The organism is Hungatella sp. (genome assembly GCF_046966825.1).
This window is the reverse complement of the sequence record NZ_JBKVCZ010000001.1, coordinates 57,672-115,342: the sequence shown is the minus strand read 5'-3', so window position 1 is coordinate 115,342 and position 57,671 is coordinate 57,672. Positions and strand designations below refer to the sequence as shown.

Here is a 57,671-nt window from a genome sequence, read left to right as displayed (position 1 = left end):
TTAAAGCTCCTTCTTTCTGCGGTTGTACTCTGAGCCGCTGGTTGCTTCATACCGTTACCTCCTCTTTCTTACGCAGCGGCCTCCGTTGCCGGCGGCCGCTGATTGTCACACACTATTTGCTTAAAACTTTATTGACACCGTCAATCAGTACTTCAGTTGCTTCATCAAGATCGTAATCGCCATAGCTTAAGCCTGCCATTACATCCCAGTAAACGCCCTCGTTTGTTGCCTTTAACGCACTCGCCTCAAATTTTGGATCCAGCGGGAAGGAGACATAGCTTAAAACCTTGGAGTTTGCTTCTGCCACTAATTCATTTAACAGACCGTTGTCTTCACAGATCTTAAGTCCTTCTGCGGAACACGGAATTCCTCTCTCGGAACCGAGTATCTTAACGCCCTCTTCCTCATTTAACAGGAAGTTTACTAAAGCCGCACACTCAGCCGGATGCTTTGTGTTTTCAGAAATACCAAAGCACATGGAAACCTTCGCAAAACCGCCCTTATGGTCGCCCATGTCGGCAAATTCCTCGCCTACTACGAATTCCTGGCCTTCATTTAACGCGCCCTGCTGCTTGGTAGCTGCGGAATCCCACTCGAAGATGCCTGCGTATTTGCCTTCCATCCACTTCGGGTTCTTGTCGAAGGAAGCCGCGCCGTCGCCTGCGATGGTGGCGATGGACGGAATTACATGATCCGCTTCCAGAGACTGGATAAATTCCAGACCGTCCTTGATCTCATCTTCAGAGTACTGAAGCTCATTATTCTCTACCCAGGCTTTTCCGTACTTGGACTCTAAGTAGTAAACCATGAAGATTGTTCTGTCATACTCGTTCATAGCCAGCGGATAGTAATCGTCGCCAAGCTTTTCCTGGAATACCTTTCCTGCTGCTCTTAAGTCGGCTAAGGTCTTCGGTGTCTCAATTCCGGCCTGATCGTATGTAGTCTTGTTCCAGTAGAAGATTCTGCCTGTCATGGAGATCGGAACGCCCTGCAGTTTGTCTGCTACCGTACACTGTGCCAGGTAATCTTCCGAGAACTGGGACAGATCGAGAATATCGGATAGCTTATTCAGATCATAGAATGCGCTTCCGTCTGAGCTGAAGGAAGTAATCCAGTTCCAGTTAATCTGGTTTACATCGGGTGCTGTGCCTGTGGCAAACTGTGAGGACATCTTATCTTCCCAGCCATCCCATGCGGAATAAGAAGTCTTTACCGTAATGTTCGGATACTTCTTCATAAACGCATCGACTGCGGCCAGAGTGGCTTCGTGCCTTGAATCGCCGCCCCACCAGCTGAAGGAAATCTCGATGGGATCTGTGGTGTTCACCGTCAGGCCTTCCGCCTCCGCCGGTTCCGCCGTGGTCTCCGCCTCCGTTTTTGCAGCTTCTGTTTTTGCAGCCTCTGTCTGAGCAGCGGTCGTCTCCTCTGCCTGCTTTGCTCCGTTGCCGCAGCCTGCCAGTCCTGCTGCCATCGCAGCCGCCATTACCAGTGTTAAAGCTTTTTTCCAGTTCTTTCTCATAAGACAGTCTCCCTTTCTTTCTTAGGCGCTTTTCTCATTGCTTTAATTTTGCAAAGGTTTGCAACCCGTTTCTTAAAAATATGCATATCTGCTACATTCCAGCCCCTCGTTTGTGTCTTTTTGCCAGCAAATATACATTGTCTCGTTGATGTTTTTATCTTATCACCATTCTTTTCCCATGTCAATTGTGTATTATGCATATCATTTCATCAACTTTTTATATATATTTACTAATTTTATTTTTTAAAATATATGATATTATAATAGAAACTGCAAACGTTTGAATTTTCAATCTTTTATTTTTCTCATATACAGAAAAGGAGTATTCAATATGGAAATACTGGACCGCTATATTCATCAATTATTAGATCAGAGTACCCCTGAATCACCGATCTGGTATAAGGAAGAGAGCGATGCATCGGCTCCGGCCAAATGGAACTATATGGATGGCTGCATGATCAAGGCCATTCTCGAACTCTACCACATTACAGAAAACAGCAGATACTTAGAATTCGCCGATCATTTCATCGATCACTTCGTCCGCGAGGACGGCTCCATTGTTTCCTACGCCCCGGAAGAATATAATCTGGACAATGTAAATGCAGGCAAGACCCTGTTCGATTTATATAAGCTGACCGGAAAAGAGAAATACCGGAAGGGAATCGACACCGTGCACAGCCAGATCCTCGGCCAGCCCCGCACCTCTACGGGCAACTTCTGGCACAAGCTGATCTACCCCAACCAGATCTGGCTGGACGGGCTCTACATGGCGCTTCCCTTCTATATGCAGTATGAAGTGGAATACAATGGCTGCAAAAACTGCATGGACATTATCAATCAGTTTAAAAATGTCCGGCAGCTGATGCGGGAGCCGCTGAATGGTCTTTACTACCACGCCTATGACGATTCCCGGAAGATGTTCTGGTGCGACAGGGTGACCGGACTCTCCGATAACTTCTGGCTCCGCGCGCTGGGCTGGTTCTCCATGGCGCTCATCGACACCATGGAAATCATGCCGGATTCCTTAATGGAGCAGCGCACCGAATTAAACACCATATACCGGGAACTGATTGACGCCATGCTTCCTTACCAGGACGAGGCGACCGGCATGTGGTATCAGGTCGTGAACCGCGGCGGCATCAGCCCCAATTACTTAGAGACCTCCGGTTCCGCCATTTTCGCATACGCGATCATGAAGAGCGTCCGCCTGGGCTATCTGCCGGACACGTATCTTCCATTTGGCGAGAAGGCATTCCAGGGCATCTGTGACAAGTATCTCTCCGAAGAAAACGGCGAATTACAGCTGGATGGCATCTGCCTCGTAGCCGGCCTCGGCAACACCGAGAACCGGGAAGGCACCTTTGAATATTATATGAGGGAGCCTATTGTGAAAAATGAAGCAAAGGGCATCGCACCGCTCATTCTTGCTTATATTGAAATCTTGATGCGGAAGTAGGTTACAGGTTTCATTTCCCTTGCAACGGTATGGGGCTTATGGTATCATATGCCATAAGCTCCATACTTTGGTTTGCGGAAAGGATCTGTACATATGAATGAAGCACTTTTTCAACTGATCTCTTATTTTTTCATCTATTCATTTCTGGGCTGGTGCATGGAAATTGCCTATGCAGCTCTGAAAAAGAAGCATTTCTATAACCGCGGCGTCTTAAATGGCCCTCTCTGCCCGGTTTACGGCATCGGCATGATTCTGATTCTGACCTTTTTCAGTTCTCTGAGAGAGAGTCTCGTCTTCCTGGCCATCGGAAGCGCCGTCATCGCCACGATCCTGGAGTTCTTCACCGGAGCGCTGATGGAAAAGCTGTTTAAGAAGCGGTGGTGGGACTATTCCGATTATAAATACAATCTGGGCGGTTACGTCTGTATCCCATTTTCAGCCCTTTGGGGCGTGGGAGCGGCGCTTACTCTCCGTTTTATTCATCCATTGATCCATATGGTCATCAGCCGGGTTCCAGCACTGGCCGGACAGATTATCCTCATCGCCGGTCTCGTCATCCTGGCCATGGATTTTATCAGCGTACTCGGTGTGGTCTTCCAGGTGCAGAAATACAACACCCGCGTGGAAGAGCTGGCCGAGGGAATGCAGCAGATTTCCAACAGACTGGCGCGCTCCATTTTTACCCGAATTGAACGACGAATGGCTAAGGCCCATCCCGGAGCAGCGCCGGAAAGCACTGCGGCTGAGACCGACTCCGTCTCCCGCGCAAAAACACGTTCCTGCGAGGCAGCTCCAGCCGTCTTCGCCGACGGCTGTTCGTTCCATAAGCTCGTATGGCTGTTCTTTATCGGAGCATTCCTGGGAGATATCACTGAGACGATCTTCTGCTACGTCACCTCCGGAATCCTGATGAGCCGCAGCAGTGTTGTCTATGGACCCTTCAGCGTCGTGTGGGGACTGGGTGTTGTGGTCCTCACCATGATGCTTCATAAGTATAAGGACCGTGACGACCGGTATATTTTCCTATTCGGTACTGTGGTAGGCGGCGCCTATGAGTACATCTGCAGCGTGTTCACGGAGATCGCCTTCGGCACCGTATTCTGGGATTACAGCAAACTGCCCTTCAACCTGGGAGGTAGAATCAACCTGCTGTACTGCTTCTTCTGGGGCCTGGCGGCCGTCATCTGGATCAAGCTTCTTTATCCGCGCATCTCGGGTCTCATTGAACGGGTTCCGGTCAAGGCAGGGAAATTATTAAGCTGGTGCATGATCGTCTTCATGACGGTAAACATCGTGATTTCAGCCATGGCACTGGCGCGCTACTCGGACCGGCAGACGGGCCGGGAAGCCGCCAACTCCATCGACTACTTCCTGGATGATCATTTTCCGGATAAGAGGATGGAGTGGATCTACCCGAACGCCATTGTCAGGGAATAGCATGCAAACGGAAGAATCGCCTGGAGAGATAATCCCCCAGGCGATTCTTTACTTTATGATAAGTCTTACTTTATTCACTTACTTTATTCATTTTCCTGCATCTGCTCATCAGTCAGTGTAAATACCTGTCTCTTACGCGCCATCTCATCGCTGGCCAGGTACTCGTCGTACGTGGTGATCTTATCGATCAGCTGGCCGTTCACGATCTCCATGATACGGTTAGCAGTCGTCTCCACGATCTGATGGTCACGGGAGGAGAAGAGCAGCACGCCCTGGAACTTCACCAGGCCGTTGTTTAACGCCGTGATGGACTCCATGTCCAGATGGTCGGTCGGCTCGTCGAGCATCAGCACGTTGGCACCGGAGATCATCAGCTTGGAAAGCATACAGCGGACCTTTTCACCACCGGATAAGACACGGACCTTCTTCACGCCATCCTCTCCCGCAAACAGCATACGTCCCAGGAATCCGCGGACATAGGTCGCTTCCTTTTCAGGGGAGTACTGTGTCAGCCAGTCCACGATGGTGTCATCGTTGTTGAACTCCGCGCTGTTGTCCTTCGGGAAATAGCACTGGCTTGTGGTCAGTCCCCACTTATAATCGCCTTCATCCGGTTCCATCTCGCCGGAAAGAATCTTGAACAGAACCGTCTTCGCCTGCTCGTTGGGGCCAACCAGGGCTACCTTATCTTCTCTGTTTAAGATAAAGGAGATATTGTCGAGCACCTTCACGCCGTCGATCGTCTTGGATAAATTCTGTACGGTCAGCACTTCGTTTCCGATCTCACGGGCCGGGCGGAAATCAATATACGGATATTTACGGCTGGATGGCTTGATATCATCCAGTTCGATCTTTTCAAGAGCACGTTTTCTGGAAGTCGCCTGCTTGGACTTGGAAGCATTGGCGGAGAAACGCTGGATAAATTCCTGCAGCTCCTTGATCTTCTCTTCCTTCTTCCGGTTCGCCTCTTTCATCTGCTTCACCATCAGCTGGCTGGACTCATACCAGAAATCATAGTTGCCGGCATACAGCTGAATCTTGCCGTAGTCGATATCCGCGATCTGGGTGCAGACTTTATTTAAGAAATAACGGTCATGGGATACCACGATTACCGTGTTTTCAAAGTTAATCAGGAACTCCTCCAGCCATGCGATGGCGTCGAGGTCCAAATGGTTCGTCGGCTCGTCAAGAAGCAGGATATCCGGGTTGCCGAATAACGCCTGGGCAAGCAGTACCTTTACCTTCTGGGCGCCGTTTAATTCCTTCATATATTTGTAGTGAAACTCTGTCTCGATTCCAAGGCCGTTTAATAAGTTGGCCGCGTCGGACTCCGCTTCCCAGCCATCCATGGAGGCAAACTCGCCTTCCAGCTCAGCCGCCTTGATGCCGTCTTCATCTGTGAATTCTTCCTTCATATAGATGGCATCTTTTTCTTTCATAATCTCATACAGTCTGGCATTTCCCATGATAACGGTGTCCAGAACCTGGTACTCGTCATATTTAAAATGGTCCTGCTGGAGGAAGGAAAGACGCTGGCCAGGTGTCATCACGATGTCGCCGCTCGTCGGCTCCAGCTGTCCTGATAAAATTCTTAAAAACGTTGATTTTCCTGCACCATTGGCACCGATCATGCCGTAGCAGTTGCCTTCCGTAAATTTAATATTTACATCTTCAAACAATGCCTTCTTGCCAATACGTAAGGTTACATTATTCGCACTAATCATTCCCAATAAATTCCTTTCTTATAACCGCCGCTCGCTCTGTCATTATTTCCAGTGAGCAGGCACCCGCTGCGGGAGTTTCCGCTCACACAAAACAGGGCTCATAAGGCCCCGTCTCTCATCTCTCTTATTTTACATGAAAATCCCGAATTTGCAAGCCTTTTATCAAAAAAGCCTGTAAATCCGGTGATTTTCAGCTGGATGTATCAAAATCTATTTGGCGGACTCTACTTTAAGCGGGAAATTGGACTCGCTGCCCGCATCGTAGGTCACTGTCACATACGTTACTTTTACCATGGCGCCGCTGCCGTTGCTGTCGTCTGTGGCCTGGCCGAGAACGCCGGTATTAAGGCCCTCGCAGTTATCTTTTAAGAAGCCTGTTTCTTCCCCTTTATCGTCCCGGATCGTAAAGCTGCTCATGGCCTGGTCCGTTACGCTTCCGGTCATGGTCTTCACTTCCATATTCTCCTGGGCATCCAGCACCAGCACAATCTTTGCATTGGCAGCGTCGTCTCCGGAGATTTCTCCCTTGTAAATGATGGAGACAGAGGTCCCCTCCTTCAGCTCATAAGTGGTCTCGATCACCACGCCATTTAAGTTAAATTTAACTTCCGTATCGCCGTTTTTGACCGTCATGTCCTCCAGCGTATCCGATACCGATTCCACGCTGCACGTCAAAATCTTAAACTCCGCAGTGTTGCCCGGCGCCTCCAGCGTCGCGGCCGGTGTCGTCGCCGGTTCCTTCGTCTCCGGTTCCGCTGTGGTGGGTGCCGGTGTCGTCTCTGTATTACTGGAAGATTTTCCGCAGGCCGTAAAAGCAAGGGCCGCGCAGAGCGCCATTATCACAATCAGTGTTCGTTTCATTCGAATCCTCTTCTTTCTGCTATATACCATAAGTAGCTTTATCAAGTGCTCATAGTATATCATCCGATTGTGAAAATTGCTTTGCTTTTTTCTTAATTTTTGAGAGAACCGTAGCCATCCCCGTACCGGCCCAAAAAGTTCTGCGTGCGCTCATTATTGGAGGCGAAAACCTCCTCCGGCGTCCCCTCTTCCACGATCAGTCCATCTGCCATGAAGATGACGCGGTCCGAGATGTCTCTGGCAAATGCCATCTCATGAGTCACGATTACCATGGTGATCTGTAAATCGGCCAGAGAACGTATCACCTTCAGCACCTCGCCCGTAAGCTCCGGGTCCAGCGCAGAGGTGGGCTCGTCAAAGAACAGGATCTTGGGGTTTAAGGCGAGAGCCCTTGCGATGGCAACACGCTGGCACTGGCCGCCGGAGAGCTGGCAGGGGTACGCCTCCGCCTTGTCCTCCAGTCCCATCTTGCGAAGCAGGTCGTACGCCTCGCGGATTACCTCCTCTGATTTTCGCTTCTGCACATGGATCGGCGCGTCGATGATATTTTTCAGCACATTGTAATGGGGAAATAAGTTAAAATTCTGAAAAACGAGGCCGTAATTTCCCTGAATTTCCTTTTGCTTTTCCTTTCCTGCATAGACGGCGTTTCCGTCAGGGCCGTTCCAGGCCGCCTTTTCGCCCAAGTACAGCAGCTCGCCGCTGTCCATCCGCTCCAGCATCGTCGCACAGCGAAGCAGCGTGGACTTGCCCGATCCGGACGGACCGATAATAGAGACAATCTCGCCTTCCGCTACCGCTAAGGAGATGTCTTTCAGTACGCCCTGGCCGTCAAATGATTTCTTGATATGATTCATTTCCAGCAGATACATATGGTTTCTCCTCCCCTTATTGATAGTAATTCAGCCGTTTTTCCACGGTTTCCATGATGACAGCCACCAGCAGATTAAATATGTAGTAGAACAGGCCCGCCGCCACAAACGGAATCAGGCTTGTCTGGGAGGACGCCAGCGCCTTTGCCACCGCAAACATCTCCAGAACGCTGATGGTAAATGCCAGGGAGGTGTCCTTGACCAGCGTGATGACCTCGTTCGTTACCGAGGGGAGAATCCGTTTCATCACCTGTGGAAATATAATCCGAAAAAACGTCTGTGTCTTCGAATACCCCAGCAGCTTCGCCGCCTCATACTGGCCAACCGGCATGGACTGGATTCCGCTCCGGTATATCTCCGCAAAATATGCCGCGTAGTTGACGACAAAGCCGATAAAGGCCGCCCAGAGGCGGTAATTATTCCCCACTTTTATTTTGAACAGATAGTATGGGCCGAAATAAACCACCATCAGCTGCAGCATCAGAGGGGTTCCTCTCATGACTGAAATATAAAATTTTACAATGGTTCTGATTACAGGATTTTTCGACATCCTGCCAAAGGATATGAAAAGTCCCAGAGGCAGGGAAAAAATAAGCGTCACAAAAAATATCTGGATGCTGATCCACATGCCTCCTGCCAGCTGTGAAAAAATCTTTGTTAAAGTCATGGTCTTCCCCTGTCTCTATTTACCAATTGTTGTGATATCTTTATCAAACCACTTCTCGGATATCTTCGCCAGGGTGCCGTCTGCCGCCAGGGCTTCCAGCTGTTCCTGAACCTGATCCTTTAAGGTGTCATTTCCCTTCTTGAATCCAACCGCATAGTTTTCTGCGGCAAGCGTCTCATCCAATACGATGAAATCAACCTGTCTCTGCTCGATCTGGAAACGGGCCACTACCTCGTCCATGGCGATGGCATCGACCGCTCCCATCTGTAAATCCATAAAGGCCGTATTATAGTCCGGTGTCGTCTGAAGCGTCCCAAATGTCCCCGTCAGATCCGGATCGTCTTTTAATGCCGCTTCCGCGGAGGACTCCGCCTGAACCTCCACTACCTTTCCGGCCAAATCTGCCAGAGTCTTGATGCCGGACTCTGCTGTCACCACAAATACCTGCTGATTCGCCATATAGGCTTCTGACCATGTATAATCGTCCTCACGGCCTGTCATGGTAAATCCGTTCCAGATACAGTCGATATTACCGGACTCCAGTTCCATATCCTTTGCTGCCCAGTCAACCGGCTGGGGAACAAACTCCAGTCCGAGACGTTCAGCGACCGCCTTTGCCACCTCCAGGTCAAAACCGGTGTACTCTCCATCATCGCCCACAAACCCCATAGGCGGAAATTCCTGATCAAATCCTACTGTAAATGTACCGCCCGCGGCTCCTGCCTCAGAAGCCTCCGCCTCGGGTGCCTTCGTATCCGCACTGGTATCCGCATCAGCCTCCGCTGCCGTCGTATCCGCCGCTTTTCCAGTCGTTTCTGCTGTCTCCGCCACCGTATTACCGGCCGCCTGTCCGGAACACCCGGATACCATTGCCATCAGCCCCAGGGCTGCCGCCATTACCATAACGCTCTTCTTCATAATTGTTGTTTCCTCCTCTGCATTTTCATGTGCTACCATGGTAGCATACTAAAGTATTTCTGTAAAGAAGATTTTTTATAATTTCTTTGATTTGGAGCGCAGCCTGTAAACAGTAAAAAAACCGGAGGCTATCGCTGCCCCCGGTTTTCCGGCGTACCTTCTTTATGCCTTTGCCCTTTCATCCAGATACTCCAGGATCTCCTGTGCATTCGTATCCGGTTTTACTTTCTCGAAGACCTTTTCGATCACACCGTTCTCATCGATCACAAAGGTGCTTCTGACAACACCCATGGACACTTTTCCATAAAGCTTTTTCTCCTGCCAGACGTCATACGCCTTTATGGCCTCCAGCTCCGGATCGGAAACCAGAATGAAGGGCAGTTCATGTTTCTGGGCAAAGCTGCTGTGGCTCTTTACGCTGTCCTTGCTCACTCCGATGACTTCCACGCCCCTCTGCTGATATCCCGCATATGCGCCGGCAAAGGCACACGCCTCACGGGTGCAGCCCGGCGTGTTATCCCTCGGATAAAAATAGAGAACCACCTTCTTCCCCAGAAAAGAGGAGAGTGTTACGGGATTGCCGTCTTTATCATTCAATGTAAAATCTGGTGCTTTTGTTCCTGCCTGCAGCATATTTTGTACCTCCTTATTTGCTCATTATTTGCTCATAGTAATGATTCATTTCGTTATCTTTTTTCCACCGCGATAAACGGAACCTCCATCTCCCGTTCCGTAAAGCCTGAGTGATTGGATATCCATTTACTGTCGCTGTCTTCGTAATTGATCCCCATGCCGCTTACCGCCACCGCCAGATAGTCGCCCATAAGCTCCGGCAATCTTGGATGGGGAACACCGCCTCCGAATATATTCTGCCTCAGAACCGCGTCTTTGGACAGCAGTAAAAACTGATCCCCAAAGAGCCGTTTAAACAAATCCGGGAACTGCGCCAGGTATTCCTGTTTCACATAGAAGGACGCCGCCCTGGCTTCTATTACCGGCGGGCGCTCCAGCATCCGGTCCAGTTCGGGATAATCCCGGATCAGGAAATATCCGGTATCACCGTGACCGTGATCGGCCGTCACGATGAGAAGCGTATCCTCGAGATCGCGGCAGAGCCGCTCAACGCGCTGATCAATGTCTCTGATGATTTCAGTAACCGACTCATGACAGCATCCGACGTTGTGCATCGTATAATCCGGTTCACCCCAGTATGCATAAATATAGTTTCTTTCTTCTTTCCGGCACAGGCCTTTTACCGTGTCAAACAGCTCCTCATATTTGGTAATTCTGGCGGAGCCGTACAGAGAGACGACATATGCTTTTGCATTCCCCGTCTCCTCTATTTTCTCATAGACCGTTCGGTACCGCAGATACTGTCTCGCCGCATGGAACTTTGCAGCCTGCTCCTGCGTACCTCTCCGGGTGTTGGGAAAGAGCGAAACGATATCGCCCAGTTCAGGGAAATACAGATTCCAGCCGAGCCATCCGTGTTCCGCCGGTGTTAAGCCGCTCTCGATGGAAGTCGTCGCGGCCGTGGTTGTCGGCGGAAAGACCGAGGACAGTTCCCCAAGCGCGTGGCTCCTTAAAAAGCTGTTTTCAGGCAGATGGCGGCGGAGCACCTCCATCCCCAGGCCCTCAAACAGCATAATCACCACATGCTTGTATGGGTGCTGAAGAAGCTCATCCATCGGTTCGAACGTCTTATGGTGATATTCTGCCCCATAATGCTTCAGTATCGAACAGCTCAGACTCACAATGCTGTGGTCATAATCCACAAACATTCCGTTTTCACCTCCATTTATCCCCATGCACGCCCTCCCTTTACACAAATCAGACAATCTATCAGGCAGTTCCACCTGCTGACTACAAAAATTCCTTCAGCTCTTTAAGCGACCGGATCTCCCGGTCAACCTTGACACCGGCGGTAAGAACAGCCCCCTGCGGATTAAACCAGCAGGTGTCAATTCCCGCTGTATTTCCACCTTTTATATCCGAGTTTAAGGAGTCTCCCACGATCAGGGTCCGTTCTCTCTCCGCTCCCGGCATGGCCTCAAAGCAGCGGTCAAAAAACTCTTTCTGCGGCTTCTGATACCCGACTTCCTCGGAAATAAAGGATTTCTTAAAGTACCGGTCCAGACCGGAATCCGCCATCCGCATCTTCTGAGTCTCCGTAAAACCGTTTGTCACCACATACAGGTCATACCGGTCCTGCAAATACTCCAGCACCTCCACGGCCTCCGGCATGACAATCGCCGTATGATTCAGGATTTCCCTGTAATTGTGCTCGGTCTGTATCCCGTCGGCAGTAATGCCGTGGGCCTCAAATACGGCGTCGAATCTGGTATCCGTAATATGGTCCTTCGTGATGAGACCTTTCTCATAGGCGTCCCACAGATCGCGGTTCACCCTGCGGTACGTCCCGATTAAATCCGCTGTCCGGTATGCTCCGCTTTCTTCGTACTCTTTAAACACACTGGCAAGCCCATTTTCCTCCGCGGAATCGAAATCGAGAAGCGTTCCGTCCACATCGAAAAGGATAGTCGTATATTTATTCATCAAATCTTCCCCCTCCGGCCTTATTCTCCGTCCCGATATACGATTTTCCCGCCGCAGATCGTGTATTTTACTTTTCCGTACAGTCTGCTTCCGGTAAACGGGGAATTAGAGGATTTCGACGCAAATTCCCCTACGGTCCACTCTTCCTCCGGATCAAACAGCACCAGGTCCGCCGCCTTTCCTTCTTCCACGGAACCGGAATCCAGATGGTAGAGCTTCGCCGGATTCAGGCTCATCTTCTCCATCAGCTCAAGCAGGCTTAAATGGCCCGGGCGAACCAGATTCGTGACCGCCAGTCCCAGCGCCGTCTCAAGCCCGATGATCCCGCTGGGCGCCTGCGTCAGCGGTTTGGCCTTCTCCTCCGCACTGTGCGGGGCGTGATCCGTGGCAATCATATCGATGCTGCCGTTCTTTAATCCCTCTATAATGGCCTGGCGGTCCCTTTCCGTCCGGAGAGGCGGATTCATCTTCGCCAGAGTCCCATGCTCCAAAACCGCGTTTTCCGTCAGTGTAAAATGGTGCGGCGTAACCTCCGCGTATACCCGCGCTCCCAGCTCCTTCGCCAGCTTCACCATCCGCACGGCTCCCTCGGAGCTGATATGCTGAATGTCCACCGCGGCCCCTGTGTGCAGGGCGATCATGCAGTCGCGGGCTACCAGAGAATCCTCCGCCAGTGCCGGTGAGCCATAGATCCCCAGCTCGTCCGAGACAGCGCCGTGGTTAAGTCCATTGTTGACAATAAACGCCGGGTCTTCCTCATGGAAGCTTAGCGGAAGATCCAGACGCGCCGCCTCCTCCATGGCTGTCTTTAAAAGCTTCTCATCCATGATCGGTATCCCGTCGTCAGTGAAGCCAGCCGCCCCATGAGCCTTCAGCGCCTCCATGTCAGTCAGTTCCTTCCCGGCGAGTCCCACTGTCACCGCAGCGGCCTGAAGCACATGAATCCCGGTCTTCTTTCCCTCCTCCAGAACGTACCGGAGCGTCTCCACATTATCCACCGGCGGCTTCGTATTCGCCATGCAGACAACCGTCGTGAAACCGCCTTTTGCCGCAGCGGCAGCGCCGGTATGAATATCTTCTTTATACGTAAGCCCCGGATCCCGGAAATGCACGTGTACATCCACGAGTCCCGGCGCCGCGACGAGCCCTTTGCCGTCGATGACCGTGTCAAATTCACCATCCGTCTCCGCGCAGTCTCCCACGCGAAGAATGGTTCCGTCCGAAATTACGATAGAACCCATTCTGTCGAGTCCATTTCCCGGACTCACAATCCGGATATTTTTAATCAGCATCCTCATGCCATACCTCCTTATGATGAGCACTCCGCCGGGCCTGTTACCGGCTTCGCGGATTGCCCTGTTTCTCTTCCTTCTTCGAAAACACCCTGAATATCCCCTGCGGCAGTTCAAACACAAACACGATCCCCAGTACGATGGCCACCGCCACCTTAAGAGCCATATAACCGGTCTGGGACGCCTTGTCCAGTTCATTTGTCACGATATAATAGGCGGTCCAGTACACCCCCGCACCGGGTACCAGCGGAAAGAGGCCGGAAATCAGAAATATGGTGACCGGACACCGTTCCCTGACCGCAAAAAGCCGCGACAGCAGAATCACCACGATCGTGGCAAAGAGCGCAGCACCCGGCGCGGTACTGCTCTGAATCAAAATGGAGTAAACGGCCCAGCCGGCTCCGCCGATCAGTCCGCAGTATGGATAATACTTTGTGGGAACCCCGAACAGGAGGGAAAATGATACCGTCCCCCCGACGGCAGCCGCCACAGAAATGAGCAGTGTCACAGCATCACACCTCCCGTCAGCCCACGGAACAGGCTGAACACAAGTCCAACGCCCATGGCAATACAGAAAAATACCAGCAGAGCATCCAGCATCCGCACGGATCCGGAGATGTAGTCCCCATCAGCGATATCCCGTATGGCGTTGGTAAACGCCACTCCCGGCACCAGAGGCATGATGGAACCGATAATCATGAAATTCAAGTGCTGCCCTACGGAAAGCAGATACATCACGGAACAGAGAAAGGTCACCAGTGCACCGCCTCCGATATTTCCCACAATCTTCGATAAATGTGGGCCGCTGATATACAGCACGTAAAAATACAGGAGCACGCCCGACACAAAAGCCGCCGCGCTGTCCATGAAATTGCCCCCGAACAGCATGCAGAAGCATGCGCTTCCCACACCGGAGGCCAGGATCTGCATGGTCTTCGTCTTTCCCGGGCATGACGCGGATCTCATCCAGCCGTTCCCTCACTTCGCCTATGGTATACCGCCCCTCCACGATCTCCCTGGACAGCTGGTTCACCGCGGCCACCCGGTTTAGATGGACTCCGCTCACCGGGATATGCTGGACCTTTGCAAAGATCTCTTCCCTCTCATTTCCCGAGGTAATAAAAATCCCATTGCTCAACACAAATGCGTTCCCCGACTCGATTCCGTAATAGTGGCAAATCCTGTCGATCGTCTCCTCCACCCGGAAAATCTCGGCTCCATTTTCCAGCAGAATGTGGCCCGCCTGCATGGCGGCGTCCAGGATCTCCCGCTGTTCCTCCCCGCTTAACTCACACGAAACGTTCATCTTCCTCTGTAAAGACCTCCCCATCCCCAGTAATCTCTTCAATCCTGTCTCTGTAACCGGCCGAACAGCCGAGTGCCCGGATCTTCCCTATCACAGAATAATCTCCCCAGCAATGCATGGGAAATACATGTTTCACATCCACTTTATGCAGGAATTCGTCCATTCCCAGATAAAAATCGTCCTCCTGCCTCGGATCCAGCGGCAAAAAAGCCACATCCAGGTGCATTCCGGCCATTTTATCAATCTGAGCACTGTATTTTTTAGCCATGGAGTCGTTCCAGTTATCCGGTTCGCCCTCCCATCTCCAGTTATTTAAGTCTCCCGCATGATAGATGGTTTTGCCTTCCGCCTCAATCAGAAACGCCACACCTTCATCCGTCGATTTATAAGTATGGATGGTCAAACAGGCGTCAGATATAACTCCATCTTCTATCTGATTCTCCGGAGTTCTCGTGAGCTGCCGGATTATGCCGTTCTCCAGCCTGTACTTCACCGTCTCCCCATGCTTTAGGGAATCCGTAAGCGGCAGCACCTCCTCCGGCAGGCGCTTCCTCCAGATATCGTTAGACAGGACAAACCTGACGTTTCCATGTTCCTTTATCAAATCAAAAATCACAGGCGAATAGTGGTCTCCATGCCTGTGGCTTGCCAATACCAGAAGTGGTTTTTCCCGCTTCATCCCGGGAATCGTTCCCTCCGTATAATCAAACAGCAGATAAACCGATTCCAGCTCCACTAAAAAAGAGCTGTGATGGATATAAGTAATTTTCATGTGACGCCTCCTTTCCCGTTATCCCTATTCTGTTATAACGGAAAGCGTTTGTCAACTTTTTTCTTCTTTTATAATCAGAAAGGGCGGAGACACTCGTCTCCGCCCAAATAAATTGCTTTTTTGCTGTAACAGCTTATGTCAGTTCTGATTAGTTCGCTGCTGTTGTAGCTTCTTCTGTTACTGCTTCTGCGTCTTCAAGAGATGCAGCTTCAACTTCTTCAGAAGACTCTTCTGCGGAAGCGTCCTCGGAATCTACTGCTTCTGTAGACTCTGCGTCTGCAGATTCTCCTTCAGTAGTCTCATCTGTAGCTTCTTCTGTTGTAACTGCTTCTGTTGTTGCTTCTGTTGTAACTTCAGCTTCTGTTGCTGCAGTTGTCTCAGCAGTTGTACCGCTGCCACATGCAGAGATTGATGCCATAGTTAATACCGCGATGCCTGTAAGTACGAGTTTCTTTGCTGTCAGTTTCATAATTGTTCTCCTCCTTGCGACTACATAGGTGTCTTTTTGTTATGTCTTAGAATTGTGTCATGACTTTCGGTTGTCCTATGCCCTCAAGTCGAGAGTCAGTTTATCACTCAAAACGTTTAAAGTCAATGTTCTTTCTGTGATTTTTTTCTTAATTAAAAGTCACCCGATTTCTTAAAATTTATTACAATTGACAAAAGAGGTTCTAAACTGAAAACTATGAAAATATACTCTTGTAACCATACTGTACTTTTTTAGGCATTCTTTATTTCATGTCATTATGCACTATTATGCAGTGCTATTGCGCTATGTTTTTTGTGTATTTTTTTGTTATTTTCCTGCGTTTTTGTGTTTTTACCACGTTTGCGGCGCTTTTCAGCCCATTTTCCATTATTTACCGTTTGCAGTAGCTTTCTATCGCCCGGCTCATAAATTCGGCTGTGTGTTCGCCGAACTGGTCGATATTTTCTTTAAAACGTCCGTCCCCCACGTACATTTTTTCCAGTCCCTCCAGGATTTCCAGGGTGCATTCGTAGTAGTTTTCGGTGATATGGTTCCTCCACCGCTCCACTAATCCGGCCGCGCGGCTGCCCTCAGGCGTCTCACCAGCATTGGCGCACTCCGCAAATTCCCGGAAAATATCACTCATTTCTCCGTTTAAAGCCCTCCACTTTTCCTCTCCGTAGCCGGAAGTCTTCTTTTCACTTTCTCGGTACGCCTCCGTGTCACCCCAGCGTTCCTTCGCTTCTTTCGCGTACTTTTTCTTTGCTTCTTCTATCTCGTGCATATCAAATTCCTGAAAACTCATGGTGTTTTCTCCTCTCATCATACTGTCCACCAGTCCGGTCAGCCGGCGCAGCCGCTCGATCTTCAGCAAGAGCAGCGACTTGTGGGCCGCAAGTGCTTCCTGGCGGTCATAGTCAGGCTTCGACAACATGTCTTTGATTTCCTTCAGAGGAAAATCCAGTTCCCGGTACAGCAAAATCTGCTGCAGCGCTGTAAGCGCCTCCTCGTCGTAATAACGGTACCCCGCCTCCGTCGTGCCGGTTGGTTTGAGCAGCCCTATTTCATCATAGTAATGGAGTGTGCGCACACTGATATTTGTTAATTTTGCTGTCTCGCTTACTGTCAGTCTCATAGTTATCACCGCCTTCATTTATTACTATAACGTATGACGCAGCGTGAGAGTCAAGAGATATTTTTAAGAAATACAAATGTTCAATTTTTTTTGATCGCCCAGGACTGAACCTTTAAAATCTTAACCCTACCGCCTATTCCGCGTATTTTAATACGGTCTGCATTTTCTGGAACATAAACTGTATTTGTCATACAGGTCATATAGTCATCGGTAAACAACTCCACCGATGCGGAATCAATAAACACATGAATACGGCAGGCTGTTTCACTGACCGAGCGGAAAGAGCAGCGTCTTTTACTCTTCAAATGGTCAAAGGTATGGGAACGGTCAAATTCTATTTCTCCAAGCTTCAGGTTTAAGTTTACAAGAACCTTCTCCTTTTCATTGCTCTTAACCTCCAACTGGATGATTTCAGCCGTCGTCCCCTTCAAGTTAAAATCAATTATCATTTCACAATGGGAATTATCTGCCGTTTCTATGGAGATCCCCTCTTCGCCTGCAGTTTCGGAAACCATTTCTGCCGGTTCAGTCCGATAATTCTTTAGCTCCTGTACAGGCTCAAAATGCAGCCGTCCCAGTTCATCCAGACGCAGTTCTCTGGGCAGTGCCATTCCACCGCACCAGCCCATTTTCGATGTATAATAGGTGCCGTCACACCATGGCATCCAGTTCCAGCTGTTCATCCAGCCAATCATAATACAGCGGCCGTTTCCGTCTTTAATTACCTGCGGTGCATAGTAATCCATTCCCCAGTCAATTTCCCCATACGTATCCCAGAAAAACTTTCCGGCCGGATAATCGAAGTTCCCGGTTAAATATACCGACTTTCTTAGATTCAACCCGTGCGGCGAAATAAACAAGATATATTTTCCCCCAATTTCAAAGAAATTAGGGCACTCACATACAGACCCCAATTCTCCCAGACTCTCGGCCATTGTATTAATAAAACGCCAGTTTTTTAAGTCATTTGAGCGGTAAAGGAGTGCTTGTGCAAAATGATCCTTTGTAGATCCCAGAATCATATTCCACTCCCCGTTCTGACGCCAAATGTAAGGGTCTCTGAAGTCTTTCTTATCTGCTTCGCAAAGAGTATCAGCCAAAATAGGACTGTCCTCTGTCTTTGTAAAATGTATCCCATCATCGCTGACAGCCATACACTGCCCCTGCTGCATACCATTCCGGGCATCGAGTCCCGTATACATTAAATATACCTTCTGATCAAGTTCCAGCGCACAGCCAGACCAGCAGCCTCCCTCATCACATTCGTCAACAGGTGCCAATGCTACCGGAAGGTCTTCCCAGTCTACCAGATTCTCACTGACTGCATGCCCCCAATACATCTTATAATCACCTGGTTCTGATACATATGGCATATGCTGGTAAAACAAATGGTATTTTCCACCCAGGATGGAAAAACCATTAGGATCGTTGCACCAGCCAGCCGGAACCTCAAAATGATACTTTTGTCTCAGCGGGTTATTCTTAATTTCCTCATGCCGCTCCATAACATAGGCTGTCGCCCTCGCAGCTTCTTCTATATTCTTATTTACATTGCCCATTTTTATTCTGTAATCCTTTCCTATCCTTTTATCCCCGACTGGGCGATACCCTGTACATAATACTTCTGGAAGAAAATAAACATGACTACTACCGGAAGCGTGCTTAATGTCAACGCCGCAAAAATTGGTCCATAGTGAACTGGAGGGGCCGTAAACAACGTCTGAAGTCCCAGCTGCACGGTCTTTGTCCTGTCGTCGGTCACCAAAACCGGCCATAAAAAGTCTCCCCAGTGTTCGATAAACTGCAGAATCAACACGGTCGCGTACACCGGAAACGACAAAGGAAGCACAATCTTAAAAAATGCCTTTAAAGGAGACGCTCCATCAATATATGCTGCCTCCAGAAGTGAATCCGGAATATCCACGAAAAACTGACGAAACAGAAAGATACTGAAGCAGTTGGCCGTAAACGGCGCTATAAGTGCAGAAAAAGTGTTCAGCATCTTGAACTTAAAGATCATAAAGTACAACGGCAGTATAATGCTTTCCAACGGAATAATAATAAGTGCTACAATCAAGCTGAACAAAAAATCACGCCCCCTGAATTGAAGCTTTGCAAGAGCAAAACCGCACATGGAATTAACGATTAATCCCAATCCGATCATAATCGTAACGTAATAAAGGCTGTTAAGCATTGTTCTCACGATCTCCCCCTTCTCCAGGATAGACCGGTAATTATCGAGGCTCCCGCTAATGGGCAGAAATGCCCTCACGGAAGTCATATCTGCAAATATGTTGACCTCAGGTTTTACTGATGATACCACCATCCATACAAGCGGAGCCAGGAACACGACGGCAAGAAAAATGTTGAGTGTATACATCAGTATTCGGTTAAGCAGTCTGCTTTTTTTAATTCCCACTCTCGTTCCTCCTCTCAGTCCCGTTCAATTAAAAGACGTTTAAGCGCCATGGACACCAATACCACAATCAGGAAAAAGACTACTGCCATGGCAGATGCGTAGCCAGCCTTCTTATATTGAAAGCCCTGCTGGTAAATATAGTATACCAACGTCCTGGTGCTGTTCTGAGGCCCTCCGAAGGTCATAATATAAGGCTGTGTAAATACCTTAAATGCCTGAATCGTTACGTAAACCACAATAAACGAGATCACATTTCTTAATCCTGGAAGTGTAATATAGAAGAACTTCTTCACGGAATTCGCCCCGTCGATGGCCGCCGCCTCATAAAGTTCCTGTGATATTCCATTTAATCCTGCAATAAAGATGATCATCTGATAGCCAACTCCCTGCCAGATTGACATGACCAGAATAGAATTCATTGCCTGGTCAGCGCTTCGTAAAAAGCGCTGACTAGGCAGCCCGACCATGTTCAGAATTGCGTTAAACAGACCGTCATTCGGGTTGTATAAACATACCCACAAAATGGATACGACGGTTAATGATGAAATCACAGGAGCAAAATAGGCGGTTCTGAAAAATGTCCGTCCAACAATCTTTCGATTTACTAAAATAGCCAGACCCATGGCGATTACTGCTTCAACCGGCACAATTACTACTGTAAAATAAAAAGTATTTCGTAAACATTTAAAAAACAGTTCATCCGAGAGCAATGAAGCGTAATTATCCACTCCCACCATCTCCATACGGTCTGGTGCCAGGACGTAAAAGTCTGTAAAGCTAAACCCAAAAGCCATAAATGCAGGTATAATAAGGAATAGCAAGAGTAATATTAACGCCGGTGCTACAAAAATATAGGCTGTATTTCTCTGTCTCCTGGAATAGCTGGATTTCATTTTTCTAAAATTTGCCTCACCCATTTCGCCAGGCTTCCTCCCTTCCCATATTATTTACTTTGCATACGTTGCTTCCCACTCTTTATCGAAGGAGTTTGCAATATCATCAAGAGAAGTCTTCACATCAGCACCTAACAGAATGTCGTAAAACGCTTCTGAGAATTTCTGTGTAAAGATTGGATAGTTTGGTGTGGCCGGACGTGCATGACCTTCTTCAAATAAAGTTTCCTTTATGATCTTATTCGGTCCATCATCATAAATATCGAGTAAATCATACGCAGAATACCGCACTGGCGGGTAAGCCGGTCCGTCTACGGTAAAGCTCGCACATGCTTCAGGACTGGATAAGTAATGAATAAATTCCATAGCGGCATCTACATTCTGGCAGTTTGGCGTAACGCCTACTGTCCAACCTCCTGATGTACTTCCCGCATAGGCCTCTTTTTGAGGAATATACGTTACACCCCAATTAAAATCAGCCTGTTCAAGTGTCGGTATGATCCATGCTCCAGCCAGCTTGGTTGCACATTTGCCTTCCTGAAACTCCGTCGCTGTAGGATCGACATTGATCAATCCCTCATCTGCAAATTTCTGGAGATAGATACCCGTCTGGATGGCCTTCTCTGAATTTATATACCCCTCCGCTTTGCTGCCATCATCAGAAAGCAGTTGCGCCCCATTCGCAACTAAAAATGGCTGGAATGCCACAATAATCCATTCACCGCTCTTCTCTTGAATAAAATTCCCCCCATAGATACCATCTTTGGTCAACTTTTTGCAGACATCATAATACTCGTCCCATGTCCAGGCGTCCTCAATCTTTTCAGGAGCTGTAATACCGGCTGCATCCAGCATATCCTTATTATAATAAATATTAATAATTCCCTCTCCCATGCCTACTGCATAGAAATGGCCATCATATGTTCCCTGAGCGATTGTCGATGGAAGAAAATCTTTCATATCCTCTTCCGTAAAATAATCTTCTATTGGAATAAACATATTGGAGTATGCGTAGCTCGCCACATTTGGTCCATCTGCCATCAGAATATCCGGAAGGCTGTTCGTTGCAGCGGCTGCGCTGACTTTATCCTCATAGGCAAAGGACTCTCCCCGTGTATTGGCAGTTTCAAGTATCTTTATCTTACCCGCATACTCTTCATTAAATTTCTGAACCATCATTGCATACCAGTTGGCTTCTGATTCCTGGCTGATTGGATACCAGAAGGACAACTCTACCTCCGAGCCATCTGCTAAAACTTCCGATTCCTTAGCCGCCTCGGTATTTCCTTCTGTTTTTTCTGTCTCTGCAACAGCCGGTTCCGTCTTTGTAGTTTCCCCCTGTTTCGTACCACAGCCTCCGAGAAGGGTCATTATCATTGCCACTGCCAGTAAACTGCTCACTATTCTTTTTTTCATAGATATCTTCTCCTTTTAGTCATATGTTTTTAAATGTATACGTTTACATTTTTTCCCAAAAAAATAATTTATTCCTCCTTTCATCGACTATTTTAATAATCAGCCAAATGTAAACGTATACAACTTTTCTAAAAAAAATAGACTTTTTAATATTTTTTTGTTTTTTTCTTTACTAAAAAGCCAATTAATAGTATAATTTATATTCAGATAATATCATTTCGGACATCTTTTGTCAATATATTTTGTGCACATTGTCTCAAAACTATTTATGTGCATGTTTTACTTATGATAATTTAACTAAGGTGGTGTAAATTTGGTAACCAGTAGAGATGTTGCAAAATTGGCCGGCGTTTCCGTAGCGACGGTATCCAGAGTATATTCCGACAGCAATGCCGTGACAGATATCACTGCAAGAAAAGTTCTTGATGCCGCAAGACAGTTGGGATATATCCCCAATACAGTTGCCCGTAGCTTAAAATCTAACCGTTCCCGTACCGTTGGTCTCGTCATTACCAACATTTTTAATCCTGTTTTCTACCAGGTTGCTGCCGTAATCACGACAGAGTTGGAAAAATTCAACTATAAGGTCATTCTATCATTTAACAGCACTTATGAACGCAGCCTTTTAAAAAATCTGCAAACGCTTCTTGCCGCACGTGTAGAGGCCATTGCCTTCACCCCGCTGTTTGAAGATTCCGATGTACTTGAATTACTGAATTCTTCAAATGTCTATTCCCTTCAGGTTCTCGGGAATGCCTATCAGCAATTCGACTCTATCATGTGTAATGATTACGCCGCTACAAGCAAACTGACACAATATCTGATCGACAGAGGCCATCGAAATATTATGCTTATCTGCCCTACAGAAGACAGAAAAGAGGGGTTACTGCATACTCTGGCAGTTAATAGAATTGATTCGTATGAAGGTAATTATATATCGCCTCTTCCATTGGAAAATTCCGCTTCCATCATTGAAGATGCCATCACAAAATACAGGCCCACCGCAATCATTGCCGTTACTCAGGATGTTCTTACGGCACTTATGATTGTCTTAAAAAAACTGCATTATAAGATTCCTGATGATATAAGTGTTATCGCCTACGATGAAAATCCGCTGTCACAATATGAAAACATCACAACCATTGGACATAACATTCAGTACATTGGCACCGAAATAAGCCGTTTTCTATTGGATCATCTGCTCGAAAAGAATGCTCCTGGAGACGCCCCCCGTCACATATTTCTGGACACCACTTTTATTGAACGTTCTTCAGTCAAGGAACTCAACAGGGGAAACAAAGAAATATAGATGATACTTCTACTTACACCTCTTGACTTCAAGATATATTTATGCAAAAATAAAATCACACTTTTGATCTGCATAAAAGTCCATATGGTGGATATACTACAATCAGGAGGTACGATAAACTATGTATTATGAGAGAACGATTGAACCCACAATAAAAAATATCAGTCAGACCTTCCCTGTTTTAATTGTAACAGGCCCACGCCAGGTGGGTAAAACTACTCTTTTAAGCCGTATGGCAGAAAAGGAGCGGAAAATTGTATCTCTGGATAACCCAACCATTCGGGCATTTGCCAAAAGGGACCCCGAAATGTTTTTGCAGCGATATCAGCCGCCTGTACTGATTGACGAGGTACAGTATGCTACGGAACTGTTTGACTACATTAAGATTTATGCAGATCGTCACAAGCGACCGGGGGATTTTTGGCTTACCGGCTCTCAGACCTTTCATATGATGAAAAGAGTCACGGAATCCCTTGCCGGGCGGGCAGGAATAGTCAGGATGGCAGGGCTCTCCAACAGCGAGATTTCAGGAAATCATTTTCCTCCGTTCCGGGTGGATATTCCAACGCTGATAAAACGAATGGATGATATGGAACCGATGATGATCTATGATGTATATTCCAGGATTTTCAAAGGATCTATGCCCCGGTTATACGAAAATGAGGCTGTTAATCTGGAGCAGTATTACGAATCTTATCTGGAAACCTATATCAGCAGGGATATTAAGGATTTGACACAGGTAGCCGATGAATCTGCCTTTTTAAACTTTATGTCTGTAATTGCTGCAAGAACTGCCACCAATGTAAACTATGAAACCATTGCCGGAGAAGTTGGCGTATCGGCGCCGACAGCAAAGCAGTGGCTTTCTATATTGGTGTCTTCCGGCTTAGTAGCTCTGATACAGCCATACTCTAACAATGCTTTAAAGCGGGTTATTAAAGCACCGAGAATGTACTTTCTGGACACTGGTTTATGTGCCCATCTAACAAAGTGGAGCAGTCCCGAAACCTTAGAACGCGGCGCAATGGCTGGACAGTTCTTTGAAACCTGGGTTGTTTCAGAGATTTATAAAAGCTACATCAACGCCGGAAAACAGCCGCCCCTTTACTTTTATCGGGACAGCAACAAAAAAGAAATTGACCTGCTGATCTATCAGGATGGGATTCTCACACCTGTAGAAATTAAAAAAGGGTCTGCCCCAAAGGATGCCGTTAAGAATTTCTCCGTCCTGTCTCCAATTGAAAAGGAACCCAGCGAAGAGAATGTTTTTTCTGGTGCTTCCCACTTGAAAACGACGATTGGAACTGGTGCTGTCATATGCATGCCCGCAGACATGATACCGATTGATGACAAAAACTGGTATATTCCAGCATGGCTGATTTAATTCATCTTATAGCAGCGGTTGGAAGCAGTAAACGGCATAAGCCGTTCCTGCTCTCCGCTGCTTTTTATAGCGCCTCATGGTACAAGTGCTGTCTAATCCACCGACATCCTATATTCCTTCGGCGACATCCCCATCACCTTCTTGAACACCTTAGAGAAATACTTCTCATCCCGGAACCCCACTTTATATGCAATCTCATACGTCTTAAAGTAATTCTGCTCCAGATAGCAGCATGCCCTTTCAATACGCACCCGATTGAGGTAGTCGATAAATCCGCACTGGAGGCTTTTCTGGAACAGCGTGGAGAGATAGCCTCCGGTTATTCCCAGGATCTCCGCGGTGTCGCTGAGCGTGATATTTTCCATGTAGTGCTCGGCAATGTACTCTTTAGCCCGCTTTACCAGCTGGTTGGTTCCGTTCTCTTCTTCCTGGACACACGGCTCTTCCAGCCCCAGGCTGTCATCCACCAGCCGGTTTAAGCACTTTAATATATCCGCGGCCCGCGCCGGTTTTAGTAAGTATTCCTTTGCCCCGAAACGCAGCGCCTGCTGCGCGTATTTAAACTCATCGTATCCGCTTAAGATTACTACGATAGGATGCAGACCCGCCCGCTCCGCTTCCTTCATCACATCGAGGCCATTTTTCAGCGGCATCTGGACATCAAGAAGCAGAATGTCCGGCTGATACTTTAAGAGCAGGTCGATCGCCTCCTGGCCATTTTCAGCCTCATATATCTTGTCAAACCGGTCCGTATGGAGCCGGATATATTTCGCCACACCACGGCGGATTACTTCTTCGTCATCTGCGACCAACAGCTTTACCGACACTTCCGTTCCTCCTCGTTATAAGCACTTAGAGACCGTATTTTGGTCTCTTACGTGCGATACATGTCATCTCCACTCAGCGTGCCCCGCTTTATCGGGTATAGTGAGGTCTTTCACGAACTTAGTGGAGTGGCGGCTCAAAAGGAATACAGAGAATCACTCTGGTACCCTTTCCCACATCACTCTGAATCTCCAGTTCGAAATCACCGTGATACCGGAGTTCGAGACGCTCTTTGATATTTTTAATGGCATACCGCCCGATTCTCTGACGGGCATACTGAGCCGGCTCCTCCTCCCAGATATCGTCGATCTGGTCCTGGCGCATGCCGATTCCCGTATCCTTTATCTCAAACCGGATCTTTCCCTTATCCAGGCGTCCGGTTACCGTCAGATAACAGGGGGTGCTGACATTTTCAAACCCGTGAACAATGGCATTTTCCACAAATGGCTGCAGGATCAGCTTGGGGATATATACCGCCTTCACCTCGTCTGCCACATTGATTTCATAGTGAAGCCGCCTGGAAAAACGCATCTTCTGTATCTGTAAGTACCTGGAGACCAGTTCAATCTCCTGGGCTACCGTGACTTCCTTCTTCCCCTGGCTTAAAACGAGACGGAACAGCTGTGACAGCGCCAGAATGCTTTCCGCAATTTCGTCGTTATCCGCTTCCGTTGCCTGCCAGTATAAGGAATCCAGCGTATTATACAGGAAATGCGGGTTAATCTGAGCCTGAAGTGCGGCCAGCTCGCTCTCTTTTTCCTGAAGAGTAATGACGTAATTTTCGTCAATCAGTGACTTGATGTCTTCCACCATTTTGTTAAAGCATTCCGCAACCTCTCCGACTTCATCCCTCGTTTCCACCTCCACCCGCTGGTCAAAATCGCCGGTTGAGAATTTGACGATGGCCTCGCTGACCCGTTTTAACGGCCTGGTCACGATATTGGAAATGATGAGGAGCAGGGGAAGAAGCCCCAGCAAAACACCGATCATCAGGGTAATCGGCATATAGGCGATATCCGTCAGCTGCATCTGCCTGCTGTACCGGGGCACCACCTTGACAACAATGCTGGAATTCTTCTCTTTCTGGCTGCACACCACTTGATAATCTCCAAATGTGAAGTTGTGTTTGCGTTCCCGGTAGTCCTCTTTTATAAAATCGTCTGACGTTAAGTATTCGGCCACCTGTTTTGGAATGCTGCCGCTTCTCGAGAGCTCACCGCCGAATTTATCCAGAATCAGCACGCCTTCCCTGTCGCTGTGAAGGATCCCCTCCCCCAGCTCCTGAAAGACCTCCTGGCTGACACCGATGACAATATACCCCAGCGTCTTCTTCTGAGTCAGGTCGAAGATTCCTCTATATAAGACTACCTTATCAGAACGGTTGGTATTATAAGTTTCTTTATCGTATTTACTCACACTCCGCCATAAGATCCCGTTGTCGCTGTCCAGCGTATCCCGGTAAACCTCCGTCTTCTTAACGGTCTCCAGGTCCGGCACGTAGGCGCTGGCATCCATACAGCGCAGATAAGGGCGCACCCCATTTTCCGGGTAAATGCCAATGGTTTTAATATGGCCTTTCAGCGCCACCATGTCCTGCACGATCTGCATGGGCGCCTCCTCCAGCCAGAGTTTTGCATTCTTGTTCAGCTCCTCCGCATTTTTCGCGGTCAGCAGGGCATGCACCTCGTCGTTAATGCAGAAATAGGTGGAGAAGTCCTTAATATCGGACTGCAGGACAAAAATACTTTCCGCCAGAGCATTGACACTGCTCCTGTCATTTTCCAGTCTGCTCTCCAGGTCTTTATTATAGTTATAAAAAAGAAGCACGGCGCATATGAGAATCAACACCGGCGTGATAATCAAATATCCATAAAAAATCAGTTTCATTTTTACACTTAATTGATTTACCCACTGTTTTATCTTCCTCATGGCCGTACTTCCTTATAATCATTTTGATCCGCTTGTTTCACCGGTTAAACTATCCGCCTTTTTTTCTGGGCGCGCCTGGTGCCTCCCGGCGTAAATACTCCGGGCGGCGCTAGCCTTTGACCGCTCCCATGACCACACCTTTCGTAATATGTTTATTCAGCAGAATATATACAATCACTGCCGGCGCCGCTGTCAGAGCCATAACCGCAAACTGCACGGCGTAATTGGATGAATACTGGCCGGTAAACTCCAGAACCGAGAACGGAAGCGTCTTCCATTTCGGGGAACTCAAGTAGGTGCTGGCCATCATAAATTCATTCCAGTTGTTCAGAAACGTCATGATTGACACTGTGGCAATGGATGATTTCATCATAGGCGTGATTATCCGGAAAACGATCCGGTAGATCCCGCATCCGTCCATGACTGCCGCCTCCTCCAGCTCTACCGGAATGGATTCCATGAAGCTGGACATCAAAAACAGTCCCTGGGGAAGCGAAAATGCCACGTACGGGATCAGCAGCGCCCAGATGGTATCGGTCAGTCCCAGCTGATTGAATATCTTATAATTTGGAAGCAGGGTCGCATGGATGGGAATCATCATCCCCATGAGCAGAAGCGTCTTCACAAGGCCCCTTAATTTCCAGTTCATTCTGCGGCATGCGAAGCCTGCCATAATTGATACGAGAAGCACCAGGATGACCGCCAGTCCGTTTATCAGGATACTGTTTTTTAAGTATAACAGAAAATGACCATCTATAAAAGCTTTAACATAATTCCCCCACTGGATCTTCTTCGGGATTACGAGAAGTCCGCTGGTAAACATTTCATTGCTGCTTGCCAGGGAAAAATCTGCCAGCCAGATTAAGGGGAAGATCTGAACGACCGCCACAAGAATCAGCACCGCCCAAAGAAGCGGTTTTTTCCAGGAAAACGTTCTTATATCCGTTTGATTCATGATTTCGCCCTCCTTCTGCTCAATCCATTTTTCCTTCCGGCATCTTCATCGCGGTCTGCGAAAACGGTGTTCAGTAAAACGGTAACCACCAGGCAGATGATGATGAAAATAACGCCGATGGCATTACCGTAGCCATACTTAAACGCTTTAAACGCCTGCTGATATAAGTAATTCGCAGCAAACTGCGTGCTGTTGCCGGGCCCGCCGTTGGTAAGCAGGTACACGGTCTCCATCTGTTTTAATGCGGATATGACCGCCATGGTCACATTTACCTGAATCACCGGCTTCATCAGCGGAAGGGTGATCCTCAGGAATGTGGTTTTCTGATTGGCCCCGTCAATGGCCGCCGCCTCATACAGGGTGGGGTCTATATTTTTGATTCCCGTGTAGTAAATTAACATTCCCCATCCAAATCCATGCCAGATCAGCACGATCAGTACCGACCAGATGGCCCTGCCCTGGCTGAGCCAGTTGATTCCGCCGTCTCCGCCGAACAGCTTGATGATATTATTTAACAGGCCAAAATCGGGATTATAGATAAATTTCCACAGGTATGCGATAACCGCTACGGAGATAACATTGGGCACAAAGTACACGCAGCGGAAAAAACCTTCTCCCCGTCCTCCCAACTTATCCAGCACTGCCGCCACGATCAGCGCCAGCGGATGCTGAATGCAGATAAAGCCGATGGCTAAGAGGAGCGAATTCTTGAGGGAGGTCCAGAAAACCTGATCCTTCATCAGTCTGTGATAATTCTCCAGTCCGATATAATTGTAGGAACCCATTCCGGAGTAGTCTGTAAATCCGTAATAGACACTGAGGCAAATGGGGGCCAGAATCGCAAACACGAACAGCAGCAGGCCCGGAAGGACAAGGCTCAGGATGACCAGTTTGTTGCTGTATAATTTTTTCATAAACTTCCCCTTTCTGAAAATTACGGCCGCCGGTTTGTTCTCCGGCGGCCGTAATCAGCTTACACTTTTTCTCTGTTCGTTATTTGCATGCTTCGCCGATTTTAGAAAGGAACTCATCCACGGTGATTGTGCCGTTGGAAACGCTCTGGATTTCACTTTCAATACTGGTCTTGAATGCGGAAGGGCCGCAGTCATTGACCGGTGTCCCGGATACTCTGGAGGCCCCGTTTACTGCTTCTACGAACTGCATCTGAAGCTTCGTCTCTTTCCCGCTCATGTAGCTGGTCTGATCCTGGGCCGACATGCCTACGCCGTTCTCCCAGCCATACTTGGATAACTTATCCGGCTGATACATATAGTTTAAGAATTTGATCGCCTCTTCTTTTACCTCAGATTTCGCAGACACCGCATAACCGCCGCCGTTCCACGCCGCAATATCTGTAGCCGCACCTTTTCCGCCGGCAATCGTCGGCATGGTGAAGACTCTGATATTGGTTCTGACCTCTTCCGGGATGTCTTCGTTCATGGCCATGGAAGCCTCCCAGCTTCCCATGTAGAACATGGCCGCCTGGCCGTTGGTAAACAAGTTCATGGCCGTTCCGTAATCCTGGGAATCGTAACCATTCTGGAACAGGCCGGCGTCCGCCGTCTCTTTTAAAATCTCTGTCGCCTGTTTGAATGCCGGGTCCGTAAAGTCCCCTGTGCTCACTGCGTTGCTGACAATGCCCGTATAGTCGCCGGTCAGTTTAAAGAGGATATCAGACAGATAGATTGCCATCGGCCAGCCGTCTCCGCCGTCCATGGCCAGCGGTGTAATCCCCGCGCCGCTGATTTTCTGAGCCAGGTCTAATAATTCATCATACGTTGCGGGTACATCCCAGCCGTTATCCTTAAACATTTTCTCATTATAATAGAAGCCGGCCACGTCTGTATTTCTGGGAAGGCCATACAGCTTTCCATCTTTCTTAAAGCCTTCCAGGGAACCGGAGATAAAGCCGTAATCCGCATAATCTGCCTCATTTAACTCAGCAAGCACTCCCGCATCCAGCACCTCGTCCAGGAAGGACGGCTGTCCCCAGATACTGACGACATCCGGCATGCCTTCCATGGAGTATGCCTTGAACTTCGTCTTATACGCTTCTTCGTCCAGAGCTTCCACTTCGATTTTCACATTCGTATTTTCCTTCATGTAGTTATCGATAATCATCTGTTCCACCAGGCCCTGACCATTTTTTCTGTCCGGCAGGTTCGAGAATACTTTTAATGTAATGGCGCCGCTGTCATTTTTTGCCGTTGTCTCCGCTTTGGAACCACAGCCCGTTAAAGACGAGGCCAGCATGGCCGCCGCCAGTACCACCGATACTAATTTATGCTTCATGATTGAAACCTCCCTGTTTTGTCTTATATTCAACTCTCTGCGCGCGCTTTTTATTTGATAGTTAAATTCTACCATCGCTTATATGGAAAAAACAGAGACTAAATTTCTAAAAGGGTGTAATATTTTCATATTCAAAAGCCGGGAGCGGCGGGATGAGGCATTTCAGCAATGAAAAGCGAGCTCCGGCAACCATATTTCCCTGGCGCGAAGTGCGCATCCTGCCCGGAGGGCTATTTATGTAATAGAAGTACTTTCCAAATACGATTAGGGTGTCAAAAGGTCGATTTTAAAATTAAAGCATGAAACATAAATATCCAATCCCAAATCAGGCAACATTTAACCTTGTTAAGTGGAGAAAAAACACCAAAATATACGCTATATCGGCATCTGAATTCCATGCACTTTACTTTGACCGAATCCAAATACATAAAAAAGCGATGATACAGGGTCTGCCTGCCTCATCGCTTTTCCATTGTCAGATCAAAGCTCTCGCCAATCATCCTTTTTATATCCGGATCCGGGACCGTACCATCCAGTAAAATCGTATTCCAGTACTTCTTATTAAGATGGTACCCGGGCAGAACGCCCGGAAATGCATTTCTCCAGAATTCAGTCCATTCGGGATCACATTTTACATTCACACAGGTCTTTTCCTCACGCGTATAGATCCATGCAAATACCTTTTTATTCTTCCTGTGCCGGATCACAGCCCATTCCGTATCGTGAAACGGATAGTCCTCGTAAACATCCGGATAAGTCAGACAGTACTTAATTAAATCTTTCTTTGTCTTAAACGCCATAGCAGATACCCGTCTTTCCTTGATACCAAAACTGTGTCGGAACAGTTTCGGGGGATTTACCGGCGCTGCGTGTTGTCGGTGCAGATGAGCCGGGCGTATTAATTATACTGTATTTCCGGCGGTTCTACAACGCATTTTCCATTATGCATAATAGAAAATATTATAGATATTTATAAAGATAATCATCACCATAAGAATCATAAACAGCTTATCGACCATCCGGTCGTTCATCCTTTTATTAAACCAGCGCCCGGTAATACCGCCCAGGACGCCGCAGACCACCATACCGGCCAGTATCCCCCATTCCACCGACGGCATCGTTCCGGTAAAAACAGATACGACTAGGCTTGTTACCTGGGAGAACAGAATTATATAGAGTGAATTCTGTGCAGCCACTTTCGTGGTCATGGAAAAAAAGTAAAACAGAATTACCAGATTGATGGGTCCGCCCCCAATTCCGAGAAAAGACGATAAAATACCTAAAAACAGGCCGATCGCCAGACAGGCCGGAACATTTTTTAAATGATGTGTCTTAATACAACTCTTTTTCAGCGTATAGATCAAAGTTCCCAATGTCAAAATCATCAGACAGGCTGCCTGCACCGCACCCACAGTATTCTGATTTTCAAACATCTGCCGGACTGCCTGAAACATATATTTCCCCACAACGCCCCCAACAGCCGCACCTGCTGCCAGAGGCGTTCCTGTCGACATGTCCACGGACAATGTACCTGCTATCTTATTGCGTCCCACGGAATACAGGCTCATGGCGAGGACCGTGCAGCCCGAAAGGAAGCTGATCGCTGATACATCAAGCACTCCAAAGGCATCCAGTACGGGTTTTATAATCACACCACCGCCAATACCGCAGACGGCTCCCACAATGGAAGCGAGAAAGCTGACAGCCAGAAATACCACGTACACAGGCATCACTTCTGCACTTCCTTTACTCTGCAGCATGTCACAAAGTGTCCGGGAGTAACCTCCTCCATCTTCTGAGGCTGTCTGCACGCCTCCGCAGCATATCGGCACCTGGTTGCGAATCGGCACCCTGGCTTCGGATTAATCGGGGAGGACAGCTCCCCCTTCAGAATCTCGGGTTTATTTGGATTGTGAATGTCTACGGAGGGAATTGCTGAAAGCAGCGCTTTCGTATAGGGATGCAGCGGACTCTTAAACAGTTCTTTTGACGGGCAGAGCTCCACTACCTGTCCGAGGTACATCACACAGATATCATCGGATATATGTTTTACTACTGACAGATTATGGGTAACAAACATATAGGTCAGCCCTTTCTGCTGCTGAAGCTTTTTCAGCAGATTTAAGACTTGGGCCTGAATGGAAACATCCAGCGCGGAAACAGGCTCATCACACACGACAAAATCAGGATTTAAGGCGAGTGCACGGGCAATTCCCACGCGCTGTCTCCTCCCACCGTCCAGCTCATGAGGATACGACATTCTAAGCCGATTGTCGATTCCAACAAGTTCCATCAGTTCCGCAGTCACATCATCTATCTCATTTTTTTTGTATCTTTTTGAGACAACCAACGGTTCACGGATCGTGGCATCCACCGTCTTTCGCGGATCAAGCGAAGAATATGGGTCCTGAAAAATTATCTGCATCTTCTCACGGGCTCTGGTTAGTTCTTTACCTTTTAGGTCAGAGATATCTTTTCCAGACAAAAAGATCTGTCCCGCTGTACGCTCCTGTAAATGAATAATCGTTCTTCCCAATGTAGATTTCCCACATCCGGATTCCCCTACGACTCCCAGCGTTTTTCCTCTGTGTATGGTAAGTGACACATCGTCCACCGCATGCAGGATACCGTTAGCAGTCGGAAAATATTTCTTTAAATTTTTCACTTCAATAACCGGTTCCATCCTATGCCTCCCCTCTCAAAACCGTATCCACATGACAGCAGCGACACTCATGTCCATCCGAGGTTGTCTGCATCCCCGTCACCCCGTGTCTGCACTCCTCCGTGGCGTATTTACAGCGGGGATGGAACGAGCAGCCCTCCGGTAAATTTGCCGGATCCGGCGGGAGGCCATCGATGGGATGCAGCCACTCTTCATCCTCATTCATATTGGGGATGGCACCAAACAGGCCGATGGTATACGGGTGAGACGGATGGTCGAAAATCTGCTCCCTGCTGCCGTACTCTATGATATTTCCTCCATAGACTACAGCGACCTCATCGCAGTGAGTGGCCACCACACCCATATCATGTGTAATCAGTATCATGGATGTATGAATCTGCTCCTTTAACTGGCCAATCAGTTTAAGCACCTGGGCCTGAATCGTCACATCCAGTGCCGTCGTCGGCTCATCAGCAAGCAGAAGCTCGGGATTACAGGCCAGGGCAATCGCAATCACCACTCTCTGCTTCATCCCCCCGGAGAACTGATGGGGATAATCCTGGTAACGTTCCCTGGGGATCCCTACCATCTCAAGCATATCCTCTGCCCGTTTCTTAAAGCTTTCTTTGGTTCCGCTGTTATGTAAGGACACGACCTCCGCGATCTGATCCCCCACCCGCTGAACCGGATTTAACGCGGTCATTGGATCCTGAAAAATCATCGATATTTTTTTACCGCGGATACTTCTCATCTTTTCTTCTGATAATCCGGTGAGATTTTCGCCTTCCAGCCACACTTCACCTCCGGCAATCCGGGCGCCTACATCCGGCAGAATCCGCAGGATTGATTTTGCTATAGAGGTTTTTCCGGCCCCCGTTTCTCCTACCAGCCCCAGTGTTCTGCCCTTTTCCAATTGAAACGAAACACCATTTACGGCATGAACCGTCTGTTCTTTCGTAAAATATTCCACAACAAGATCTTTTACTTCCAGAAATGGCTTTCTTTGACTCATTACTTCCGACATACGCTTTGTTCCTCCATTTCCTTAACGTTTCAGTTTGGGATCCAGTGCATCGCGAAGGCCATCTCCCATTAAGTTAAGGGAAAGAATTGTAATCGCAATTGCAAGTCCTGGGAAGATTACCATATGCGGGCTGGACCTGATAAATTGTCTGGAGCTGGAAAGCATGGCTCCCCATTCCGGAGCCGGAGGCTGTACTCCAAGACCGATAAAGCTTAAGCCAGCTGCCATAATAATCATATTTGCCACACCCATGGTAGCCTGGACAATCAGCGGTGAAAATGAGTTGGGAATCAAATGTTTTACAATAATTCGGACTCTGCTGCAGTTGATAGACCTGGCTGCTTCTATGTATTCGCTGTCTCTGACCCGCAGCATCTGGGCCCGCAGCATCCTGGCCTGTCCCGGTATACCATTTACAGACAGCGCCAGAATCGTGTTTAAATAACCGGAGCCAAGTACCGCAGAAATTACGATCGTGAGCAGCATACCAGGCAGTGACTGAATCACATCGAGTACTCTCATAATAATATTATCCGCCTGCCCGCCAAAATAACCGGCGATAGATCCAATGATAACCCCCAGCGTCGCAGAGATCCCGATGCTGAAAATTCCCATGGTTATGGAATAGCGTCCGCCGTACAGAAGCCGGCTGAAAATATCTCTTCCCAGATCATCGGTTCCGCATAAATGGGACAGCGACGGTCCCTGAGAAACGACCGTCATGTCCATGTCCGCGTAACCATACGGAGCGATCAGCGGGGCAAAAAGGACAAGCATCAGCTCCGCCACAAACACAATGGCTCCAAACATGGCCAGCTTATTGTAGCTTAACTGCTTTAAAATCCGCATAAATTCAGAGTTCTTTCTGACCCTGACCTTTGTCTGAACAGCCGCTGCTTCAGTCATTTGCCTTCACCTTCCTTTTCTTTCTTCCATACTGTGCCTTAATTCTCGGATCTACCGCTGCATAGATTAAATCTACTCCCAGCATGCAGATACTAAATACAATCGCCAAAAAGATAGCCGCGACCTGTACAACCGGATAATCCCTGGAATTTACTCCTGTAACGATATAAGACCCCATTCCCGGAATAGAGAAGATTGTTTCAATTACCATGGCACCGCCCAGCATTTTTCCAAAATGGGTACCAATAATTGTGATAATCGGTATCATGGCATTTTTTAACGCATGGCCTGTAATCACGCGAAACTCCGGCACGCCCTTCGCCCTCGCTGTCGTGATGTAGTCTGCGCGAATCACATCCAGCATACTGGAACGGGTCTGACGGGCAAGGGTGGCGATTCCTCCCATGCATCCTGCCAGTGCAGGAAGAATATAGTATTTAACTCCGCCAATTCCCATAGCGGGCAGCCACCCCAGTTTTACGGAAAACAGGATAATCAGCAGAAGTGCCAGCCAGAAATCCGGAATCGAGACGCCAAGCAGTGCAAATCCCATGCAGAAGTTGTCCTTCCATTTCCCCTGATTAATAGCCGCCATAATTCCGAGAGGAATTCCGATCAGAATCGAGAGCCCCAGGGTGGCTATGGTCAGCATCATGGTTCTCGGCAGCCGCTCTGCGATGGCTGCGCTGATACTTGTCTGCGTAATCCACGATTTTCCAAGATCAAAATGAATAAACGTATCACTTAAAAATGTTCCCAGCCTCACAAGATAGGAATGGTTTAACCCAAGCTCCTCACGCATGGCCTCCAGATCTGCTTCAGTCGCCGAGGAGCCAAGTATAATTGCAGCCGGATCCCCCGGGCAGAAGGACATCAGTGTAAATACAATGACTGCCACTCCCAGAACAATTGGAATCATCCAGAGTAATCTTTTTAAAATGTACCTTGCCATTATGAACCCCTTTCTTCCATCATAAAATGCCTCTGTCTGCTGCTTTCCATTATTGTTTTACACTGGCTACAAAATCAATATTACCCGACGGAAGATTTACGCTCTCTGTCAAAACAATTTTACTGCTGTAGATGGTACTGATTGTCGGGAGACAAATGCCGTATGCGTATACGTGATCCTTAATATACCGGTGTACCGCATCGATATTCTCCTCTGTAAATCCTGAATTGGACCATGTAGAGTACAGCATCTCCGTAAGAACCTCATCGCGGCGGGCTGTACCATCACCTTTTTCATATGCGGTGCTGTCGAAACGGTTAGACCAGAAGGCTGGCAGGGAACCGGCTCCGGCACTGATAATAATCATGTCATACTGAGCGCCGTCAAAACGGGAGGCGGAGAAAAGGGCTGAATCCACAATATTCAGTTTCAGCTTCACGTTGATTGCGAGCAGATAGTTTTGAATCATCTGCGCCACACGCTGTGTGGTGGAATCAGACATACAGAGCAGCTCCAGCTCCTCGCCATTATAGCTGGACTGAGCCAGGTATTCCTTTGCCTTCTCAACATCATAAGGGAAATATTCCTCGTCATTCCATTTATCCAGATACCCAACGACACTTTCCACCGCCGCGTCATGCATCGGCTTCGCATAGCCATTATACACACCGGAGATAATTCCTTCCGCATCGATGGCGTAGCAGATTGCGCGGCTAAGATTCTCATCATCAGCTATTATTCTGCTCTTATCTCCGGAGAAAAACAGCTGGGTTCCGTTGCTGCTTGGCAGCTGTTCGATGTGAAAAGCGTTGTTCCCTTCAAATGCCGGGACAATACTTGCACTGATCCCTTCAAATGCATCGACGGTTCCTGTCTCTAAAGCAACCTGCTGTTGTGAAGCTTCCTTAATGATGGTATATGTAATCTCTTCGAGATTTGCTGCCAGAACCGGGTCAATCAATTCTGGTTTTTGCCAGTAGCTGTCTCTCTTCTTAAATGTAATATGAGAGCCGGATACAAAATCCGTGACTGTATACGGAGAAGTCGAGACAATCTTTGTAGCAAACCCATCCTCGCTCGCCTCATATGCCTTCTGAGATACCACGTAAGTACTTACCAGAACGAGTTCAAAGGAATTTACAATATCCTGTTTCATAACCACCTTGAACGTATAATCCCCGGTCTGTTCAACACTGGCAATTTTGTTAAAGCAGGGCTTCAGTCCCTGTTTCATGGATTCCTCCAGCATCCACACGATATCGCTGGCCGTGATATGGTTTCCTTCTGAATCTTCTACGTAATCGTAAATCTCTACATTCCATGTAACACCGTCATCATCTACCTCCCAGCTTTTTGCCACCTGAGGAATGTACTCGTTATCCGCTGTCTGATACGCCAGGCGGTCATAGATCAGCCTGACCATAGACGCATACTGGCTCTGCGTGGTACGAAACGGAGTCAAAGTCTCCCAGCTTTCTGATGTTCCGATCTTAATGCCCGTGATCGGACCGGACGCCGCAGCACTCTCTGTTGGATTTGCCGCTACAGCACTTCCTCCGCTGTCTTTACTGCCCCCGCATCCCACAAGAGAACCGATGACCATACAGCCGGTCAACAATGCACACACTGCTTTCGATATGCTTTTCTTCATAATAAATCTTCTCCTTTTTTAATTTATTAACAGATTCTACAGCCCCATGCGCTTAAGCAGCTCCCCGGGGGCTTCATTTACTTCCAACAGCTGTTTCATGGCCAGACGCAGCCTTTTTTCCTGCGCTTCATCTTTTATGGGCTGCTGCTGTCCTGGATCTTCCTGCAGATCAAACAGCTGGGTTCCATACGTCCGGGTTACGGCATCCGTTCCCTCTGAAGCAGGAATTTTTAACACCGGCATATTTTTTGTAAAACCAAATGGCTGTGCCAGGGAGGCCTGTTCCAGTTCCGCTCCCATCCTGCAGTTCATACGGTTTGGCATCAGCGTATATTCATACAGCCGGATCTCCGGATGAACAGCGGCCCTCATATAGACGTACCTTCCGTCCGTGATATTCAGCTGGTTTCCGTGATAGCCAAACAGCGCAAATTCGCGGACCGGCCGATCCTCCAAAATGGTATCCCCAAGCGCTTTTCCGGTCATATCCTTCGGCTGATCACATCCGAAATACTCCAGAAGTGTGGGGGCCATATCGATCGTCTGTACCAGACTGTCGCGGTATTCCCCTCTTTTACCGTACCTCGGATCCCATATGAACAGAGGAATATTGACGATCTCCTGGTAACATGGCATGATATTTTTAGCCCACCAGCCGTGTTCGCCCAGGAGAAAACCGTGATCCGTGTTGACGATCAGCATAGTGTCCTTCCACAGATCGTACCGGTCCATCATATCCAGCACCCTTCCAAGATTCTCATCACACATGGAGATCATTGCCATGTATTTTGCCCGAATGTAAGCGATCTCCTCCTCCGTCTGATGAACACGGTCGTAGGGAGGCCAGTCCAAGTCTCTGTCCAGGGCTGGTTTTTCGTACTGCTTTAAGTATTCTTCAAAGGAATAAAATGGTTCGTGCGGATCGAAGGACTCTATCTGAAGAAACCAGTTGTCATACCCTTGATTCGTCTCAATAAATTCCAGGCCCCGGTCAAAGGTCAGTTTCTGACAGCTATTTTCTTTATCTGCTCTGTATATGCGGTTCACCGCGTCCTGCTTATACAGTCTCTGCTTAAATTTTTCTATCTCCGGATTGCTCCCCGGTATCATGGTATCAGCCTGTATGTCGGGAGAAAGATTTCCTTTCCATGGATCGCCTTCCTGTCCGCGAATACATTCCCAGGTGGAATATCTCGTGTGGTATGTCGCTCCGCCGTCCTCCCAGTAATGACCATGATCGCTGACCAGATGCGTATGGACGCCTGCATGGCTTAACAATTCCGGCATAGAATCGTCGAATGGCTCTAATGGCGACCAGCCTCTGTGCAGAAAGTTCAGTCTTCCAGTATGCAGTTCCCGGCGGGCCGGCATACACGGAAGACTTCCGGCGTATGCCGAACGGAAGGTAACTGTCCGCTCCGCCAGTCTGACAAAATTAGGGGCATATACCTCCGGACAGCCGTAGGGCGGCAGAAAATTGCGGTTGAGAGAGTCAAACATCACCATAATGGCCTTCATCAGGATCGCCTCCTATCCTCTCGCGTGAAATGATTTTACATAAAGTTCAATAGCCGGATCCAGCTTTTCTCCGCGCTGTCCAAATGCCAGTTTTAACCGTTTTACTTCCTCTGGTCTGCTGGCCGCAAGATCATGCATTTCGAAGGGATCTGTGCTTAAATTATATAACCGCTCCGGCTCTCCGACTTTCATAATGAGCTTATACTCCCCATCCGTTATGGTTCCAAAGCTTTTTATCAGTCCCTTGGGATCGGGATTAATGAGCTCAGAGATGCCATATTTCCTGACATAAGGTTCTGTTCCGTTCAATACCGGCTTTAAAGAAAGAGATTCCAGACTTTCCTCCACCGGAAGTCCCGCATAATCGAGAAATGTCGCCGCCAGATCCTGAAGCTCCACTGGCTTTTCATTGCAGACAGCCCGCTTTCCCCCAAACCGGGAAGCGTCAATTACAAGTGGTATATGTACAGATCCCTGTTCCGGCTTTGATTTTCCATACAGATTATGATCCCCCATCATTTCTCCGTGGTCCGATCCGTAAACCACAATCGTATTTTCCCAGTCGCCGCGCGCCTTCACAGCTTCCAGAATTTCGCCGATACAGCGATCGATATTCTCAATCATGGCTGCGTAATTTTGCCGTACCTTTTGATTGTCTCCGCAAAAGGTGCATCCCGGCGCATCGGGAAAGGAACGGTCCGAGACTGCGTTTTTCATGCTTTCCGTAATGTCCCACGGGTCATGAGGGCCGGAGAAGTTTACCTGCAAAAACCAGGGTCTTTCTCTGGGAAGCCCCTTTATCATCTCCAGGCTCTCCCGGGTGATCCAGTTATCCGCATAGAGTTCATCAGGAAGAGGTGTCGGGTACGTATTCCCGCCCCGGTGTATCATATCCTCCACATGCCTATCCAGCCATCCCCTCTCCTTCAGCATTCTGCCGTAGGGGCCCGGCTGATCCTTTAATGCGGCCCACACGGTATCCATCTTTCCTTCGCTGTCAGCGGCATCAGAAAAACCAATCTGCTGAAGCAGCGGATGATATCCATTCCCCCATTCCAGATCTGCCTTATTTAAATCAAACTTGCCAACGCCGCTTACGTAGTAACCATGATTCTTAAGCTTCCCATAAAATGTTTCCAGCCCTGCGTCATAGTTCGTGTTATTGGAATACACACGGCAGTTTTTATAACGTTTTCCCGCCGCAAGACACGCCCGCGCCGGTGCACACAGCGGCGCCGGAGACACTGCCTCGGTAAACGCGGTACCGTGATCCATAAGACTGCGTATATTTGGCATCTTTAGTTCTAAATCTTCCACACCAAGTTTTCTTTTTATCTCTTTGTCATATGGCATCCAGTCGCCCCGATGCTGATCACTGAACAGAAATAAAAAGTTCGGCCTCTTTTCCAAGTGTTTTCCTCCTTCGTTTATTTATTCGTATAACCATAATACAACGTCTACATTTATTCGTCAATCGGTCATATTAGTCAAATAAATCGTTATATTTTTGTGTACTTTTAACATATATGTTCATTTTTTTATTTGTTATAATAATGTTGTTAGTTTATTCGTATATACCTTTTTTATACTTTAAGTTAACCAAACTGAATTTTATCTGTAAGGAATTTTAATATGAAAAATAAAATAACAAGCAAAGACATTGCGCAGCGGGCAAATGTGTCCCAGGCAACCGTCTCCTATGTCCTGAATGACACACCAGGAAAATCTATTTCGGAAAGCACAAGGAAACGTGTGCTTGACGCTGTGACCGAACTTAATTACATCCCAAACAGTGCGGCCAAACGCTTAAAAAACAGTCGATCCTACTGTATTGCGGTGCGTCTGGCCACCACCTTAAACGCCCCCCGGTATTATAATGCCATGCAGGGAATCCGATCCTATCTGGAGCCGAAGGGATACAGCATTTTATTGTGCAATGATCAGAGATGCGGCAACACCTTCAACTACATTGACGCCTGCATGAACACACTCACCGATGGAATAATCTACGTATCTTCCAACCACAGTGACGTCTCTCCCGAGGCGCTTGAACAGATTAAAGCATATAATATTCCGTTTTCAACGATTGACTGCATGGCTGAGGATTCCGCTATTAACAGTATTACTTATGATTATTTTGCCTCCTCCTATCTCCGGGCTGACTATCTCTTAAACAAAGGCTTTAAGAAGTTTATTTATATACGGCCCAACTATACCAATGCGAAGGAGACGGCCAGGGAAAGAGGGTTCCGTGCAGTCATGGTAGGACACGACGATCTGCAGTTTGAGATTTTCCCCATCGAAGGGATAGACGTCAACTCCAGTACCTATTCTAAGGATAATAAGTTCTTTGAAGTAGAGCGCGCAAACATTCAGGTCGTTAAAAACCTTGTCAACTCTGTTTCTCTGGACACCTGCTTTATCTGCAGTTCCAGGGAGGTTCAGCAATCAGTGTCCCAAAAGCTTCACGATCAACACCTTTTACTGCAGTCCGAAGAAACGGCCCACTGGTATGAGAGGTCGATTTCCTATCATTTTCCTCATTATGATGCGGGATTTGAATCCGCAAGGTCATTACTGAATATTATCGACAGCAAAAATGGTGTCCGTAAATTAACGCTTCAACCAGTGATAGAACCCACAGATCCAGCCGTTTTTTAGCGGCTGTGTTCTTTATGCACCGTTTATACGTATAACTATACAGAAGGAGGAACTTTTATGAAAAATATTGTTTATTTTTTCTGTGATGAGCTGCGCCAGGATGCCTTAGGCTGCTATGGGAACCCGGCAGGCCCCATGCGTACGCCTAATATTGACGCGATCGCCCGGAGAGGTTATCTTTTTGAAAACTGTTTCTGCAACTCTCCCGTTTGTGTTCCATCAAGAACAAGCCTCATGACAGGTCTTTATCCTGAGGACACTGGTGTATACAATAACGAGGCGGCAGTCTCCACATTTACCCTTCCTGCTCCGGTCATTACATTTCCCGAGGTACTGCGAAAGGCTGGATACCATACTGCCAACTTTGGAAAAACGCATCTCCCGCCTGGGCTTACCCCCTTTGAGACGGACAACCCGGAAGGCAGCGGCATGGGGCTGGGACTTACGTATACCGAGAGGCAGAATCTGAAAAAAATATCGCCGCGGAGCGGACTTTCCTTCAATGCGGCCAGCCTGTATCCAGAAGGCAGGGAGTACTTTCCTGAAAAAGTGACAGAAAATGCGCTGGAGTGGCTGTCTTGTCAGTCGGAGCCTTACTTTCTGCGCATTTCCTACACTCAGCCTCACTCTCCAGTCATACTCAAACGAGGCTATGAAACCATTTACAGGGATTATCCATTTGACAGTGAACTGCCTGAAATCGCTCATCTCAGCGAATTCGAGCAGGCATTTGCACATACGATCGGATTGGAAACTTTATCGAAAGAGGAATTGAGAACAATCAAAGCTTATTACTATGGCATGGTATGCTGGATTGACGATGAAATTGGAAAAGTCATCAATTTATTGCAGAGCCGGGACGAGCTAAGTCATACCATCCTCATAGTGGGAGCTGACCATGGTGCTCTTCGCGGAGAATGCTGCGGACTTGGGAAACACATTTTCCAGCGAGCGAGCCAGGCAGTCCCCTTAATCATTACCGATCCTATGGAACCAAAAAAGGGACGGCGGATCACCTCCCTCTGTTCAAATATCGACATTCCACGTACGCTCTTTTCTCTAATCGGAATAGAGGCGCCGCCGCAGTTTAAGGGCCGCAATCTTTTTGAAGACAGCACCTCTCAGCCTGTATATGCCACGATCGGCTATGGAGAAACTGACAGTTGTGCCTTTCCTGCCCGCCAGCTCGGCCGCCTGCCTGGCGGACACGGGTGGCCCCGCCGTGCCTGTATCCGTCTGGGACAGTTCCGTCTGGATATGAATATGCGGATAGATGGCCTCCGCCCCTCCAGAGAGCAGGAAGATATTTTCTTCGTTGACTGCAAAAAATACCCGGCAGAGGACTATAATATGGCCGGGGACCCGGCATATGCCTCTGTCATAGAAGAACTGGCCGCGCGATTGTCTGCCCACTGCCGCGCAGCGGTCGAGGCGGACCCGGCTCAGCTTCACATCCCGGCCGACTTAGTCCGTGGTACCCGACAGTGACCGGAGCCGGCAGAAATGCGGTATCGTACAATGGACTGTAATTATATCAAAAGAAAAAGAGGCTGCCACTGCGGCTAAGACACTTAGCCGGGCGACAGCCTCTTACTATATCAATTATACCGTTAAATCTCCTGTATTATATGCCTCTGTTTTTAGACCCGATACCATCTGAATTAATTCCAGATGCTTTTGTTTAAAGACGAAATAAATTTTGTCCTTTGGAGGCCATTTTAAAATCATATCAAAACGATCCTGTTCCGATAAAAGACTGGGAGAAACATAGACGTACAATGTTCCAACTCTATCCTTATGATTTTTATTAAAAACCTTTGTACCGCATACTCCAATCTCCGCAACATCCTCCCAATTGAATTTCATGGTCACAAAACCGAACAAAGACTTGCTGATCCCATTCTCATCCACATTGACAGTCATTCCATTTATCAGGGCAACATATCCAAATACAGCCCCAATAACCAGGAAAAGTATCGCAGAAACCGGGCGGCTTATCAGAAACATAACTATGGAAAAGAAGAAAAATACCACAAAAACAACTGTCGCTGCCGCACTTTTAAAAAAGTTAACAATAAAATGACCGTTCATCCTGATCTCCTGCAATTCTTTCTACATTTCCGTTATCTCCTGAATATTATACTCTGCCTTTTCCTTGCACGTCAACTCCTTTATCCATGTGTTGAATCCAGATAAAAAACAGGCGGTGCAGCCGATTATGGCCGGAATCTGCTGTACACCTTCCCAGGCTGGATACCGCCTCTGTAGCTGGCCAGCTCGCTCACTGTCACCAGCTGGAATTCCATTTCCTTCAGCTTTGGAATGATAACCTCTGCGGCGTCCGCGGTTGTTCCGTACAAATCGTGCATCAGCACGATATCTCCGTCTTTTACATGGCCGATGACCGCATCGATGGTCTTCTGCTTATTTTTCGTCTTCCAGTCCAGGGTGTCGATGGACCACAGCACTGCAGACATCCCCATGGAACCGACGGTCTTCATGGCTGCGTCGCTCTTCGCTCCGCCCGGCGGCCGCATGAGCACAGGGGATACACCGCCTGCCAGACGTATGCTGTCATTGGCTCGTGCCAGCTGTGACTTAATTCCCTCTGCTCCCAGTTTTGTGATTGCTTTATGTTCATACGTATGATTGGCTACTTCACATCCCAGTGCGGCCATCCTCGCTACCGCCGCCTTATTTGCCTTTCCTGTTACACGGTTTCCCACCATGAAGAAGGTGGCCCGTCCTCCGTTCGCTTCCAGGCTGTCCAGAATCCGGTTGGTGACAGGTGCGTGAGGGCCGTCGTCGAATGTCAGCGCTATCATAGGGCGGTTTGGGTCAATGCCCTGTACGGCTGCTTTTTCGCCAGGTATCGCCGAGCCCTTTGTGACAATCGTCATGCGTATTCCCGTTATTTTAAGTCCGCTTCCCTCCTGACCGGCTGTCCCCTCGTCGTTTCTCACCCAGGGAGTCCACGCTCCATTCTGCTGGACCGTATAGCAGACGTCATACAGACTGCTCAGTCCGTCGGTCAGCCTCGCCCGGAATGCAGTAAGCGGAGCATCTCCCTCTGTACGGCCGGCCATGACACTTCCCGCCGTCCATTCCGTCCAGCCGGTGCCGCCCACCTCCACCTGATATGTCAGACCTCCGGTGACGCTCTGCGGCTGATTCAGTAATTCAGCCTGAAATCCGGTCATGTAGGTTCCCTCCGGAGCTGTATACGGCGAATCGTCTGCCTGCTTATCACTCCATGCAGTAGGGTTATTAAACGCCTGATAGCTTATTTTTACAGGCTCTTCCGCCCGGGCAATAATCGCCTGCACCGGAGCCTGGATGGTGCCTGTAAACACCAGAAGCGCCAGCATCAGCGCCTTAATTTTCATATGTACTCTTTTCATTCGGTTACCTCTTGTCTTTTTTCTGTCCTTTTTCTTATATCTATCCTTTAGACGTACCAACATTCAAAAAAGTTTCAACTACATGAAACTTTTTAAACATTATTAAATTTCAAACGTATTATACCACTGAAAATGGTAAATCAGATAGAGGAATCTACTGGAAGTCCGGGCAGCTTTTTGTGTGATAGAGGCGCTTTTCAATTACAAAAAAAGACTTCCCGCTGACTGGGAAGCCCCTCTTTATCTTTAATTGCTTGAAGCCGAAAAAACGGCTTAAAAGCTCTAAACCTGTTTTATAAACCGACTCTTATTAAAGCTTCGTTCCGCATTTCGGGCAGTATTCAAAGTCCTCTTCGGTCTCATACCCGCAGTTTTCACACCGTTTCCGGTTCCATCCGGACACTCTGCGCCCAGCCTGCACAAGCGTTAAATCCTTTTCGGTTATATCCGGCTGTTCTCCATGCGCCAGACGCCTTCCAACCTCCTGATCCAGTTCATAGACGGTACTGCAGCATGACATCTGAACGTAATAATGCCGGTTCCATTTTATGATGGGAATAAAAAAGAGGCTGAAATAAGAGTAGGTCATAAAAACCTGATATCTCCCATAACCGCCGCACTGAGCGCAGATAACGGTCTTCGCGTATTTCAGCGCCTTCTTTCCCTGACTGATCCCAAAGACGAAAAACATAAAGAATCTCCTTCTCAAGTAAATTTATTTTATTATACCATATTTTATCTGTTCTGCTATTAATCTTTACAGAAAACCGCCTTGAACTTTTACAGACAAACCATTTATAATAGGCGTAAATCAACACAGTCTGCCATTTACAGGCCGCAAGAGGAGGAATTTGTCTTGAAAAAAATGATACTGGTAACCTCACCGCCGGCATGCGGAAAAACCTACATCTCGAAACAACTGGCAAAAAACCTGAAGCACGTCGTCTATCTGGACAAAGATACCCTGATTGTCCTGTCTAACCGCATTTTCGATGTGGCAGGTGAGGAACGCAACCGGAGTTCCGACTTTTTTGAATCCAATATCCGCAATTATGAATATGAGGCTATCATTAATATTGCCATGGAGGCGTTGGATTATGACGATATTGTCCTGATTAATGCGCCGTTTACCCGCGAAATACGGAACCCGGAATATATGGATCAGTTCCGGAAGCGGCTGGCAATGAAGAACGCCCGCCTGGAGATCATCTGGGTCGTCACGGCCCCCGAGATCTGCCATCAGCGCATGATACACCGCAACTCCAGCCGGGACACATGGAAGCTGGAAAACTGGGATAAATATATCAGTGGTGTGGATTTTTCGATTCCTTCAGCCATTGACCGGCCGGACAGCTCTGACGACGATCTTCTTTTATTCTATAACTCGACCGATCAGGAATACCAGGAATCTATGAAAAGAATTGTTGGAATACTGGAAGAGAATGGCTAAACAGCATAAACTGCCGGACAGACCCGCTGGATACAAGGAATCTCATCTCCATTCCTGTATCCGGCAGTCTGTCCGGCAGTTCTTTACCTTTCGCAGATTATAATACACTTACACACGCCAAGCGTCAAAGTTTCACCTCACCGCCGTCTCCGCTTCAGTTCATGCATCGAATCAATAGAATCCTGATGGATTTTCAGACAGATTAATCATAATGTTCTTCATCTGGGTATAATGCTCCAAAATAACCTTATGGGTCTCACGACCGATCCCCGACTTCTTGTAGCCGCCAAAAGGCGCTCCGGCCGGTATCGCGTTATATGTATTCACCCACATACGGCCTGTTTCGATTGCACGGCAGACACGGACAGCCCGGTTGATATCCCGGGTCCACACAGCGCCGCCCAGACCGTACTCACTCTCATTGGCCATACGGATCACATCTTCCTCATCCTTGAATTTCATCACAACCGCCACCGGTCCGAAGATCTCTTCCTGCGCCACCCGCATATCATTTGTCACGTCTACAAGCAGCGTCGGCTTTAAGAAGCAGCCCTTTGCCAGTTCTCCATCCGTGATTCGTTCACCGCCGCAGGCTACCCTTGCTCCCTCCTTCTTTCCAATCTCTATGTAGTCCAGAATCTTATTCAAATGAGCCTCGTAGATCTGAGATCCCATCATCGTGTCCGCCTCCCACGGAAGGCCAACCTTCACGCTGTTAAACTTCGCCACAGCCTCTTCCACGAATCTGTCATAAATGTCTTCATGCACAAATACACGGGATCCGGCGCAGCACACCTGCCCCTGATTGAACAGAATTCCCAGCTGCAGTCCGTCCATCGCCATATCCCATTTACAGTCCGGGAAGAAAATATTAGCCGATTTGCCCCCCAGCTCCAGCGTGGACGGTATCAGTTTCTCCGAAGCCGCGCATCCTACCTGGCAGCCCACCTCGGATGAACCTGTAAATGCCAGCTTCCGGAAACCCGGATGCTCCAGCATATACTGCCCCGACTTCGAACCTCTTCCTGTCACAATATTAAAGACACCAGGAGGGAGAATTCCGTCGATCAGCTTCGCCAGCTCCAGCACGCTTAAGGAAGTATAGCTGGAAGGCTTAAATACTGTACAGCACCCTGCTGCCAGCACAGGCGCAAGTTTCCAGGCCGCCATCAGGAATGGGAAATTCCACGGCACGATCTGGCCCACGACGCCGATCGGTTCCCTTAAGATCAGGCTCAGCGTATTCTCATCCAGCATGGCCGCTTCCCCCTCTTCCGTCCTCACCGCTCCGGCGAAATAACGGAAATGATCGGATGCATACGGAATATCGATCGTCATGGTCTCTCTGATCGGTTTTCCATTGTCCAGCGTCTCCAAAAGAGCCAGTCTCTCCTTATTCTGGTCAATCACATCTGCAATCTTTAACAGTGCATCCGCCCTCTCTGCAGGCGTCGTCTTCTTCCAGCTCTCCCACGCGGCCCATGCGGCATCTACCGCAGCGTCTACATCCTCCCTCGTAGCTTCCGCGCATGTGGACAGATATTCCCCATTGGCCGGACAGTAAGATTTGAATGTACCGCCATCGGATGCGTCGACCCATTGGCCATTGATGTACAGGTTATAGCTCTCTCTTGCTGCATTTTCCATATAACGTCTCCTTTCTAATAAAAAATTTGATGCAGGGCATTCTCCGCGGCCCTGCCGCACTCTTTTGTTCTGTCTTCAGTATAACAGTTCCGGAAAATAATGGCAACAATAGATATTTTATTCACAACTAATCGAATTATTTTTGTGTATAATATACATTTTCTGACAAAATTGCGTTTTGATCGTTAATTAACTATCAAAATATTTTTTAGGCAAAACCGAAACGCTTTTTTGTGTAACAGGAGCACGTTTCTGCTGCACAAAAAGCAGGAGAATCGCCGAAGCCTCAAAGGCCCGGGCGATTCTCCCGCCATTTTCCTGTTACTATCTTTCTGTACTTACTTCTGAGCGACCATAAAAGGTGAGCAGGTATAATCCGCAGATTCCGACCAGCGCATACACGATTCTGGAAATCCAGGACATGCTGCCGAAAAGGAATGACACCAGATTAAAATTGAAGAAGCCTACCAGACCCCAGTTTACCGCGCCAATAATGGCGATGGTAAGGGCTGTATAGTCCAATGCTTTGTTACCCATGGCACTACCTCCTTGTTGTGAGCACCCGGCGGCTGTTTTTCCCCGCCTGCGTGCGATAACTGCCGCCTCTCAGAGGAGAAAATGATTTCCTTTCTCATTGAAGTGGCTTTCTTTTTTTATTATGGGGAAGTTTTTGGGTTTTTATACACTTTGTACTAAATTAACAGACAATCCACACCACCTGTCATTTTCCCAGATGGTCGATCCGTTCCTTTATCTCATCCTCCCGGCGGTTAAACAGAAGGCGCTCGTTATACTGGTAATATCTCTGGCACTCATATTCCTGAAGGAATTTTATGCTGTAGTAATTCGTATTCAGTTCGGTGATAAACACCGCCATCTCCTGACTGTCGCCAAAGGATATTTCCATAAAATCAAAGGCGTGCTCCAGCATGGCTCCGCTCTCGTCGAACCGTTTCTCATACTGCTCCCGCTCACGGTCAAAGTAAGACTTTACCGTCTCCCACGCCGCCTCCGGATCCGGTGCCTCTGCGAAACGAAGCTCTTTTTCATACTGCTCCAGAATCCGTTCCACATCCCGGTGCAGGTAATCGCTCTGACGGTTTAAAAGTCCGGCTTCCCGCTTCTTTTCCCAGACCTGTTTGAATTCCTTTTGCACCGTGCGGAGACGTTCCTCCATATCTCCGTCCAGACTTCCATCATGCAGCTTTTTTAACTCCGCCATTAAAATTTCCAGCTTTTCCGCATCTTTTACCACCTGCTTAAATCCGCTGTTCAGCTTCGAGAGCAGGAGGCCGATTACGCTCAGTTTCTCGTCAAACTGGGCATGCTTTAGCTTATTGCAGAGATTTTCGCGGATCGATCCTGTTAAAATTTCATCGATCTGGTAATCGTCCTGGTATTTATAATAGAGTTCCAGGTAATTGGAGAAATCCTTGGCTATCTTCGGGTACTGGAGATACTGTCCGATCACCTCCCGATCCGCCTTTTTTCCGAGTTTTTCATATACTTCAATAAATCGTGATAAATCTTCCCAGCCTCGCGGAGTAGCAAACAGACGGCCGTCCACCGTTGTCTCAATCCGGCAAAATGATTCCGGCCTCGCGTTCAGATAGGAGATTATGGCGGGATGGATCGACTGTTCATACGCATACTGCTTCCAAACCTCGTAGTCCGGCTCCACGTGAATCATTTTAATCCGGTCCAGGGTCACCACGTCAAAATCCCTTACGGATTTGTTGTATTCGGGCGGATTACCGGCCGCTGCTATGATCCAGCCTTCCGGAATCTGATGGTTTCCAAATGTCTTACACTGTAAAAACTGCAGCATGGCAGGCGCAAGCGTCTCCGAAACGCAGTTAATCTCATCGATAAACAGAATTCCCTCCGAAAGACCGGTCTGTTCGATTTTATTGTAAATGGATGCCACGATCTCACTCATGGTGTACTCCGTCACACTGTAAGACTTACCGCCATACTCTTTCTTAACAATAAACGGAAGTCCAATTGCACTCTGCCGGGTGTGATGGGTAATGGTATAGGCCACCAGCCCAATTTCGCATTCCCGCGAAATCTGCTCCATAATCTGCGTCTTGCCCACCCCCGGCGGTCCGATTAACAGAACCGGACGCTGACGGACAGATGGGATTTCATAGGCGCCGTACTCATCCTTCAGCAGATACGCCTCAATCGTATCCTTTATCTCTTCCTTGGCTCGTTTTATATTCATAATTGATTTATTTCCTCCTCTGTCAGGATAATTTTCATCGCCCACGCGGGGACGGATACATCTTCATACTGCCCTTCCACAAAGACAAAGGCCGTGTCATAGGCGGGCATTCGGACAGGGTATATTCCCTTTCCGTCGGTAAAATATAAAAGCCCCTTGAGTTTCTTAAATTTCCCCTGATTCATCAGCCCATTCACGTATTCAAAGGCCGGCCGGAAATCAGTTCCGCCCAGTCCCGATATTGTAAAGTTCTCCATATAGGCCTTCATTTCGTCCTGGCTGGTAATCGTCTCATCAGACCGGATCGTCTCATCGCACTGTATGATGTGGACATTAATTTTCCGGAAATAGCTCTCGGATTCACAGAGCACGGAATACGTCTCCTCCAGGAACCGCCGCACCAGCTCCCCGGAGCAGGACATCGACGTATCCACCACGATCACAAAATCTTCAATGCGGTGAACCTCCTTCGATTCCAGCGGTTCAATCAGCGGCATATTGCCGTACAGCTCCATTCCATACGTATAAAACACGTAGTCGAAGGAATCCTGGTCCACCTCGTTCTCCTCACGAAGTACGGAAAACCTGCGCAGAAACTGCTTATAATCATACCGTTCCCGGTTTTCAACCCGCACGGCCTCCAACAGGCTTCTGGAGTCCTCCGCGTCCTTCTCGCCGAAGGATTCCATCTCCGTCTGCATCTTCTCTCTGTTATTCTGCCACTTATTCTGGCGCTCCTGGCGGATCCTGGGATCTTCTTCCCTCTCCCAATGGTCATGGTTATCCACGTAAAACTCTGCCGCCATGCGCTCGTATTCCTCTTCCGTTAAATCCATATCCTGAAGCAACTTATAGATGCCCTCTGCCGTCAGGACCCGGAGCTTTTCCTTCAGCTTCGCGTATACTTCTCTCCGGTAAACCGACTGATGGCGGTAAACGTTCTTTACATAAAATTCATCGATGATGGATTCTATGGCAATGTCACAGGCCAGATTCCAGTACGGGACCGCCCGTTTTCCCCGCGTATCCATATGGCCCAGCAGGCAGTGGAATACCATGTGAAGAAAAGCCCGGTTAATCAGGACCCTCCCCCGTTTATACATACTCATCAAATGCTCCGGCTGGTAATAGATGAGAAATCCATCCGTTGCCACTCCGCGCCCTGCGCGGTCCGCCAGAAATCCTAGACTGCTTAAGGCCACGTCCAGATAGCGAAAATTTAAATACAGTTCATTTCTGGAATTTGTCAGAATATCGTGGCAGATTTCTACCTCTTCTAACTCGTCGAGCTGCTGCTGCCGCAAAGGATCTATCATAAGGCTTCACCTGCCTTTCTTTTTATTGTTTTCTTTCTGTCATTTTCCTGCTTTACATGTCTACAGCGAAAATGACCGTTTTTTTGCCGGGAAACGCCGGTGGCGCAGATCCATCAGGCCGCTCAGTACCTCCGTCTCACCTTCCCGGCCGGCCAGTTCGATCATCTCATCCAGCGTTTCCTTCCGGTCCGCATAATGGACCGCCAGCCAGGAATAAGTTTCCGTATCTCCCGCTGCCAGTGCACATTCCGCGGCCCTACCCATGTGTTCGCTCAGATACTCCTCATACGCCCCTCGATGCGGTTCCATCAATTCCAAAGGATACTTAAGCCGCCCCATAACAAGGGAGCAGACGACCCGCTCCGGCTCCTGAACTTTGATATGGGGAAACAGCGCATCGTATTTGGAAAAACGGAATTCGGTCTGCTCGAAACAGTAGCGGTACATGTGGCCGCATCCATGCATTTCCCGCATGATGATGCGGGCGGGTGTATTTTCCACGGATTCCTCAAACATTTCCGGGAATACCAGTTTTGCCTGGAGAGCTGATTTTGCAGGTGGTAAGTTTAATTCTGATTCTGTATAATAGTTTACATAAAGTTCCTGTCTCAATTCTGATATCAGTTCCTTAGAACAGGAACGGCGGTCCGGAACAATGTGAATATCCATATGTCTGATGCCGGTACAACCGGTAAACAGGCCGGACCCTACATCTTCAATCGTGCTATAGCACCGGATCGTATTCAGTTCAAAACAGTTATAGAATGCGTAGTTGCCGATTTTTTTAATCGTCCGCGGAAGAATGATTTCCTTTAAGTGGCCGCAGCATGCCACCGGCGGCAGTTCGACAGCCTCGGGACTGGAGGCATTCATCTCCGCTTCCATTCCGTTTTGTGCATTCCCTTCGGCGTCGGCCAGCAGAATCTTTCCCGCTGCCTTTAGCATTTCCCGCCGTCCCCATCCCTCGGAAAAAGCGTATGCCGCCAGCTCTGTCACCAGTTTTCCATCTATTGTCTCAGGAATCTCGACCAGGCCGTCATAGCTTCTGCAGCCGAGTATTGCGATTGCTTCGTTCTTTATCTGATATAAAAACATGAACAGACGTCCTGCCTTTCTGTTATACGGATCTATTGTATAACAGATGAATATAACAGAAACAAATCAAAATTGCAATGGATAAATTTTCTCTTGACAAACAAAAAAGAAAGGTATAACCTAAGAATCATAAGAGCAAATCGAACTGCAATGACGGAACCAGTACCCATTCTAAATGCGAGACAGAGAAAAACGGCATACCTGCTGAAAGCCGTTTTCCGTAAAGTATGGCGAACACCACTCCCGAGCACCGTCAAACCAATGGCGGCGTATCTTCTGCGTTAAGGAAGCAGTGTCTCACGTTTGGACACGAGTGAAAAATCAAGGTGGAACCGTGCATCCGACATTCATGCACCCTTGGACAGGATTATTCTGTCCAGGGGTGTTTTTTGTTCTTTTCAACAGTCAAAAACCTCGCGGCAGTCGCCAAATGGACGCGCCAGCGTGTCCGTTTGGCTCGTTGCTCGCGGGAATAAACAAATGTGGATTGAAGCAATCACGTCTCACGAAAAAGCATCATAAATCTCAGAGTATAAGGAGGATCATCATGAAAGTAACTTTAAAAAATGGAGAAGTAAAAGAATTTGACAGCCCGCTGTCCGTCTATGAGATTGCAGCATCCTTAAGCGCCGGCCTGGCGAAAAAGGCGTGCGCCGCGGAGATCGATGGAACCCCGGCGGATCTGCGTACTATTGTATCCGGAGACTGCGGGCTTACGATCCTGACCTTTGAAGACGAAGGCGGCAGGGCGGCCTTCCATCATACCACTTCCCACATTCTGGCGCAGGCCGTCAAAAGGCTGTTTCCGGAGACAAAACTGGCCATCGGACCGTCTATAGCCGACGGATTTTACTATGACTTCGACCGCCCGGAACCATTTTCTCCGGAGGACTTAGAAGCTTTGGAAGCGGAAATGAAGAAGATCGTCAAAGAAGACTTAAAACTGGAGTATTTTACGCTTCCGCGTGAGGAAGCCATCGCCCTCATAAAGGAGAAGGATGAGCCTTACAAGGTTGAGCTTATCGAGGATCTTCCTGAAGAAGAAACCATCAGCTTTTACCGTCAGGGCGAATATACCGACCTCTGCGCGGGGCCGCATTTAATGACTACTGGTCCTGTGAAGGCATTTAAGCTGACCTCCATCGCCGGCGCTTACTGGCGCGGTGACGAGCACAATAAGATGCTGACCAGAATCTATGGCACATCGTTCCCCAAGGCCTCCGATTTAGAGGCATATTTAACCAGAATTGAGGAAGCGAAAAAGCGCGATCACCGGAAACTGGGAAAAGAACTGGGTCTGTTTACGATCATGGACGAAGGCCCGGGATTTCCATTTTTCCTGCCGAAGGGCATGGTGTTAAAAAATGCGCTGACAAACTTCTGGCGTGAGATCCATGAGCGCGAGGGATACGTGGAAATCGCCACTCCCATCATGTTAAACCGCTCTCTGTGGGAGACTTCCGGCCATTGGGATCATTACAAGGAAAACATGTATACAACAACCATTGACGATACGGAATTTGCAATCAAGCCCATGAACTGTCCGGGCAGTATGCTGGTTTACAAATCCCAGCCGCGTTCCTACCGTGATCTGCCGCTGCGCATGGGAGAGCTCGGCCTGGTACACCGCCACGAAAAATCCGGTGCGCTCCACGGCCTCATGCGGGTTCGTTGCTTCACACAGGACGACGCCCATATCTACATGACGCCGGATCAGATCACCGATGAAATCAAAGGCGTGGTACGCCTCATCGACGAGGTCTATAATATGTTTGGCTTTAAATACCACGTCGAACTCTCCACCCGCCCGGAAGACAGCATGGGCAGCGACGAGGATTGGGAGATGGCGACAAACAGCTTAAGAGAAGCGCTTGATGAGATGGGATACGACTATATCATCAACGAAGGCGACGGCGCCTTCTACGGTCCGAAGATCGACTTCCACTTAGAGGACTCCTTAGGCCGCACCTGGCAGTGCGGTACCATACAGCTTGATTTCCAGCTTCCGCTGCGGTTTGAGGCGGAATATACAGGCGCGGATGGCGAGAAACACCGCCCGATCATGATTCACAGAGTACTGCTGGGCTCCATTGAGCGTTTCATCGGCATTCTGATCGAACATTATGCAGGAAAATTCCCGGCATGGCTGGCTCCTGTTCAGGTTAAGGTGCTCCCGATCTCCGACAAGAATGCGGCATATGCAAAAAATGTGTACGATGCCTTAAAGAAGAGCCACATCCGCTGTGAGATCGATGAACGCCCGGAAAAGATCGGCTACAAGATCCGCGAGGCACAGCTTGAGAAGGTTCCGTATATGCTGGTGGCAGGAGCGAAGGAGGAGGAGAATCATACGGTGGCAGTCCGTTACCGCGATTCCGGTGAAAATGTCACCATGACGCTGGATGAATTTACAGAAATGCTGAAGAAAGAGATTGAAGAACGCGATTAAGAACGAGATTGAAGAACGCAAGTAAATAAAGAAACAGGGAGAACGGGGCTGATATCATCGCCTCGTTCTCCCTGTTTTCTCAATCGCTTAATGTCGGATCGTAGTACGCCCCTGTATCGTCCAGTTCATACCCGTCAGGCGTGACAGTATTGGTCATCATGGCCCCATCCGGTCCGGCGTAATACCAGCAGAACCAGCCTTTCAGCCACTGATTTACAGCCATAACGCCGTCTTCTCCAAAATAATAACGTTTTCCCTTATCCATCAGCCAGGCACTGCTTACAAAGCTTCCATCGCCCTTCTTATATTTCCACTGGTCATTTTCCTGTATCCATCCTCCATCTATGGTCCCGTCTCCCCTGGCGTCCATAACATAAAAGGTTCCCATGTTCACGGCGGCTCCGCTGGGTACTACAACGATTAGCTGGGCCTTTCCGGCGTTTTTAGCATGGTACCGAATTGTATTGAGCCCTTCCTCATTCAGAACAATCTCCGCTGTTATGACGTTCATGTCAGTGGTTCTGATTGAGGCACGGCGCACCCAGCCGCTCTCAGATTTAGTAAGAATCATTTCCCCGTCAGTCCCCGCCATGACAGTCGTCCCATCGTATAAGAAGGCTCCCGCCTCCTCTGAACTGATCTCAAAATACTCCCCCGCTGTCTCGAAACCGTACGCGTTTACCGGCGCCATCGCTATTACGGCTGTGATCAGCAATGCCGCAAAGCATTTTCCTTTTTTCATCATAAAATCCCTCCTAAACAGACATGAAAATAAACGTTGCACCCATTACTCTGCCATAATTATACCACGATTCAGGAGTTATTGAAGATGATAACAGAAAATAGTTATTTTTTTACTTTATTTATCTCAAACATATCGGCGAGCAGAAAATTTCGCCATAGCATACGCTGCCACATCTCCGCTCATAATGATCGAATCACAGCCATGGGAAGGCCAAAGTAATTACTCTGTCTATTACCTCTAAACCTTATACTGCCTCTTATCAAAATCATACTCTTCTACAATTCGCAGCACGCCCCTAGCGTCAGTAATCATACACTTGCCCTCATTGGATCCCTTGTCCGGACAAAGAAGAAAAGCTTCCCCCGCCGGATCCAACTGATACCCTGTAAGCATGTTTCCTTCTCTGTCAAACAGATACCATCCGCACGTACCATCTGTTGCCTCCCGCAACCAGTACCAACCATTGCAGGCATAAGAGCCGTCAGAATACTGATACCACCATCTCTGACCATCTGCAGTTGGCTGAAACCCCTCGTGGTATGTTACAGGCACCTGATCAGACGAGTAGTCAATATCACACAGCTTAAGTACCTTTTGCCAGGCTGTAGCGGATACTTTGGTCTTAATTGTTCCATAGTTAATCCCCTTTGCTTCGATACACCAGCCATTACCGATAAACACCCCAATATGTCCCGGTTTCCACAGTGCCCAACCAGTCATAGATTCGTCCAGATGGTCAATGTTTACACGTTCTACTGCAGTGTCATAATAGTTGTAGCTCCCCCTGATCCGGCCCGTGTACCAGCTGATAAGACCGCTGCAGTCCGTACAGTGCTGGCCAATGTATTTAGCTGCCTTATACTTATAGGCAGATGTATAGGTACCGGGATTTTCGCGAGCCAGCTGGTCAATACGTGCCTGAGTCATAGGCTCTCCTTTGGCGCCAAATACGTATGGTGTGCCAATCTTACTATTGCAATGCTCTATCAGTCCATTTCTTGTTTTTTCCATATCGTTATTCTCCATTAAAAAAGGCCCGGAATGTTTCCCAGGCCCCATCATTGTTACTTCACAAAATGTAATATTACAGCAGTACCGCCACTCCCCCGCCGTACGGAAGGATTGGTTGTCGTTACTAATTATCATCAATTCTATAATCCGTACTGTCAATCTTGTCCTTTAATACCGCTATGTACTTACATAGCCAATCCGGCACGTTAGCCCCCATTCTGCCTGCATTTTCAATAATAGACAGCAATTCATTGAGTATATACCAAACAGCCACTAATAACCCAAAAAAGGCTGAAACAGGCATATTAAACCCAAGATCCTTAGATATCATGATAATTATATAATCTACTACCATAGCCACTGCAATAACACAGAGATAACCGACTTTTTTTATGATCCCTTTGGCGCCCTTCTTTGATGTCCAGCCAAAACGGTCATCGCCCAGATGATCAATTGCTTCCACCTTGCTGGCCAGCATTCCCGTAATATAATCCACAACCATCATGGTAATCAGGATGCACATCACCGGAAACAGAATTCCCAGCTTATC

Annotated in this window: 52 protein-coding genes and 1 pseudogene (2 of these 53 cut by a window edge); 8 read left to right on the top strand and 45 right to left on the bottom strand. The window is 48.2% G+C overall.

All coding sequences use genetic code 11. The features are described from left to right. Both ACLTD4_RS00540 and ACLTD4_RS00535 read right to left on the bottom strand, forming a co-directional pair. Positions 1-50, bottom strand: partial view of a carbohydrate ABC transporter permease gene (locus ACLTD4_RS00540; RefSeq protein ID WP_055660116.1) — the start only. The gene continues 880 nt to the left of window position 1, outside the view; the window shows 50 of its 930 coding nt (coding positions 1-50); the start codon lies at positions 48-50; its stop codon lies beyond the left edge, outside the window. 62 nt (positions 51-112) lie between these two features. Then, on the bottom strand, positions 113-1,519 hold the full coding sequence (locus ACLTD4_RS00535; RefSeq protein WP_055660114.1) for an ABC transporter substrate-binding protein: 1,407 nt from the start codon (positions 1,517-1,519) through the stop codon (positions 113-115). 331 nt (positions 1,520-1,850) lie between these two features. Between ACLTD4_RS00535 and ACLTD4_RS00530 the strand changes: the two genes are divergently transcribed. Continuing rightward, entirely contained in the window at positions 1,851-2,975 is a 1,125-nt protein-coding gene (locus ACLTD4_RS00530) for a glycoside hydrolase family 105 protein (protein ID WP_412331074.1), read from the top strand. A 93-nt stretch (positions 2,976-3,068) separates the two neighbouring features. Then, entirely contained in the window at positions 3,069-4,412 is a 1,344-nt protein-coding gene (locus tag ACLTD4_RS00525) for a putative ABC transporter permease (protein ID WP_055660110.1), read from the top strand. A gap of 83 nt (positions 4,413-4,495) precedes the next feature. On the opposite strand, the gene ACLTD4_RS00520 is transcribed toward ACLTD4_RS00525, so the two are convergent. The 18 genes and pseudogenes from ACLTD4_RS00520 to ACLTD4_RS00435 all read right to left on the bottom strand — a co-directional run bounded on the left by ACLTD4_RS00520 (position 4,496) and on the right by ACLTD4_RS00435 (position 21,712). Continuing rightward, the gene (locus tag ACLTD4_RS00520) at positions 4,496-6,136 is read right to left on the bottom strand and encodes an ABC-F family ATP-binding cassette domain-containing protein (protein WP_002605274.1); all 1,641 of its coding nucleotides are present in this window, start codon (positions 6,134-6,136) and stop codon (positions 4,496-4,498) included. 210 nt (positions 6,137-6,346) lie between these two features. Beyond that, the gene (locus tag ACLTD4_RS00515; protein WP_025529759.1) at positions 6,347-6,997 is read right to left on the bottom strand and encodes a hypothetical protein; all 651 of its coding nucleotides are present in this window, start codon (positions 6,995-6,997) and stop codon (positions 6,347-6,349) included. A gap of 92 nt (positions 6,998-7,089) precedes the next feature. Further along, the gene (locus ACLTD4_RS00510; protein WP_117621927.1) at positions 7,090-7,869 is read right to left on the bottom strand and encodes an amino acid ABC transporter ATP-binding protein; all 780 of its coding nucleotides are present in this window, start codon (positions 7,867-7,869) and stop codon (positions 7,090-7,092) included. Positions 7,870-7,885: 16 nt separating this feature from the next. After that, positions 7,886-8,536, bottom strand: coding sequence for an amino acid ABC transporter permease (locus tag ACLTD4_RS00505; RefSeq protein WP_025529760.1), 651 nt, complete (start codon positions 8,534-8,536; stop codon positions 7,886-7,888). Positions 8,537-8,551: 15 nt separating this feature from the next. Continuing rightward, the gene (locus tag ACLTD4_RS00500) at positions 8,552-9,454 is read right to left on the bottom strand and encodes an amino acid ABC transporter substrate-binding protein (protein ID WP_055660108.1); all 903 of its coding nucleotides are present in this window, start codon (positions 9,452-9,454) and stop codon (positions 8,552-8,554) included. A 162-nt stretch (positions 9,455-9,616) separates the two neighbouring features. Then, complete coding sequence (gene bcp, locus ACLTD4_RS00495; protein WP_117621926.1) at positions 9,617-10,087, bottom strand: thioredoxin-dependent thiol peroxidase; 471 nt, start codon at positions 10,085-10,087, stop codon at positions 9,617-9,619. A gap of 53 nt (positions 10,088-10,140) precedes the next feature. Further along, positions 10,141-11,262 carry an alkaline phosphatase family protein gene (locus ACLTD4_RS00490; RefSeq protein WP_117621925.1) on the bottom strand — a complete coding sequence of 374 codons (1,122 nt, stop codon included), beginning with the start codon at positions 11,260-11,262 and terminating at the stop codon, positions 10,141-10,143. Between the two features lie 55 nt (positions 11,263-11,317). Beyond that, positions 11,318-12,010 (bottom strand): YjjG family noncanonical pyrimidine nucleotidase, encoded by a 693-nt coding sequence (locus ACLTD4_RS00485; RefSeq protein ID WP_117621924.1) that lies wholly within the window; start codon positions 12,008-12,010, stop codon positions 11,318-11,320. A 20-nt stretch (positions 12,011-12,030) separates the two neighbouring features. Continuing rightward, a complete protein-coding gene (locus ACLTD4_RS00480) occupies positions 12,031-13,302 on the bottom strand; it encodes a dihydroorotase (RefSeq protein WP_412331075.1) in 1,272 nt (423 codons plus the stop codon). A gap of 43 nt (positions 13,303-13,345) precedes the next feature. Further along, on the bottom strand, positions 13,346-13,804 hold the full coding sequence (locus ACLTD4_RS00475) for a threonine/serine exporter family protein (protein ID WP_110322863.1): 459 nt from the start codon (positions 13,802-13,804) through the stop codon (positions 13,346-13,348). 2 nt (positions 13,805-13,806) lie between these two features. Continuing rightward, positions 13,807-14,608 (bottom strand): annotated as a pseudogene (locus ACLTD4_RS00470) (threonine/serine exporter family protein). After that, positions 14,592-15,380, bottom strand: a complete 789-nt coding sequence (locus tag ACLTD4_RS00465; protein ID WP_002605285.1) for an MBL fold metallo-hydrolase — start codon at positions 15,378-15,380, stop codon at positions 14,592-14,594. The pseudogene ACLTD4_RS00470 and the gene ACLTD4_RS00465 overlap by 17 nt, the downstream one beginning before the upstream one ends. A gap of 148 nt (positions 15,381-15,528) precedes the next feature. After that, a complete protein-coding gene (locus ACLTD4_RS00460) occupies positions 15,529-15,849 on the bottom strand; it encodes a hypothetical protein (protein WP_055660094.1) in 321 nt (106 codons plus the stop codon). Positions 15,850-16,240: 391 nt separating this feature from the next. Further along, complete coding sequence (locus tag ACLTD4_RS00455; protein ID WP_117621923.1) at positions 16,241-16,984, bottom strand: MerR family transcriptional regulator; 744 nt, start codon at positions 16,982-16,984, stop codon at positions 16,241-16,243. A gap of 80 nt (positions 16,985-17,064) precedes the next feature. After that, on the bottom strand, positions 17,065-18,543 hold the full coding sequence (locus ACLTD4_RS00450; protein ID WP_117621922.1) for a glycoside hydrolase family 32 protein: 1,479 nt from the start codon (positions 18,541-18,543) through the stop codon (positions 17,065-17,067). Between the two features lie 20 nt (positions 18,544-18,563). After that, positions 18,564-19,403, bottom strand: a complete 840-nt coding sequence (locus ACLTD4_RS00445; protein WP_243007975.1) for a carbohydrate ABC transporter permease — start codon at positions 19,401-19,403, stop codon at positions 18,564-18,566. Between the two features lie 14 nt (positions 19,404-19,417). Beyond that, positions 19,418-20,140 carry a sugar ABC transporter permease gene (locus ACLTD4_RS00440; protein ID WP_333490855.1) on the bottom strand — a complete coding sequence of 241 codons (723 nt, stop codon included), beginning with the start codon at positions 20,138-20,140 and terminating at the stop codon, positions 19,418-19,420. A 210-nt stretch (positions 20,141-20,350) separates the two neighbouring features. Further along, positions 20,351-21,712 carry an ABC transporter substrate-binding protein gene (locus tag ACLTD4_RS00435; protein ID WP_117621920.1) on the bottom strand — a complete coding sequence of 454 codons (1,362 nt, stop codon included), beginning with the start codon at positions 21,710-21,712 and terminating at the stop codon, positions 20,351-20,353. Positions 21,713-22,025: 313 nt separating this feature from the next. Between ACLTD4_RS00435 and ACLTD4_RS00430 the strand changes: the two genes are divergently transcribed. Together ACLTD4_RS00430 and ACLTD4_RS00425 are read left to right on the top strand one after the other, a co-directional pair. Continuing rightward, positions 22,026-23,021: a LacI family DNA-binding transcriptional regulator gene (locus ACLTD4_RS00430; RefSeq protein WP_117621919.1), complete on the top strand. Its 996-nt coding sequence runs from the start codon at positions 22,026-22,028 to the stop codon at positions 23,019-23,021. A 121-nt stretch (positions 23,022-23,142) separates the two neighbouring features. Continuing rightward, positions 23,143-24,405 carry an ATP-binding protein gene (locus tag ACLTD4_RS00425; RefSeq protein WP_117621918.1) on the top strand — a complete coding sequence of 421 codons (1,263 nt, stop codon included), beginning with the start codon at positions 23,143-23,145 and terminating at the stop codon, positions 24,403-24,405. Positions 24,406-24,497: 92 nt separating this feature from the next. Here the strand turns inward: ACLTD4_RS00425 and ACLTD4_RS00420 are convergent, their stop codons facing one another. The 14 genes from ACLTD4_RS00420 to ACLTD4_RS00355 form a co-directional block, all read right to left on the bottom strand. Next, positions 24,498-25,232, bottom strand: a complete 735-nt coding sequence (locus tag ACLTD4_RS00420; RefSeq protein ID WP_002605288.1) for a response regulator transcription factor — start codon at positions 25,230-25,232, stop codon at positions 24,498-24,500. Between the two features lie 118 nt (positions 25,233-25,350). Next, complete coding sequence (locus ACLTD4_RS00415) at positions 25,351-27,159, bottom strand: sensor histidine kinase (RefSeq protein WP_412331073.1); 1,809 nt, start codon at positions 27,157-27,159, stop codon at positions 25,351-25,353. 109 nt (positions 27,160-27,268) lie between these two features. Further along, the gene (locus ACLTD4_RS00410; RefSeq protein ID WP_117621916.1) at positions 27,269-28,114 is read right to left on the bottom strand and encodes a carbohydrate ABC transporter permease; all 846 of its coding nucleotides are present in this window, start codon (positions 28,112-28,114) and stop codon (positions 27,269-27,271) included. Next, on the bottom strand, positions 28,111-29,028 hold the full coding sequence (locus ACLTD4_RS00405; RefSeq protein WP_025529770.1) for a carbohydrate ABC transporter permease: 918 nt from the start codon (positions 29,026-29,028) through the stop codon (positions 28,111-28,113). Before ACLTD4_RS00405 ends, ACLTD4_RS00410 begins: the two co-directional genes overlap by 4 nt. Before the next feature lie 79 nt (positions 29,029-29,107). After that, on the bottom strand, positions 29,108-30,406 hold the full coding sequence (locus tag ACLTD4_RS00400; protein ID WP_117621915.1) for an ABC transporter substrate-binding protein: 1,299 nt from the start codon (positions 30,404-30,406) through the stop codon (positions 29,108-29,110). 458 nt (positions 30,407-30,864) lie between these two features. Beyond that, positions 30,865-31,206: an MmcQ/YjbR family DNA-binding protein gene (locus ACLTD4_RS00395; protein WP_002605293.1), complete on the bottom strand. Its 342-nt coding sequence runs from the start codon at positions 31,204-31,206 to the stop codon at positions 30,865-30,867. A 141-nt stretch (positions 31,207-31,347) separates the two neighbouring features. Beyond that, positions 31,348-32,166 (bottom strand): sulfite exporter TauE/SafE family protein, encoded by an 819-nt coding sequence (locus tag ACLTD4_RS00390; protein ID WP_243008306.1) that lies wholly within the window; start codon positions 32,164-32,166, stop codon positions 31,348-31,350. Then, entirely contained in the window at positions 32,136-33,089 is a 954-nt protein-coding gene (locus tag ACLTD4_RS00385) for an ABC transporter ATP-binding protein (RefSeq protein ID WP_055659965.1), read from the bottom strand. The genes ACLTD4_RS00390 and ACLTD4_RS00385 overlap by 31 nt, the downstream gene beginning before the upstream one ends. 1 nt (position 33,090) lies before the next feature. Beyond that, a complete protein-coding gene (locus ACLTD4_RS00380) occupies positions 33,091-34,092 on the bottom strand; it encodes an ABC transporter ATP-binding protein (RefSeq protein ID WP_333490854.1) in 1,002 nt (333 codons plus the stop codon). A 21-nt stretch (positions 34,093-34,113) separates the two neighbouring features. Continuing rightward, positions 34,114-34,998 (bottom strand): ABC transporter permease, encoded by an 885-nt coding sequence (locus tag ACLTD4_RS00375; protein WP_055659967.1) that lies wholly within the window; start codon positions 34,996-34,998, stop codon positions 34,114-34,116. Then, complete coding sequence (locus ACLTD4_RS00370; RefSeq protein WP_055659969.1) at positions 34,991-35,950, bottom strand: ABC transporter permease; 960 nt, start codon at positions 35,948-35,950, stop codon at positions 34,991-34,993. The genes ACLTD4_RS00375 and ACLTD4_RS00370 overlap by 8 nt, the downstream gene beginning before the upstream one ends. Positions 35,951-35,999: 49 nt before the next feature. Next, on the bottom strand, positions 36,000-37,601 hold the full coding sequence (locus ACLTD4_RS00365; protein ID WP_117621914.1) for an ABC transporter substrate-binding protein: 1,602 nt from the start codon (positions 37,599-37,601) through the stop codon (positions 36,000-36,002). Positions 37,602-37,637: 36 nt separating this feature from the next. After that, positions 37,638-39,119, bottom strand: coding sequence for a sulfatase (locus tag ACLTD4_RS00360; protein ID WP_117621913.1), 1,482 nt, complete (start codon positions 39,117-39,119; stop codon positions 37,638-37,640). A 12-nt stretch (positions 39,120-39,131) separates the two neighbouring features. Beyond that, positions 39,132-40,529: a sulfatase gene (locus ACLTD4_RS00355; RefSeq protein WP_055659976.1), complete on the bottom strand. Its 1,398-nt coding sequence runs from the start codon at positions 40,527-40,529 to the stop codon at positions 39,132-39,134. A 222-nt stretch (positions 40,530-40,751) separates the two neighbouring features. On the opposite strand from ACLTD4_RS00355, the gene ACLTD4_RS00350 reads away from it, so the two are divergent. After that, positions 40,752-41,780, top strand: a complete 1,029-nt coding sequence (locus ACLTD4_RS00350) for a LacI family DNA-binding transcriptional regulator (RefSeq protein ID WP_055659977.1) — start codon at positions 40,752-40,754, stop codon at positions 41,778-41,780. Between the two features lie 57 nt (positions 41,781-41,837). Next, positions 41,838-43,268, top strand: coding sequence for a sulfatase (locus ACLTD4_RS00345; protein WP_117621912.1), 1,431 nt, complete (start codon positions 41,838-41,840; stop codon positions 43,266-43,268). A gap of 114 nt (positions 43,269-43,382) precedes the next feature. Here the strand turns inward: ACLTD4_RS00345 and ACLTD4_RS00340 are convergent, their stop codons facing one another. From ACLTD4_RS00340 to ACLTD4_RS00330, 3 genes are all read right to left on the bottom strand, one after another. Beyond that, positions 43,383-43,871 carry a hypothetical protein gene (locus tag ACLTD4_RS00340; protein ID WP_055659983.1) on the bottom strand — a complete coding sequence of 163 codons (489 nt, stop codon included), beginning with the start codon at positions 43,869-43,871 and terminating at the stop codon, positions 43,383-43,385. Between the two features lie 125 nt (positions 43,872-43,996). Next, positions 43,997-45,181 carry a polysaccharide deacetylase family protein gene (locus ACLTD4_RS00335; protein WP_117621911.1) on the bottom strand — a complete coding sequence of 395 codons (1,185 nt, stop codon included), beginning with the start codon at positions 45,179-45,181 and terminating at the stop codon, positions 43,997-43,999. Positions 45,182-45,491: 310 nt separating this feature from the next. Then, positions 45,492-45,872 (bottom strand): zinc ribbon domain-containing protein, encoded by a 381-nt coding sequence (locus ACLTD4_RS00330; protein ID WP_117621910.1) that lies wholly within the window; start codon positions 45,870-45,872, stop codon positions 45,492-45,494. 174 nt (positions 45,873-46,046) lie between these two features. Between ACLTD4_RS00330 and ACLTD4_RS00325 the strand changes: the two genes are divergently transcribed. Beyond that, positions 46,047-46,631 (top strand): AAA family ATPase, encoded by a 585-nt coding sequence (locus ACLTD4_RS00325; RefSeq protein ID WP_034533437.1) that lies wholly within the window; start codon positions 46,047-46,049, stop codon positions 46,629-46,631. A 171-nt stretch (positions 46,632-46,802) separates the two neighbouring features. On the opposite strand, the gene ACLTD4_RS00320 is transcribed toward ACLTD4_RS00325, so the two are convergent. The 5 genes from ACLTD4_RS00320 to ACLTD4_RS00300 form a co-directional block, all read right to left on the bottom strand. Then, entirely contained in the window at positions 46,803-48,278 is a 1,476-nt protein-coding gene (locus ACLTD4_RS00320; RefSeq protein WP_002605300.1) for an aldehyde dehydrogenase family protein, read from the bottom strand. Positions 48,279-48,602: 324 nt separating this feature from the next. Next, positions 48,603-48,815 carry a DUF378 domain-containing protein gene (locus tag ACLTD4_RS00315; RefSeq protein ID WP_002605301.1) on the bottom strand — a complete coding sequence of 71 codons (213 nt, stop codon included), beginning with the start codon at positions 48,813-48,815 and terminating at the stop codon, positions 48,603-48,605. A 184-nt stretch (positions 48,816-48,999) separates the two neighbouring features. Beyond that, positions 49,000-50,505 carry an ATP-binding protein gene (locus tag ACLTD4_RS00310; RefSeq protein ID WP_055659993.1) on the bottom strand — a complete coding sequence of 502 codons (1,506 nt, stop codon included), beginning with the start codon at positions 50,503-50,505 and terminating at the stop codon, positions 49,000-49,002. Beyond that, positions 50,502-51,821, bottom strand: coding sequence for a VWA-like domain-containing protein (locus ACLTD4_RS00305; RefSeq protein WP_117621909.1), 1,320 nt, complete (start codon positions 51,819-51,821; stop codon positions 50,502-50,504). The genes ACLTD4_RS00310 and ACLTD4_RS00305 overlap by 4 nt, the downstream gene beginning before the upstream one ends. A 60-nt stretch (positions 51,822-51,881) precedes the next feature. Then, entirely contained in the window at positions 51,882-52,916 is a 1,035-nt protein-coding gene (locus tag ACLTD4_RS00300; protein WP_117621908.1) for a leucine-rich repeat protein, read from the bottom strand. A gap of 547 nt (positions 52,917-53,463) precedes the next feature. Here ACLTD4_RS00300 and thrS point away from each other — a divergent pair. After that, positions 53,464-55,365, top strand: coding sequence for a threonine--tRNA ligase (gene thrS / locus ACLTD4_RS00295; RefSeq protein WP_117621907.1), 1,902 nt, complete (start codon positions 53,464-53,466; stop codon positions 55,363-55,365). Positions 55,366-55,444: 79 nt separating this feature from the next. On the opposite strand, the gene ACLTD4_RS00290 is transcribed toward thrS, so the two are convergent. The 3 genes from ACLTD4_RS00290 to ACLTD4_RS00280 form a co-directional block, all read right to left on the bottom strand. After that, a complete protein-coding gene (locus ACLTD4_RS00290; protein WP_055660001.1) occupies positions 55,445-56,110 on the bottom strand; it encodes a hypothetical protein in 666 nt (221 codons plus the stop codon). A gap of 237 nt (positions 56,111-56,347) precedes the next feature. Next, positions 56,348-57,121: a hypothetical protein gene (locus ACLTD4_RS00285; RefSeq protein ID WP_117621906.1), complete on the bottom strand. Its 774-nt coding sequence runs from the start codon at positions 57,119-57,121 to the stop codon at positions 56,348-56,350. Positions 57,122-57,245: 124 nt separating this feature from the next. After that, on the bottom strand, positions 57,246-57,671 hold the 3' portion of the coding sequence (locus tag ACLTD4_RS00280; RefSeq protein ID WP_117621905.1) for a phage holin family protein. 63 nt of this gene lie beyond the right edge of the window; the window shows 426 of its 489 coding nt (coding positions 64-489); its start codon lies off the right edge, out of view; it ends in the stop codon at positions 57,246-57,248.

Coding starts and splice junctions, on each gene's coding strand:
- ACLTD4_RS00535 (WP_055660114.1), bottom strand. CDS start 1,519: ATGAGAAAGAACTGGAAAAAAGCTTTAACACTGGTAATGGCGGCTGCG.
- ACLTD4_RS00530 (WP_412331074.1), top strand. CDS start 1,851: ATGGAAATACTGGACCGCTATATTCATCAATTATTAGATCAGAGTACC.
- ACLTD4_RS00525 (WP_055660110.1), top strand. CDS start 3,069: ATGAATGAAGCACTTTTTCAACTGATCTCTTATTTTTTCATCTATTCA.
- ACLTD4_RS00520 (WP_002605274.1), bottom strand. CDS start 6,136: ATGATTAGTGCGAATAATGTAACCTTACGTATTGGCAAGAAGGCATTG.
- ACLTD4_RS00515 (WP_025529759.1), bottom strand. CDS start 6,997: ATGAAACGAACACTGATTGTGATAATGGCGCTCTGCGCGGCCCTTGCT.
- ACLTD4_RS00510 (WP_117621927.1), bottom strand. CDS start 7,869: ATGTATCTGCTGGAAATGAATCATATCAAGAAATCATTTGACGGCCAG.
- ACLTD4_RS00505 (WP_025529760.1), bottom strand. CDS start 8,536: ATGACTTTAACAAAGATTTTTTCACAGCTGGCAGGAGGCATGTGGATC.
- ACLTD4_RS00500 (WP_055660108.1), bottom strand. CDS start 9,454: ATGAAGAAGAGCGTTATGGTAATGGCGGCAGCCCTGGGGCTGATGGCA.
- bcp (WP_117621926.1), bottom strand. CDS start 10,087: ATGCTGCAGGCAGGAACAAAAGCACCAGATTTTACATTGAATGATAAA.
- ACLTD4_RS00490 (WP_117621925.1), bottom strand. CDS start 11,262: ATGGGGATAAATGGAGGTGAAAACGGAATGTTTGTGGATTATGACCAC.
- ACLTD4_RS00485 (WP_117621924.1), bottom strand. CDS start 12,010: ATGAATAAATATACGACTATCCTTTTCGATGTGGACGGAACGCTTCTC.
- ACLTD4_RS00480 (WP_412331075.1), bottom strand. CDS start 13,302: ATGCTGATTAAAAATATCCGGATTGTGAGTCCGGGAAATGGACTCGAC.
- ACLTD4_RS00465 (WP_002605285.1), bottom strand. CDS start 15,380: ATGAAAATTACTTATATCCATCACAGCTCTTTTTTAGTGGAGCTGGAA.
- ACLTD4_RS00460 (WP_055660094.1), bottom strand. CDS start 15,849: ATGAAACTGACAGCAAAGAAACTCGTACTTACAGGCATCGCGGTATTA.
- ACLTD4_RS00455 (WP_117621923.1), bottom strand. CDS start 16,984: ATGAGACTGACAGTAAGCGAGACAGCAAAATTAACAAATATCAGTGTG.
- ACLTD4_RS00450 (WP_117621922.1), bottom strand. CDS start 18,543: ATGGGCAATGTAAATAAGAATATAGAAGAAGCTGCGAGGGCGACAGCC.
- ACLTD4_RS00440 (WP_333490855.1), bottom strand. CDS start 20,140: ATGGTGGGAGTGGATAATTACGCTTCATTGCTCTCGGATGAACTGTTT.
- ACLTD4_RS00435 (WP_117621920.1), bottom strand. CDS start 21,712: ATGAAAAAAAGAATAGTGAGCAGTTTACTGGCAGTGGCAATGATAATG.
- ACLTD4_RS00425 (WP_117621918.1), top strand. CDS start 23,143: ATGTATTATGAGAGAACGATTGAACCCACAATAAAAAATATCAGTCAG.
- ACLTD4_RS00415 (WP_412331073.1), bottom strand. CDS start 27,159: ATGAGGAAGATAAAACAGTGGGTAAATCAATTAAGTGTAAAAATGAAA.
- ACLTD4_RS00410 (WP_117621916.1), bottom strand. CDS start 28,114: ATGAATCAAACGGATATAAGAACGTTTTCCTGGAAAAAACCGCTTCTT.
- ACLTD4_RS00405 (WP_025529770.1), bottom strand. CDS start 29,028: ATGAAAAAATTATACAGCAACAAACTGGTCATCCTGAGCCTTGTCCTT.
- ACLTD4_RS00400 (WP_117621915.1), bottom strand. CDS start 30,406: ATGAAGCATAAATTAGTATCGGTGGTACTGGCGGCGGCCATGCTGGCC.
- ACLTD4_RS00395 (WP_002605293.1), bottom strand. CDS start 31,206: ATGGCGTTTAAGACAAAGAAAGATTTAATTAAGTACTGTCTGACTTAT.
- ACLTD4_RS00390 (WP_243008306.1), bottom strand. CDS start 32,166: ATGCTGCAGAGTAAAGGAAGTGCAGAAGTGATGCCTGTGTACGTGGTA.
- ACLTD4_RS00385 (WP_055659965.1), bottom strand. CDS start 33,089: ATGGAACCGGTTATTGAAGTGAAAAATTTAAAGAAATATTTTCCGACT.
- ACLTD4_RS00380 (WP_333490854.1), bottom strand. CDS start 34,092: ATGTCGGAAGTAATGAGTCAAAGAAAGCCATTTCTGGAAGTAAAAGAT.
- ACLTD4_RS00375 (WP_055659967.1), bottom strand. CDS start 34,998: ATGACTGAAGCAGCGGCTGTTCAGACAAAGGTCAGGGTCAGAAAGAAC.
- ACLTD4_RS00370 (WP_055659969.1), bottom strand. CDS start 35,950: ATGGCAAGGTACATTTTAAAAAGATTACTCTGGATGATTCCAATTGTT.
- ACLTD4_RS00365 (WP_117621914.1), bottom strand. CDS start 37,601: ATGAAGAAAAGCATATCGAAAGCAGTGTGTGCATTGTTGACCGGCTGT.
- ACLTD4_RS00360 (WP_117621913.1), bottom strand. CDS start 39,119: ATGAAGGCCATTATGGTGATGTTTGACTCTCTCAACCGCAATTTTCTG.
- ACLTD4_RS00350 (WP_055659977.1), top strand. CDS start 40,752: ATGAAAAATAAAATAACAAGCAAAGACATTGCGCAGCGGGCAAATGTG.
- ACLTD4_RS00345 (WP_117621912.1), top strand. CDS start 41,838: ATGAAAAATATTGTTTATTTTTTCTGTGATGAGCTGCGCCAGGATGCC.
- ACLTD4_RS00340 (WP_055659983.1), bottom strand. CDS start 43,871: ATGAACGGTCATTTTATTGTTAACTTTTTTAAAAGTGCGGCAGCGACA.
- ACLTD4_RS00335 (WP_117621911.1), bottom strand. CDS start 45,181: ATGAAAAGAGTACATATGAAAATTAAGGCGCTGATGCTGGCGCTTCTG.
- ACLTD4_RS00330 (WP_117621910.1), bottom strand. CDS start 45,872: ATGTTTTTCGTCTTTGGGATCAGTCAGGGAAAGAAGGCGCTGAAATAC.
- ACLTD4_RS00325 (WP_034533437.1), top strand. CDS start 46,047: ATGATACTGGTAACCTCACCGCCGGCATGCGGAAAAACCTACATCTCG.
- ACLTD4_RS00320 (WP_002605300.1), bottom strand. CDS start 48,278: ATGGAAAATGCAGCAAGAGAGAGCTATAACCTGTACATCAATGGCCAA.
- ACLTD4_RS00315 (WP_002605301.1), bottom strand. CDS start 48,815: ATGGGTAACAAAGCATTGGACTATACAGCCCTTACCATCGCCATTATT.
- ACLTD4_RS00310 (WP_055659993.1), bottom strand. CDS start 50,505: ATGAATATAAAACGAGCCAAGGAAGAGATAAAGGATACGATTGAGGCG.
- ACLTD4_RS00305 (WP_117621909.1), bottom strand. CDS start 51,821: ATGATAGATCCTTTGCGGCAGCAGCAGCTCGACGAGTTAGAAGAGGTA.
- ACLTD4_RS00300 (WP_117621908.1), bottom strand. CDS start 52,916: ATGTTTTTATATCAGATAAAGAACGAAGCAATCGCAATACTCGGCTGC.
- thrS (WP_117621907.1), top strand. CDS start 53,464: ATGAAAGTAACTTTAAAAAATGGAGAAGTAAAAGAATTTGACAGCCCG.
- ACLTD4_RS00290 (WP_055660001.1), bottom strand. CDS start 56,110: ATGATGAAAAAAGGAAAATGCTTTGCGGCATTGCTGATCACAGCCGTA.
- ACLTD4_RS00285 (WP_117621906.1), bottom strand. CDS start 57,121: ATGGAAAAAACAAGAAATGGACTGATAGAGCATTGCAATAGTAAGATT.